Source organism: Stenotrophomonas sp. SMYL41 (genome assembly GCF_036319965.1).
Classification (GTDB): Bacteria; Pseudomonadota; Gammaproteobacteria; order Xanthomonadales; family Xanthomonadaceae; genus Stenotrophomonas; species Stenotrophomonas maltophilia_R.
Window position 1 is genome coordinate 1 of the sequence record NZ_JAWIRX010000026.1, and the last position, 55,205, is coordinate 55,205.

Here is a 55,205-nt window from a genome sequence, read left to right on the forward strand (position 1 = left end):
GGCGCCGCCCCCCCCCCCCCACCTCGGTGCCAAGCGCGTGCTGGTATTGGTCGATGGCATCCGCTGGGTCAACGAGTCGTCGGCATCGGGCGTGGGTGCGGCCACCGACCTCAACACCATTCCGCTGGCCATCGTCGAACGCATCGAGGTGCTGGAGGATGGCGCATCGTCGCTGTATGGCTCCGACGCCATCGCCGGCGTGGTCAACATCATCACCCGCCGCGACTTCGATGGCGGCCAGGTGACCCTGAACTACGGCGAGTACAGCAAGGGCGACGGCACGCAGAAGGGCGTGGACCTGGCGTGGGGCAAGAGTGGCGATCGTTACAGCTTGTTCCTCGGTGCCAGCTGGACCAAGCAGGACCCGGTGTTCGCCCGCGACCGCGAGCAGTCGCGCTTCCCGATCCCGGGCACCGGCCTGGCCTTCGGCAGCGGCGGCATTCCGCAGGGCCGCTTCGCCTTCGTCGACCCCAACACCGGTGCGGAACAGGACATCGTGCCCAACACCGGCGTGAGCAGCCCGCGCTACGACGGCAGCGCCGGCTGCAACCGCACCGACGATTACCACTGCTTCACCAGCGCCGACCGCTTCAACTTCGCCGAATACAACATGGTGCTGACCCCGTCCGAGCGTAAGGGCCTGTTCGGCCAGTTCCGCTTCGACATCACCGACAACGTGCAGTGGTACATCAAGGCGCTGGGCAACCGCCGCGAGTCGACCAACCAGGCCGGCCCCGAGCCGCTGTTCTTCGGCCCGGACGGTGCCACCGGCAACCCGCTGGCCGACAACATCGTGGTCTCGCGCCTGAACCCGTACAACCCGTTCGGGTTCGATCTGGTGTCCTCGGGCAACATGAGCCTGATCGGCCGCCGACCGGTGGAGGGCGGCGCGCGCGTGTTCAAGCAGGAGGTCAACACGACCTACGTGGCCACCGGCCTGGTCGGCAACTTCCAGGCCGCCGACCGCAGCTGGTACTGGGACGTCAACGGCATGTACAGCAAGAACAAGGCCGAACAGACCAACTACGGCAGCTACAACATCTACAACGTCAACATGGCGCTGGGTGATCCGGCGGTGTGTGCGGCAACGCCGGGCTGCGTGCCGCTGAACATCTTCGGCGGTGTCGGCTCGATCACCCCGGACATGCTGAAGTGGATCCAGCCGGTGGTGCGCGACCGCAGCCAGAACGAGCTGAGCCTGTTCACCGCCAACCTGTCCAGCGACCTGTTCACCCTGCCGGCCGGCCCGGTGTCGTTCGCCAGCGGCTATGAGTACCGCAAGTACAAGGGCTGGTACCAGCCTGATCCGCTGACGGTGATCGGCCACTACAACGGTGTGCCGTCGCAGCCGACGTCCGGTTCGTATGACGTCAACGAAGCGTACCTGGAGTTGAGCGTCCCGATCTTCGCCGACTCGGCGCTGGGCAAGAAGCTGGACCTGAGCCTGGCCGGACGCTACTCGGACTACTCCACCTTCGGTGGCGAGTTCACGCCCAAGTACGGCCTGCGCTGGCAGGTGACCGACGACTTCGTGCTGCGCACCACCTATGCAGAGGGCTTCCGTGCGCCGTCGATCGGTGAACTGTACGGCTCGGCTGCGCGCGCCGACCTGCAGCTGTTCGACCCGTGCTCGGTGGGCCTGGGCGGTACGCCGCCGCGTGGCAGCGCCGCCAACTGTGCCGCGCTGGGCGTGCCGGCCGGCTTCCAGCAGGCCAATTCGCAGATCTCGGTGACCACCGGCGGCAACCGCGAGCTGGAACCGGAGCGCTCGCGCAGCTTCAGCACCGGCTTCGTGTGGAGCCCGTGGTTCGGCAACAACGCATCGTGGTCGGAGCGCTTCGACGTGGAAGTGACCTTCTACCGCCATGCCATCGATGGCGCGATCCAGGCGATCAACGCGCAGACCCAGCTGGACCTGTGCGTGGACACGCTCGATCCGGTGTACTGCGATGGCATCACCCGCGCCAGCACCGGTGCGGTCAGCAGCTTCAACAACCGCCTGACCAACCTCGGCTCGATCAAGACCGACGGCTGGGACGTGGACCTGTTCTGGACGCTGCCGCAGAGCTCCATCGGCCAGTTCAAGCTGGCCTGGAAGAACACCTTCGTCGGCCGTTACGAAGCCACCGGCGCGGCCGGGCAGAAGCAGCCGCAGAAGCCGGGCGTGGAAGTGGCTGACAGTTCGATTCCGGAATGGACCAGCAATGCCAGCATCGGCTGGACGCTGGACCGCTGGAGTGCGAACTGGACGGTGCGGCACATCTCTGAACTGACCGAGGACTGCGGCGATGCCGTGGCGTTCCCGGTGTGCAGCAACCAGGCCGCCGGCACCAACACGCTCTCGGCCACCACCTTCCACGACATGCAGGTGGGCTACAAGATCGACTGGATGAAGGGGCTGCAGCTGACCGCGGGCCTGAACAACGTGTTCGACAAGGATCCGCCGATCTGCCTGTCGTGCTCGTTGAACGGCTACGACGCTTCGACCTACGACATCCCGCGTGGCCGCTACTGGTACCTGCGCGCGGACCTGCGGTTCTGATGTGAGAGCGGCGCCGGGTTATCCCGGCGCCGCGTTGTGGTGTAGAGCCGAGCCCACGCTCGGCTCTACAGGTACGGGGCGATCATGCTCCGCGCCTGATCAGAACGACCAGGTGAACGTCAGTGAGCCATTGCGGCCGTCACCGAACGCGCCGTAGCCGTTGATCTGCGACAGGTATTTCTTGTCCAGCAGGTTGTTGAGATTGGCCTGCACACTGAACTCCGGCGAGATGCGGTAGCGCACGAAGGCGCTGACCAGTGCGTAGCCGCTCTGCTCGATGCGGCCATAGGCCGGTACCGGGTAGTAAATGCGGTTCTGCCAGTTCGCACCGCCACCGACGGTCAGCTCCTGCAGCGACTGCGGGGTATAGCTGGTGAACAGCTTCAACGCGGTCTGTGGCAGGTTGGTGTTGATGTCGGCGTCGTTGATGTCCTTGGCCACATAGCGCGAAGCACCGAAGGTCGCGTTCCAGCCGGGTGCCAGTTCGCCGTTTACTTCGAACTCGAAGCCACGGCTAACGGTGCCGCGTGCAGCGCGATAGGCGAACTCGTTCTGGCTGCCCTGCACCGGTTCACCGGTGGCCTGGCCGACGTTGTCCTGTTCGATGCGGAACACGGCCAGCGAGGCATTCAGGCGGTTATCGAACCAGGCGCCCTTGACGCCCACTTCGTAGCTCTTGCCGTCGACTGGGTCGAGGTAGCTGCCGTTGCGGTCCTTCAGTGTCTGCGGCTGGAAGATCTCGGTGTAGCTGGCATAGGTGGAGTACGTACCGTTGATGTCGAACACCAGTCCGGCGTAGGGCGTGGTGACCTTGTGCGCGCGGTGGGCGCCTTCGCCCTCGCTTTTCCAGTCGGTGTAGCGGGCGCCGATGATCAGCTTCAGCGGGTCGGCCAGTGACAGGCGTGCGGCCGCGTAGCCGGCCTTCTGGGTGATGGTGCCCTCGCTGGCCAGTGCCAGCGGGTTCCAGTTCGGTTCGCTGATGTTGCCCGTCCAGTTCAGATAGCTGGCGAACGGGTCCCACGTCTGGCCCGCGCCTCCGACCTGGTAGTCGCCGTAGTTGGCATACTCGCGCTTGTTGTAGCTCAGGCCGGCCATGAACTGGTGCTCACGGCCGAACAGCTGGAACGGACCGTCAACGTAGCCGTCAACGCCGGTGACCTTGCGCTCGGTGTTGTAGAAGCCCGCGGATGGCGAGATGCCTGTGCCGGTGGTCTTGTCGAAATTCGACGCGCCCGTGGTCCAGTCGTTGTAGGCCGGGTAGAACAGCTTGTCGTCGGCCTTCGTCTCATCGTGCGTGGCACCCACCTTGAACTTCCAGCCGTTGCTGAAGGCGTGCTGCAGGGTGGCGAACGCACGCTTGCTGGTGGTGTCCCAGTAGGTCCAGTTCGGGCTGGCGTTGAACGATTCGTCGTAGCCCGTGCGCGAGCCATCGGAGTACAGCATGGGGAAGCCGCCCCAGGTCGCGCCATTGGCGCGCTTCTGTTGGTAGTCGTAACCCACGCTCAACTGCGTGTCCGGGGTCAGGTCGGCGTCGATGACGGCGTAGCCCAGCGTCTTGCGCTGGTTGTAGCGGTCCATCTGGCCATCGGTGTCCAGGTAGCTGCCGATCACGCGGCCGCGCACCGTGCCACTGGCGTTCAGTGCGCTGCCCACGTCCACCGTGGTGCGGGTGCGGCCCCAGCTGCCGACGTTCACCGAGACGCTGCCGGCCAGCTCGGCGCTGTCGGCGTGCTTGCGGATCAGGTTCACCGACGCCGACGGATTGCCGGCACCGCTGAGCAGGCCGGTGGCACCGCGGACCACTTCCACGCGGTCGTACAGGGCCAGGTCGAGGCCGGAATCGCCGTAGCTCCAGTTCTGCACCATCTGCGTCGGCAGGCCATCGAACTGGTAGGCATCGATGTAGAACCCGCGCGCGTAGAACTCGGTGCGCTCGCTGTCGGACTGGGTGCTGGTCACACCAGTGGTGTTGGCCAGCACGTCGATGATGTCGTCCAGGTTCTGATCTTCGATGCGCTGGTGGCTGATGATGCTGACCGACTGCGGGATCTCGCGCGGCGCAAGGTCGAAGCGGGTACCGGCCGAAGTGCGGCGCACCGAATAGCCTTCGGCGCGTTCGCCCTTCACCACCACCTTGTCGAGGGTGGTCGGGTCGGCGGCGGTGTCGGCGAAGGCGGCCGGGGCCACGGCGCAGAGAACGGCAAGCACGGCAACGGACAGCCGCTGGGGCTGCGGAATACGGAAGGCGGAACGGGTCATGGGGGTCCTGGACGAGCACGCGCGCTCGGCCGGCATCCAGAAGGCGAGGCGCTACGGGTGGGAAACGGGCGGGCAGGCCGTCCTGGCACCACCGGAAACGAAAGAAATGGTAATACGAACTATTCCTATTTACAAATCATGAACGACGAAGGCGCTCAAGCGGGGCGCGACGCCGTGCATTGGGGGTCAGCGCAGTAGTGGCAGTGGATCGCGCGCGCCGTCGGCGCCGTAGATGCCCCAGTGCAGGTGCGGCGGCGTGCCCTTGGCGTTGCCGCTGTCGCCGACGTGGCCGAGCAGGTCCCCGGCCTGGACCACCTGGCCGCGCGCCAAGCCCTCGGCCCAGTCCTCCAGATGCGCGTAGTAGTAGCGTTCGCGCCCGGGCCCGATCACCCACACCTGGCGGCCACCGAGGCCGCGGTCGCTGACATCCACGACGACGCCGGCGGTGGCACTGCGCACCGGGGTACCGCGCTTGGCGAAGATGTCGATGCCGGCGTGGGAGCGGTCACGGCCACGCGGCGCGCCGAACGTGTCGGCGATCTGGCGGGGGCGGACGCCCTCCACCGGCACCGGCAGGTGCGTGGCGGCCGGCATCCGCGAAAGCGACCAGAGCATCTTCGGTGCGGCCGCCCATGGGCTGTTCCACAACGCCATCGCCGCAACGAGGGCCATGGCCAGCCACAGGCCACGCAGCAGCCAGCGGCGCAGGCGACGGGCGGGGGAGGGGAGTGTATTCATGGTTTCCGACTGTAGCGTCGAGCCATGCTCGATGGCTGTCGCTTTGCGGTAAAAAGGCAGTCGAGCATGGCTCGACGCTACAGAACCGGTGCCAGCGGGACCTCGAAACTCCGCTTCAGCGTGCCCAGTGCCACCGAGGTGCGGAAGCGCTCGATGTTGTCATCGCCACCGAACAGGCGCTCGGTGATCGCCTCGTACTCCTCCATCGACGCCGCCGAAAGCAGCAGCAGGAAATCGCCATCGCCGGTGATCGAGTAACACTGCTGCACCGCGGGGTCATCCTGCACGCGGCGCTTGAACGGCGCCACGCGTTCACGCTGCTCGCTGACCACGCGCACCTCGACGATGATGGTCAGCGGCCGCCCGACCTTGGCGGCGGCGAGCACCGCCACGTTGGCCGCGATCACGTCGCTGTCCTGCAGGCGCTTGATGCGGCGCTGCACGGCCGGGGTGGACAGGTGCACGGCCTCGGCGATTTCGCGCTGCGGCAGCGTGTTGTCCCGCTGCAGCAGGTCGAGGATGGCGCGGTCGAAGCTGTCGAGCACAGGGGCGGTGGCCATGGCGAGCAGAAGTTGCACGAACGGGCCGTCAATTGAGCCAAGTGCTCGGCGCCGGCGCAATAGACTTTGCCCATGCAGACCTCACGACTTGCGCCGATGTTGCCGGCGCTGGCGGTGCTTGGCTCGGTCACCTCGCTGGCCATCGGCACCTCCTACGCAAAACACCTGTTCCCGCTGATCGGCGCCCAAGGCACCAGCGCGCTGCGCGTGGGCTTCTCGGCGCTGTTGCTGCTGCTGTTCTGGCGGCCGTGGCGCTGGAAGACCAGCCGCGTGGATGCGATCACCATCCTGCGCTACGGGCTCACCCTGGGCCTGATGAACCTGCTGTTCTACATGGCCCTGCGCACGATTCCCTTCGGCATCGCGGTGGCCATCGAGTTCACCGGACCGCTGACGGTGGCGATGTTGTCATCGCGGCGGCCCATCGATTTCCTCTGGGTGGGTTGTGCGGCGGTGGGGTTGCTGTTGCTGCTGCCGATCGGCGGCGGCCCGGCGCTGGATCCGGCCGGCGTGCTGTATGCGATGGGCGCAGCGGCGTGCTGGGGCCTGTACATCGTATTCGGCAAGCGTGCCGGCCACCTGCACGCCGGGCATTCGGTGTCGCTGGGGCTGCTGGCGGCGTCGCTGGTGGTGGTGCCGGTGGGCGTGGTGCATGCCGGTGCCGCGCTGCTCGATCCGAAGATCCTGGCCGCTGGCCTGCTGGTGGCGCTGGTATCCAGCGCGATCCCGATGTCGCTGGAGATGATGGCACTCAAGCGCCTGCCGAAGGAGACCTTCGGCATCCTGATCAGCATGGAACCGGCGGTCGCCGCGCTGTGGGCGATGCTGCTGCTGCACGAGCACCTGCACGGGCTGCAGTGGCTGGCGATCGGCTGCACGGTGCTGGCCTCGGTGGGCAGCACGATGACCGCGCGGCGGTTGAAGGTACCGGTCACCGCATGAAAAAAGGGACGGAGGGGATTAAGTCGTTTGTGCCTCAAACGACTTAATCCCCTCCGTCCCCTTTTTCGGGTTCAGCGCAGGGCGTTGGCTGGGACGTCGATCGCCATCGCCAGGGCAAGGTGATCGGAAAATGCGGCCGGTATGGCTTCCACGGTACGGGTCTGCAGGCCACTGCTGACCAGGATGTGGTCGATGGCGCGGTCGGGGCGCCAGCTGGGGAAGGTCGGCACGATGCAGCCTGGCGGCTGCAGCCGGGTCTTCTGGTACAGCACCTGCATTTCCGGGCGTTCGGCCAGGCAGTTGAAGTCGCCCATCAGTACCGCATTGGGATGGTCGGACAGCAGCTCGGCGATGAAGCCCAGCTGCGACATCCGCGAGCCCGCGCCCAGCGACAGATGGGCCACCGCCACCGCCAGGCCGTCGGTACCGTCGCCGAACTTGGCCAGCAGCACGCCGCGCCCGCCGATGCGGCCGGGCAGGGCGTGGTCCTGTACCTCCACCGGTTCCAGCTTGCTCAGCAGGCCATTGGCGCTGGACGCGACGCCGCCCATGCGCCGGTTCGGCTGGTGGCTCCAGTAGTTGAAGCCGGCGCGCTGGGCCAGGTAGTGGGTCTGGTTGGTGAAGCCCGAGCGCAGGCTGCCCGGGTCGGCCTCCTGCAGGCCGACGATGTCATGTTCGCGCGCCAGGGTGGCGATCGCATCCAGGCTGCTGCGCTTGCGACCCGCCGGCAGCGCATGTGACCAGCTGCGGGTCACATAGTCGCTGTAGCGGCGGGTACTTGAGCCGGCCTGGATGTTGGCCGTCAGCAAGCGCAGGGTCCGTGTACGGGGGGAATTCACGGCCGGGAAACGCTTCTCTTGGATCAGTGAGCCTGGGCCGCACCGCGTTCGCGGGCGATCAGGTGGTCGGCAATGCGCAGCATGTCCGGGAAGCTCTTGCCTTTCACCAGGTACTTGCCGTTGACGATGATCGACGGGGTGCCGCTGATCTGGCTGCGCTGGGCGAACTGCTTGGCCGAGTTGGTCTTGGCATTCACCGCGAAGCTGCCCATGGTGGCGGCGAACTGCTTCGGGTCCACGCCGTAGGCGGTGTAGAACTTGGCGATGTCTTCCACCGAGTCACGGCCGCGCTCGCCCTTCAGCGTCTTCTGCGAGTGGATGGCGGCATACAGTGCTTCGTGGGTCTTTTCCTGCACGCCCAGGGTCTGCGCGGCGTAGAACGCACGGGCGTAGTCATCCCAGGTGCCGCCGAACATGGCCGGCACGTAGACGAAGTTCACGTCACTCGGCAGGCCGGCCTTCCACGGGCCGACCAGCGGCTGGAACGCGGCGCAGGCCGGGCAGACGTAGCCGAAGATCTCGGTCACTTCGATCTTGCCGGCGGCCGGCTGGAACGGCTGGCCGTTCGGGATCACCTGGTAGTCGGTGCCTTCCACCGGGGCCGGGCCGGTCAGCGCAGCGGTGGTCGGGGCCGGCGCGGCGGCGGGGGCGGCTTCGGCCGGGGCCTTCTCGCCTTCGGCGGCGGCTGGGGCGGCGCCCTCGGCGCCAGCGGCAGGCGCAGCGGGTTCGGTGGTGGCCGGGGTAGCTGCCGGTTCGACCGGGGCGGCGGTGGTGTTGGTGCTGCCGTCGTCGGCCTTGCAGGCGGCCAGGATCGGCAGCAGCGCTGCGAGGGCGAGGGCGTAACGGATCTTCATGGAAACGTCTCCAGCATCTGGAATGGTGGGGCCGGCGGCAGGCGCCGGCCAGAGGGAAATGATGACACGCGGCGGCGACAGCGCCGTGTCGGTGGTGGGTGTTGGTTCAGCGGCCGCGGGCAGCGCGGGCCTGGGCGATCAGCGCCGAGGCGATGCGCAGTTGATCGTCGAAGCTGTCACCACGGACCAGGTACTGGCCGTTGATGATCAGCGCCGGGGTCCCCGGGATCCTGGTGCGCTGGGCGAATGCGCGGGCGGCATCGACCTTCTTCTGTACGGCATCACCGCGCAGGGCCTGCAGGTAACGGTCCGGGGTCACGCCGTAGGCCTTGTAGAAGGTGGCGAGCTCATCGGCCGAGACGTTCTGCATCGGCAGCGAGCCGTCCTGGTGCAGGGCCTTGAACACGGCCGCGTGGCTGCGCTTGGCCACGCCGACTTCATCGGCGGCGTAATAGGCCAGGGCCCAGGCGTCCCAGGCGCCGCCGAAGGCGGCCGGAACCGGGGTGAAGCGCACGTCGGCCGGCAGCTTGGCCGCCCAGGCTTCCAGCTGCGGTTCGAAACGGGCGCAGTGCGGGCAGGTGTAGCCGAACACCTCGACCACCTCGATCTTGCCGGCCAGCGGCTGGAACGGGCCAGGCTGGGCGATGCGCTCGTAGTCTTTGCCCTCGACCAGCGGGGCATTGGCGGGGGTGGCGGCGCAGGCTACCAGCGGCAGCAGCACCAGCAAGGACAACAGCAGGCGGGAAATCAACCTCATCGACACGCATCTCCGTTGAAAAAAGCAACGCCGGCGCGGTCGCCGGCGTGATGGAAACATACCGCAGGCGAGGGCCGCGGTGACGGCCCGGGCCGACCAGTGGTGGTCAGGGGGCGGCAGCCGGTTGCACCGGCGGGGTGGCTGCGGCGACATCATCAGCCTTGTTGTGCAGGCCCTGCAGGTAGCTCGACAGCGCCTGCACCTCCTGCTCGCTGAGCTTCTGCGCGACCGCGGCCATGATCTGGAAGTGCGCCTTGTCGGTTTCGTTGGTCTGGCCGGCCTGGTACTCCTGCAGGCGGCGCGCGACATAACTGGCGTGCTGGCCACCGATGTGCGGATAGGCCGGACCCGGATTGCCGGCGCCACTGGGGCCGTGGCAGGCCATGCAGGCCGGCAGCCCACGCTTGGCATCGCCACCGCGGTACAGCTGCTGGCCGATCTCATAGAACTTCATGCCCTTGTAGGGGCCGTCGGCAACCACGGTGTCGTCGGCGATGCCGGCGGTGGCCTTCTGCGTGGCGAAGAAGGCGCCGATATCACGCATGTCCTGCGGGGTGAGGTTCTGCACGAACGGCACCATCGCCACCGCTGCGCCCGAACTGCGCTGGCCATTGGCGATCAGGGCCATCTGCTGGGCCACGTAGCGTTCGCTCTGGCCGGCGATGGACGGGTACATCTCCACCGTGGAATTGCCGTCGGCGCCATGGCAGGCCGCGCAGGCCGAGGCCTTGGTCTGGCCGGCCTTGGCATCGCCCCAGTGGGTCTTGCTGAAGTCCACCTCCAGCGAGGCGGTGTTGATCGGCCCGTTGTCGGGCAGCGGGGTCAACGTGGTCTGCGCGAACGCAGCAGCGGCAACAACGACGGCAGTGGCAAGGGCAGATACGGCAAGAACGCGAGCGTGGCGCATGCTGAAGCTCCGTATGGACCGGGCCGGGCGGTGGCCGCCGGCATCGCCCGGATTATCAACGCCGTTTCCGCGCACGGTCAACGCAGCAGTGCAGCAAAATGGCCGCAGCGGCCGCCGGCACGGGCGCGCGGCGCCGCAACATGCGATCCTAGGCACATGTCATTGCTCATCGAACGCGCCCGTTACCACCTTTCGGCCCACAACGTGCGACAGCTGCCGCCCGACGAAGGGGCCGAAGTGGCCTTTGCCGGCCGCTCCAACGCCGGCAAGTCCAGTGCGCTCAACGCGCTGACCCGCCAGAACGCCCTGGCCCGTGTCTCCAAGACGCCCGGCCGCACCCAGCAGCTGGTGTTCTTCCAGGTCACCCCGGACGCCCATCTGGTCGACCTGCCCGGTTACGGCTACGCCAAGGTGCCGCTGGACCTGCAGGCGCACTGGCAGGCCTTCATCGACCGGTATTTCCGTACCCGCGAGGCCCTGAAGGGGCTGGTGGTGGTGATGGACATCCGCCATCCGCTGAAGGATTACGACCGGCAGATGCTGTCCTATGCCGTGCAGCGTGGGCTGCCGGCGCACGCGCTGCTGACCAAGGCCGACAAGCTCAGCCGCAGCCAGCAGATGCAGGCCCTGCAGAAGGTACGCAAGGAGCTGCAATCGGCTTACGGCGACAGCGTCAGCGTGCAGGTGTTCTCCGGTGAGGACCGCACCGGCGTGGACGAAGCCCGTGGCGTGATCGGCGGCTGGCTGGGGCTGGAGTAAGAACTCGGCAACAGCGGCTCATTCCAGCGGGAAATACGCTGCCGGTACTCATGCCACATGGGCGCCGAGCAGGCGACCGACGCCGGCGGCGGCGGCCATCGCCAACGCACCCCAGAACACGACGCGGAGTGCACCGCGCAACGGCGAAGCACCGCCGGCCTGGGCCGCCATCGCGCCGGTCAGGCACAGGCCGAGCAGGGTGCTGGCGGTGGTCATCATCGCGACCTTGTCCGACGGCGCGAGCAGTGCGGTCAGCACCGGCAGCGCCGCGCCACAGGTGAAGGCGCCGGCCGAGGCCAGCGCCGCCTGCAGCGGGCGGGCGCGCAGCGTATCGGTGATGCCCAGTTCATCGCGGGCGTGGGCGCCCAGTGCATCGTGGGCAGTGAGCTGTTCGGCCACCTGCCGGGCAAGCGCAGGCTCGAGGCCGCGGTGGCGGTAGATCGCGGCCAGTTCTTCCAGCTCGCTGTGCGGGTCTTCGTGCAGTTCGCGCTTTTCCATCGCCAGGTCGGCGTCTTCGGTGTCGGCCTGGGTCTGCACCGAGACATACTCGCCGGCGGCCATCGACATCGCGCCGGCCACGGTGCCAGCCACGCCGGTGGCCAGGATGGTCACTGCGGAGGCACCGCTGGCGGCCACGCCCACCACCAGGCCGGCCACCGAGACGATGCCATCGTTGGCCCCCAGCACGGCGGCACGCAGCCAGCCGACGCGCTCGGAGCGATGCAGTTCGGGGTGTCGCGAATGGCGGCTCATGGCCTTGAGTGTACGAGGGTCAAGAGGGCGTCGGTGGGATGCTGCAACCTGCCACCGTCGCATGACGCAACGGGTCGCCACGCTATAGTGCGCCCTTGCGATGGAAGGCCCCGGGCCCCACATCCCCCGCCACAGTCCAGCGAGCCTTCCCCTTGTCGAGCCCCAGCCACGTCGCCGATACCCCCATTACCGACCGCTCGCAGCTGGTGGAGGTGATCGCCTCCGGCGAGAAGCCCCGCGCACAATGGCGCATCGGTACCGAGCACGAGAAGTTCGGGTTCCGCCTGGATGACCTGCGCCCGCCGACCTTCGAAGGCGAGCGCGGCATCGAAGTGCTGCTCAACGGCCTGGTCCGCTTCGGCTGGGAGCCGGTGCGGGAGAATGGCAACACCATCGCCCTGTTGCGCGACGGGGCCTCGGTGACGCTGGAACCGGCCGGCCAGCTGGAACTGTCCGGCGCGGCGCTGGAGACCATCCACCAGACCTGTGTCGAGACCGGTACCCATCTCAACGAAGTGGCACAGGTGGCCGGTGAACTGCAGCTGGGTTTCCTCGGCATGGGTTTCCAGCCGAAGTGGAAGCGCGATGAAATGCCGTGGATGCCGAAAGGCCGCTACAAGATCATGCGCGCGTACATGCGCAAGGTCGGCTCGCTCGGCCTGGACATGATGACCCGCACCTGCACGGTGCAGGTGAACCTGGACTACGCCACCGAAGCGGACATGGTGAAGAAGTTCCGCGTGTCGCTGGCGCTGCAGCCGATCGCCACCGCGCTGTTCGCCGATTCGCCGTTCACCGAAGGCAAGCCGAACGGCTACCTGAGCTACCGCTCGCACATCTGGACCGACACCGACGCCGACCGCACCGGCATGCTCGACTTCGTGTTCGAGGATGGCTTCGGTTACGAGCGCTATGTCGACTACCTGCTCGACGTGCCGATGTACTTCTCCTACCGCGACGGCATCTACCACGACGCCAGCGGGCAGAGCTTCCGCGATTTCATGCAGGCCAGGCTGCCGGTGCTGCCGGGTGCGCTGCCCACGCTGCGCGACTGGTCGGACCACATGACCACCGCGTTCCCGGAAGTGCGCCTGAAGAAGTACCTGGAGATGCGTGGTGCCGACGGTGGCCCGTGGAGCCGCCTGTGTGCGCTGCCGGCGTTCTGGGTCGGCCTGCTGTACGACGACACCGCGCTGGATGCGGCGTGGGACCTGGTGCGTGACTTCACCCTGGCCGAGCGCCATGCGCTGCGTGACGGCGTGCCGAAGCATGCGATGAACCTGCCGTTCCGCAACGGCACGGTGCGCGACCTGGCCCGCGAGGCGGTGAAGATTTCGGTGGAAGGCCTCAAGCGCCGCGCGGCGCGCAATGCCGATGGCCAGGACGAGAGCAAGTTCCTGGACGTGCTGCAGGAGATCGTCGAATCCGGCCTGACCCCGGCCGAGCGCAAGCTGGCCCTGTTCCATGGCCGCTGGCACGGTGATGTCGATCCGGTGTTCCGCGAGTTCGCGTACTGAGTGGATTGCGGTGGCGGCCGGGCATGGCCCGGCGCTACCGATGGACGTTGCTTGGCCGGCGATGAGGTCAGCCCGGTTTGCCGTCGCGTCGAGGGCTCAGGTAGATCCAGCCCAGCCGGGCCACCCATGGGGACAGTGCCAGCAGCCAACCGATGGCGGCGGCGAAATGCCACGCATAGGCATCGGGCATCAGCTCGGCAAGGATGCGCATGATCGCCACTGCCTGCAGCGCGACGAACGCGAACCAGGCCACTGCCGGCATCACCAGCGGTCGCCCGGAATGACCTTGGGTGACCCGGGTCACCATCGCCACCAGCAGGCTGCCGAACAGTCCCACGGCGAGTGCGTGCAGCGGCGCGCGGCCGAGCAGCTGCGGATGGGCGAGCATCTGGCCGATGTCCTGCAGCAGATACAACGCGAAGCTGATCGGCAGCCACGCCAGCGCCAGGAACAGGGCCACGAGCAGGCCTGGCATCGGCCCGCGTGGCCACCAGTGCCATAGCGCCTGCAGCGACAACACCAGCAGCGGCGCATCGGCCAGCCACAGCAGGTTGTCGATCTGCAACGCACTCAACAGCAGGCGCAGCATCAGCAGCGACCACATCGCGGCCAGCCAGCGCAGCGGTCGCCACGGCACGTAGCCGTCCACCACGTTGTTGGCGAAGAACGGGATCATCCGATGCGCGACGGTGAGGTAGACCGGCAGCAGCAGGCCGAACGTACCGAGTGCCACAGTGACCGGCATCAGCGTGGCGTGGCCGCGCACCACCGCCATGAACAGCAGCAGCCCCAGCCAGCCCAACAGCAGAGCTGCATAGCAGGCGCGCGCATGCCAGTTGCGGTTGGGGCCGGCGGCCTTGAGCACGCGTCCCAGCACGATCAGTCCGGCGCTCCAGCCGGCCAGTGCCAGCAGCAGGCCGGGCCACAACCCGGGTGCCCAGCCGCAGGCGGTGGCAATCAGCAGCGCCTGCCCGCCAAACAGGCCGATGCCCACCGGCGCGTAATGGTTGCGTGGCAGCTCCGGTTGCGCCATCCAGCGCGGGAACACCGTGAGCAGGAAACCGAAGATGAAACTGGGCAGCACCAGGTACTGCATCAGCAGCGCGTGCAACCAGGCCGGTGGCAGTGGCGGTGGCTGCGGCGTCCACAACCCGCGCAATGCGCCCAGCCACATCGCCCACCACAGCATCGCCAGCAGCAGGTTGCTGGCGCCGATGAAGAACAGCAGTCGATGCGGCGCACGCATCAGCATCGCAGGGGAGGGCAGGCGGGCCATGCGGTGAGTCTGCGCCTGGGCGGTTGCCGCTTCCTTGACCTTCGTCATGCCCAATGCATGGGTCGTGCCGGCCAGCGGCCGATGCAACCAAAAAGAAACCCCGGCAGTGCCGGGGTTCCTCGTTCACAGTCGCCAATCGGTCAGGCGGCGTTCTTCATCGTCGCCATGTCGATCACGAAGCGGTAGCGCACATCGTTCTTCGCCATGCGTTCCCAGGCCTCGTTGACGTTCTTGATGTCGATCATCTCGACGTCGCTGACGATGCCGTGCTCGGCACAGAAGTCCATCATTTCCTGGGTTTCGGCCATGCCGCCGATCGCCGAGCCGGTCAGGTGCTTGCGGCCGAAGATCACGCTGCCGCCGGTCAGCGGCGGGTCCAGTTCGGTCAGCACGCCGACCAGGCACATGGTGGCCTCGCGCTTGAGCAGGCCCATGTACGGGTTGGTGTCATGGCCGACCGGGATGGTATTGAGCAGGAAGTCGAAGCTGCCGGCGTGCGCCTTCATCTGCGCGGCATCGCGCGAGACCAGTACTTCATCGGCGCCCAGGCGCTTGGCGTCGGCACCCTTTTCCGGGGTGGTGGTGATCATCACCACGTGCGCGCCGAGCGCCTTGGCGAACTTCACGCCCATGTGGCCGAGGCCGCCGAGGCCGATCACGCCGACCTTCTGGCCGGGGCCGACCTTCCAATGGCGCAGCGGCGACCAGGTGGTGATGCCGGCGCACAGCAGCGGCGCGGCCGCCTTCAGGTCGAGGCTGTCGGACACCTTCACCACGAAGCGCTGCTCGACCACCACGTGGTCGGAATAGCCGCCGTAGGTCGGCGCACCGCTTTCGCGTTCACGGCCGTTGTAGGTCCAGGTCGCGCCTTCGGCGCAGTACTGCTCCAGATCGTGCTCGCAGGCGTCGCAGTGGCGGCACGAGTCAACCATGCAGCCCACGCCGGCGTGGTCGCCGACCTTGAAGCGGGTGACGTTGCTGCCAACCTCGGTGACCCGGCCGATGATCTCGTGGCCCGGCACCATCGGGTAGATCGAGCCACCCCAGTCATCACGGGCCTGGTGCAGGTCCGAATGGCAGATGCCGCTGTAGAGGATCTCGATGCGCACATCGTTCGGGCCAACGGCGCGGCGCTCGAACTCGAAGGGTACCAGCGGGTCGGTATGGGTGTGGGCGGCGTAACCACGGGCGAGGGACATGGGGGATCCTTGGCGGGTTTGTCGAAAGGCGTTTTACAATACGCGCCGTAACCCGGGCCAAGAAGCGCGGATATCGGCATGATTCATCAAGTGAAACTGCACAATCATGGCCACTGACAATCTTTCCCACCTGGCCGCGTTCGCGGCGGTCGCCCGTCACCGCAGCTTCCGCCGCGCCGGCGCCGAGCTGGCGCTGTCGACCTCGGCGGTGAGCTATGCCATCCGCGCCCTGGAAGAGCGGTTGGGCGTGGGCCTGTTCCATCGCACCACCCGCAGCGTGGCCCTGACCGAGGCCGGGCAGCGCCTGCTGGAGCGGTTGCAGCCGGCCTTGGGGCAGGTGCATGACGCACTGGAAGAGATGAACCAGTTCCGCGCCGCTCCGGCGGGCCTGCTACGCATCAACGCCACCCGCGCGGCGGTGCCGACCCAGCTGGGGCCGCGGCTGGCGCGCTTCCTGCACGCGCATCCGGACATCCGCGTGGAACTGACCGAAAACGATGGCTTGGTCGACATTGTCGCCGAGGGCTACGACGCCGGTGTGCGCCTGCATGAGTTCGTGCCCGAAGACATGGTCGCGGTGCCGATGGGCCCGCCGCTGCGCGGCCTGATCGTTGGTGCGCCGGAGTACCTGCGGCGGCGGCCCGCACCCCGGCACCCGCGTGAGCTGGCCATGCACGAATGCATCCGTTTCCGCTTTGCCAGTGGTCATCTGTACAAGTGGCAGTTCGAGCGCGAGGGGCAGGCGCTGGAGATCGACGTGCCGGGGCGGCTGACCCTGGGCGAGCAGGGCACCGTGGTCAGTGCCGTGCTCGATGGCATCGGGCTGGCCTATGTGCTGGAAGACACCGCGCGGCCGTACATCGATTCGGGGCAGATGGTGGCGGTGCTGGAAGACTGGAGCGAACCGTTCGCCGGTTTCGCGCTGTACTACCCGAAGCAGCGGCAGATGCCCGGTGCGCTGCGCGCGTTCGTGGATATGTTGCGGGAGTAGCTGCGATGGGAGATGCAGTCCCGGCCAAGGGCCGGCACCGACCACGATCGGTCATTCGACCAGCGCATCGTAGCCTTCGCGGCTGAACTGGATCAGGCAGAAGCCGTGGCCGAACGGATCGGCCAGTACGGCGATCCACCCCCAGCGTCGCGCGCGCACCGGTTGTTCGAGTGTTGCCCCAGCCGTTACCGCGCGTGTCAGCGCGGCGTCGATGTCATCCACCACCCAGTCCAGGTGCAGCGGCGTCCAGTGGCGCTCGTAGTCGCGTACATCGCCGTCTTCGGTGGCGGCGCTGCCAGCCTCGTTCTGCAACAGGTACAGCGGTGTCGGTCCACCGAGCAGTTCCACCGCGCCGGCACCGAGCCGACGTCCGATATGCAATCCAAAGGCGGCCACGTAGAAGACTTCGGCGGCGGCCAGGTCGGGCACGTCGATGTTGACGATGAAGCTGCGGGCAGTGGCGTTCATGGCGGCGATTTCCAGCATCCGGTGCTTGCAGTCTAGTCCTGCCGCCGGCTGCTGCCGGTACATCTCCTGCGCGGATTCGGGCAAGCTGGGCGGCCTCCATCGGCAAGGACATCCATGAGCGCGCTATCTGACATCGAACAGGCCACCGGCCAGTCCTTCCCGCCCTTGTTCAAGCAGTTGCATGCCGCGGGTCGATTGAGCTGGGGCACTCCCCATCCGGAATGGTCCGAGGTGGTGTTCCCTACGCTGCAGGCGGATCCGCCGGTGCTGCTGTACGCCCAGGACTACGAGCCGTTGGAACACGATGAGCTGCTCGAGGCGTGGCAGGAGCTGACCGCCGAGGATCACTACAACCCCCTGCGCACTGACCTGCAGCTGCTGCCCTTTGCGCGCACCGGCGCGGGTGACAGCTACTGCTTCTGGAGCAACGCGCCCGGTTTCAGCGAGCCACCGGTGGTGATGGTGTGGCATGACGACGACCGCGCGGATGTGCTGGCCGCCAGCTACCAGGATTTCCTGTTCCGCAAGATGGTCGAAGCCGTTGCCGACTACCAGCCGCCGTACACGCTGCTGTCGCACGGCGAGCTGGCCGGGAATCTGCAGTGCTGGCTGCAGACCCATCAGTCCTTCCTGCGCGGCGACCAGTACGTGGCGTTGCAGCGGCTGTTCGCTCGCGTTGACGATATTGAAGAAGGCAACATCAGTGAAGACGACGCGCAGGCGATCGTCGCTGACGTGATCGGCTTTGCGCGGTTGGACGAGTCGTTCGCCTACGTGCGCGAGGACGCCTGAACCAAAGGTCGGAGCCCCGCCTGTGGTGGGGATCCGACCTCGTGCGGGATCAGCCTGCAGCCGGGTAGTCCAGGTAGCCTTCCCTGCCGCCCCCGTAGTAGGTGCTGCGGTCGGGCGTGGCCAGCGCGATGTCCCGCTGCAGGCGTTCGACCAGATCCGGGTTGGCGATGAACGGTTGGCCGAAGGCGGCGATATCGATGGTGCCTTCGTCGACCAGGCGCAGCGCGCGTTCGCGGGTCATGCCGCCGGCCAGGATCACGTTGCCACCGTAGGCCTGCTTGAACTGCTGCAGGAAGGCCTCGCCCAGCACTGACTGCCCCGCCTGCAGGTTGTCATTGAGGTGCACATAGGCCAGCCCGCGCTTGCCCAGTTCCTTGGCCAGGTACAGGTAGGTGGCTTCGTTGTCGGGGTAGAACGGCATGTCGAAGGTGAGGTTGTTCGGCGCCAGGCGCACGCCGATGCGGTGGGCGCCGATGCGCTGGGCCATCGCATCCACCGTCTCCAGGATCAATCGCGCACGGTTCGGCAATGAGCCGCCGTAGCGGTCTTCGCGCTGGTTGATGAGTGGGTTGAGGAACTGCTCGAACAGGTAGCCGTTGGCGGCATGCAGCTCGATGCCATCGAAACCGGCGGCGATGGCGTTGTCGGCGCCGCGCACGAAGTCCTCGACGATGCCGGGAATCTCTGCGGTCTCCAGTGTACGTGCCGGGGTGGGATCGGCGTGGCCGCGGCTGCCATCGGCCAGGTACACGAACGAGGTGTTCTTCGGTGCGCTGGCGACCGGGCGGGTACCGGCGCTGACCGGTTGCCCGCCGTCAGGCTGCAGCGAGGAATGCGACATGCGGCCGACGTGCCAGAGCTGGGCGAAGATCGTGCCCTGCGCGGCATGCACCGCCTCGGTGACGACCTTCCACCCGGCCACCTGCTCGGCCGACCAGATGCCGGGCACGTCGATGTAGCCCTGGCCCTGCGGCGAGACCGGCGTGCCTTCACTGATGATCAGGCCGGCGCTGGCGCGCTGCCGGTAGTACTGGGCGGTCAGCTCGTTGGCGACCGCACCGGGGTTGCGGGCGCGGGTCATCGGGGCCATCGCGATGCGGTTGCGCAGGGCGGTGCCTGCCAGGTCGAAGGGGTGGAACAGGGCGACGGTCATGTCGGTCATCTCGGTGCGGGGGGAGGAGCGCCAGGGGCGCGATGCACACAGGATGGAGTTGACATGCAGGCGCATAAAGCGCTTCGATCTCCCTTCGGACGGGACTATTTGTCCCCAATGTGGGGTGAGAGATGCTGCCGCTGGAATCGTTGAATGGCCTGGTCACGTTCGTCACCACGGCCCGCTCGGGCAGCTTCACCGAGGCTGCCGACGCGCTGGGCATCTCGCGCTCGGCGGTGGGCAAGGCCATCGCCCGGCTGGAAGCGCGGCTGGGCGTGCGCCTGTTCCACCGCACCACGCGGCGCATCGCGCTGACCACCGACGGCGAGGCGTACTACGCATCGTGTGCGGCGGCGCTGGAAGAGATCTCCGCCGCCGAGGCCTGCCTGGGTTCGGCCGGCCTGCCCAGCGGACGGCTGCGCATCGACATGCCGTCCTCGTTCGGGCGCCTGGTGGTGCTGCCGGTGCTGTTGCGCCTGTGCCGGCACTACCCGGACCTGCAGCTGACGATGACCTTCACCGATCACTTCGTCGATCCGGTCGAAGAGGGCATCGACCTGCTGATCCGTTTCGGCGGGCTGCACCAGGCCGAGCACCTGGTCGCGCGTCGGCTGGGCCGCCAACGCCTGGTCACCTGCGCATCGCCGGAGTACCTGCAGGCGCATGGCGTGCCGGCTACCGTGGAAGAACTGGCGCAGCACCGCAGCATCGTTGGCTTCCGCCACGGGCAGCCGGTGTGGTGGCGGATTGGCAGTGACGATGCCGAGGGAACGTTCGTCCCGAACGCGGCCTACCAGCTCAACGACGGCGACGCGGTGATCGAAGCGGCCATCGCCGGGCTGGGCATCTGCCAGATGCCCATTTCACTGGTGCGCCGTCATCTGGAATCCGGCGTGCTGCACTCGGTGCTGGACGCACACATGCAGCGGCACATCGACATCCATGCGCTGTGGCCACCGACCCGCCACCTGCGGCCGAAGGTGCGCTATGTGGTGGACGAGCTGGCGCGGCTGGCGGCTCAGGGCGTGTTTGACTGAGCCGGGGCCACCACGTCGGGCGCCCCATCGAGCGAGCTGCGTGGCGGGAACGCCATCATCCCCGCCAACTGGCAGTAAGCGGCAGCATCGAGGAAGGTTGTGGGCACATGGTCCTCAAGCTGGCGGGTTTTGCGCAGTCCTTCGATCGGTTCGAGGATGGCCGGAAATTCCTTGCCCTGCTCGTCCAGGACGCGGTCCAACCGGTCTTTCAGGGGGCTCTTGTAGAAGAAGTCCGGCAACACGATGCACATCTGGGTGCCGGGCCGCGAGGCGATCTCGCGCATCGCCGCTTCGAACGCGTCGGCATGCTCGGCATCGTCGGTGCGCAGCTGCAGGTCCTCCGCCTCGCCGACCGGGCGGTAGTACACGCTGCCAGGGCGGAACAGGAAGGTATACAGATGCGTTCCTTCCACCTTGTACGTCTTCGGTGAGCGTTGCCGCTGCAACTCGGTGGGGAGTGGCACTGAGCGTCCGTCGGCCAGCAGCAGCCTGGCGTTCATGCCGCAGCTGCTGCCGTCGGTACCGAACGATACTTCGTAATCCAGGCCGGGTTCCGGCGTCAGCAGAAGGGAGGGTGGCAGCGCAAAGCGCAGGTCGCTAACCTTTTCGCCCGCGGGAACGCAGCGGCGATTGCCCTCGAAGTTGGCCATCACATTGACCAGCTGGCCCGGCACCAGTGCGAATTCGCGATAGAAGGGCTTGCGGATACCGCCCAGCGTACCGGTGGCGAATGACTCGGGCATGCCGATCGAGGTGCTCTCATTGCCGGTGGCCAGCGAGGCGAGCGTACTGAACACGCCCTTGGATGCCTTGCTCTCCACCCTGACCACTTCGGCTTCGGCGCCGCTGCGCGTGTGGTTCTTGCGCATTGCCAGATACTGGCCATTGGCGCTGAACAGGCGGATGCGCGCCGGTTGCTGCAGATCGACCTGGGCGGCTGCGGTGGAGGGGGCCTGCTCGGCCAGTGCAGGAAATGCCAGGGCCATGGCCAGGCAGGCGGGCAGCAGGGGACGCATGATCAGCAGAACTCCGTGTCATAGCCGGCGAGTCATTCGCCATCAGGCACGGAGTAGCGGCCGCGTGGTGGTGTTCTTTAGCTCGGGTTTGCAGGCGGATCGCGATGGCGGCAGGGAGCGGTCGGTGGCACTGGCTGGGTCACTATGTATACTATCCCCCAGTATAGTTCTGAGGTGGCCCCGCCATGCCGCACTCCCCCGAAGAGAAGAAGAAAGTCCTGGCCCGCGTGCGCCGCATCCGCGGCCAGTGCGATGCGTTGGACCGCGCGCTGGAAGCCGGAGCCGACTGCGGGCCGGTGCTGCAGCAGATCGCCGCCATCCGTGGCGCGGTCAACGGCCTGATGTCCGAGGTGATGGAGGCCCATCTGCGCGAGGAGTTCGGCCAGCCTGCGGCCTCTGACGAACAACGCGCCGAACGCGTGCGCGACATGAGCGCGTTGATCCGCTCGTACCTGAAATAAACGACGGCGCAACATGGCGCCGCCCATCCTGTCATTGCCTGTCTCTGGAGAAACCACCCATGAAGTCCCGTGCCGCCGTCGCCTTTGGTCCCGGCCAGCCGCTGCAGATCGTCGAGATCGACGTCGCCCCGCCGAAGGCGGGCGAAGTGCTGGTCAAGATCACCCACACCGGTGTCTGCCACACCGATGCGTTCACCCTGTCCGGCGATGATCCGGAAGGCCTGTTCCCGGTGGTGCTGGGCCATGAAGGCGCCGGCATCGTGGTGGAGGTGGGCGAGGGCGTGACCAGCGTCAAGCCGGGCGACCACGTGATTCCGCTGTACACCGCCGAGTGCGGCGAGTGCCTGTTCTGCAAGAGCGGCAAGACCAACCTGTGCGTGTCGGTGCGCGCCACCCAGGGCAAGGGCGTGATGCCCGACGGCACCAGCCGCTTCAGCTACAACGGCGAGCCGCTGTACCACTACATGGGCTGCTCGACCTTCAGCGAGTACACCGTGGTGGCCGAGGTGTCGCTGGCGAAGATCAATCCGGAAGCCAACCCGGAGCACGTCTGCCTGCTCGGCTGCGGCGTCACCACCGGCATCGGCGCGGTGCACAACACCGCCAAGGTGCAGGAAGGCGACAGCGTGGCGGTGTTCGGCCTCGGTGGCATCGGCCTGGCGGTGATCCAGGGCGCGCGCCAGGCCAAGGCCGGCCGCATCATCGCGGTTGACACCAATCCGTCCAAGTTCGAGCTGGCGCGCGCATTCGGCGCCACCGACTGCATCAACCCGAAGGACTACGACACGCCCATCCAGCAGGTCATCGTCGAGATGACCACCTGGGGCGTGGACCACAGTTTCGAGTGCATCGGCAACGTCAACGTGATGCGTGCGGCGCTGGAATGCGCGCACCGTGGCTGGGGCCAGAGCGTGGTGATCGGCGTGGCGGGTGCCGGCCAGGAAATCTCCACCCGCCCGTTCCAGCTGGTGACCGGCCGCAAGTGGATGGGCACCGCCTTCGGTGGCGTGAAGGGCCGCAGCCAGCTGCCGGGCATGGTGGAAGACGCGATGAAGGGCGATATCGAACTGGCGCCGTTCGTCACCCACACCATGGACCTGGACAAGATCAACGAAGCCTTCGACCTGATGCATGAAGGCAAGTCGATCCGTTCGGTGGTCCACTACTGAGCAACGCCGGGTGGCAGGCCGCCGTGCCTGCCACTCTTCCGGAGGAACCCATGGAACGCATTGAGCATCGCGCCTGTTTCGGCGGCTGGCAGGACGTCTACCGCCATCATTCGGCCACGCTGGGCTGCGACATGCAGTTCGCCGTGTACCTGCCGCCGCAGGCGGAAACACAGAAACTGCCGGTGCTGTACTGGCTGAGCGGCCTGACCTGCACCGAGCAGAATTTCATCACCAAGTCCGGCGCGCAGCGTTACGCAGCCGAGCACGGGGTGATCATCGTCGCGCCGGACACCAGCCCGCGGGGCGATGACGTGGCCGATGCCGAAGGCTACGACCTGGGCAAGGGGGCTGGCTTCTACCTCAATGCCACCCGCGCTCCGTGGGCAAAGCACTACCGCATGCACGACTACGTGGCGCAGGAGTTGCCGGCGCTGATCGAGGCGAACTTCGCGGTGACCGATGGGCGCGCGATCAGTGGCCATTCGATGGGCGGCCATGGCGCGCTGGTGATCGCCCTGCGCAACCCGGGGCGCTACCGCAGCGTGTCGGCGTTCTCGCCGATCGTCGCGCCCAGCCATGTGCCGTGGGGGCAGAAGGCGTTCCATGCCTACCTGGGGGACAACCCGGCCGACTGGGCGCAGTGGGATGCCTGCGAGCTGATCGCCGTGGCCGGCGAGCGCCTGCCGCTGCTGGTCGACCAGGGCGAGGCGGATGAGTTCCTGCAGAGCCAGCTGCAGCCGCAGCGCCTGCGGGAAGCCTGCAATGCCGCAGGCCATCCGCTGACCCTGCGCCTGCAGCCGGGTTACGACCACAGCTACTACTTCATTGGCAGCTTCATCGGCGAGCATATCGCCCACCACGCCCAGGCCCTGCAGGGCTGAACGCAGTCCGGTAGTGCCGGCCACCGGCCGGCACCCTCCGGCGCCGGTGTGTCCAATCGGGTTTTCTGCGGTGGATCACGCCCTTGTGGCGCGCTGCCGCGCTATCGTGCGCGCATACGGCCTTGCGGATCGGGGGAAGCATGCCGGTAGTGCTGGCGCTGCTGTACGTGGTGTGCCATGGCCTGGTCGTCACCGTGTGGCCTGGGGTGACCGGCGCGGGTTCCTTCGTGTTCCTGGCCGGGGCGCCGCTGCTGGCTGCGGCCGCCTGCCTGTGGCGGGCGCGTCGTGACCGTGCCGCGCTGGGCTGGCGTGCCACCGCACTGGCGCTGCTGCTGTGGGCGGGCGGCATGGTCATGAACATGATCGACGCGCTGGGAGCAGGGCGCGCGGATGCGACGCCGCAGGCCAGCCTGTTCCTGTACGTGCTGTACGGCGTCCCGCTGGTGTTCATCCTGGCCCGCGCGCGCCGCGAGCGGATGAGCATCAGCCTGATCGATGCCGCGATGGCGGCGCTGCTGGGCGTGCTGTTCTTCGTGCATGCGCAATCGTTCGCCGCCCGTATCGACGTCGATGATTCGGCGATGGCCAGCATGCAACGCTTGTTCGACATCCAGAACCTGTGCATCGCCGGGTTCGCGATGGTGCGATGGCTGGCCGTTGACGTGCCCGAGCGGCGCAGTTTCTTCCGCGCGTTGGCGCTCTACGCGCTGGCTTACCTGGTGGTGGCCTACTACATCAACCACTTCACCTCGGAGGATTCCTTCGGTGCCTACAACGATCTGCTGATCGATCTGCCGTTCCTGCTGCTGGCGCTGCTGGCACTGAGCCATACGCCGCTGCCGGCCTCCATGCCGCATCCACGGCTGGCGCGCACAGTGCAGGCGGCCGGGCCGATGATCCTGCCGTTGCTGCTGCTGGTGGTGGGCACCCTGGTGGTCGACCACGCACGGCCTCTGGCGGTCACCGGTTTCGTGGTGGCGACGCTGGGCTTCGGCCTGCGCAGCATCCTGCTGCAGATGGACCTGATGGAACGGCAGGCGTCGCTGGATCAGCTGGCGCGCCAGGATGGCCTGACCGGCGTGGCCAATCGTCGCCAGTTCGACGCACTGCTGCAGGCGGAGTGGAACCGGGCGCGCCGCAGCGGCAGCGAACTGGCCCTGCTGCTGGTCGACATCGATCACTTCAAGGCGTTCAACGACCAGCACGGGCACCCGGCCGGGGACCGTTGCCTGCAGGCGGTGGCTGCGGTGCTGAAGGTCATTGCCGGTCGCGGCGGCGACAGTGTTGCGCGTTACGGCGGCGAAGAATTCGCGGTGATCGTGCCGGCAAGCCCGCTGTCGGGCGTGCTGGCACTGGCCGAACGCCTGCGCGAGGCAGTGGAAGTGCTGCCGCTGCCGGAGGGGCGGGTGAGCATCAGCGTTGGCGTGGGCTACCTGCATCCGCCTGCGCTGGCCAGTGCGGACCAGCTGCTGGCCGATGCCGACGCCGGCCTTTACGCCGCCAAGCGCGCCGGCCGCAACCGGGTGGTACTGCATGCGCAGGTGCTTGACGACGAAGGCAGCGCACACGGAACGATCGACTGCTGAATGCCCTGCGGCCGCGTCCGCGCGTGGGTTCAGCGCTGACGCAGCCAGCCGGCCGGGTCCAGCAATCTCAGCCCGACCGGTGACAGCGAGCGCTGTCGCAACGTCAGGTTCGCCGCGTGGACAGCACGTGCGCAGCGCGCCAACTGCTGGCGCAACGTTGCCAGCGCGTCGTCCTCGCGGGGGCGTGCATGCCGCCACTGGGCAATGCGCAGCAGACAGACCAGCAGGTCCAGTTCGCTGGCGGCAATGAAGGGAGAGCCGGCGGGTAGCAGGTCGATCGGGGCGGCGGGCGCGGCCAGCAATGGCAGCAGGGCGACGAACGCATCGCGGCCCTCGCGGTCCAGACCAAGGTGGCTCAAGCCGGCCAGCCCTTCGGGCTGCAGCATAGGGTCACCCAGCTGGCGTATCGCCACCAGTAGCGCCTGCTCGCCACGGCCGAACTGGCGGCCGAAGGCACGGTAGCTGACCCGGGTGGGAAACAACGGGGAACGGGAAGCCATGGTTGCTAGGGCTGCGGGTCGCGGGTTTCCACCAGCACGGGACAGGGCGCGTGGTCGATGGTCCATTGCCCGATCGAGGGTTCGAACAGGCGTTCCAGGCGGGACAGATGGCGGTGGCCGATCACGATCAGGTCGCACTTCAGGCGCCGGGCCTGCTCGCTGATCACTTCGCCCGGATCGCCGGAGGGAATCTGCGCGATGGCGTCGACGCCGCGCTCGCGCAGCTCGGCCAGGGCTTCGGCCAGCACCGCCTCGGCCCGCGAGCGCTGGCGCGCGGCTTCCGGGTACTCGATGCGGTCGGCTTCGCTGGCATCGGCGGCCAGCGCGAATTCGGGGTCGAGCACGCACAGCAGGTGCAGGCGGCTGCGCGGGCCGGCGATGGCCGCGGCCAGGTCCAGCACGCGTGCGTGCTGGGGGCCGCCGTCCAGGGCGACCAGCAGGGTAGTGAACATGGATGTCTCCTTGGCAGGCCGGGGATGGTCGCCGATGTCTCCGCGCGCACCCATGCCGTGCGCGGCAGTCAATGAATGCGTATAACGCAATCCACTGAGGTTACACGTGTCGTAGAGTCATCTGATTTACGGGAGACTGTCATGCCCCTGCCGGACCTGAACCTGTTGCTGGCACTGGACGTGTTGATCGACGAATGCAGCGTGGCCGCCGCCGCGCGGCGGATGAACCTGAGCGCCCCGGCGATGAGCCGTACCCTCGGCCGGATCCGAACCGCCCTGGGTGACCCGGTGCTGGTGCGAGCCGGTCGCGGGTTGGCGCCCACGCCGCGCGCCCTGCAGCTGCGCGAGCAGGTCCGCGACGTCATCGAACAGGCCCACCGTGTTTTCCATGCGGGCCGCGAGATCGACGTGGGTACCCTTGAGCGCACCTTCAACGTGCGTGCCAACGATGTCTTCATCGGTGGCTTTGGCGGTCGCCTGCGCGAGATATTCCGGCAGCAGGCGCCGCGCGCGGTACTGCGCTTCGTGCCTGAAGGCGATACCGATGATGATGCGATGGCGCAGGGCCGGATCGATCTGTACATCAGCACCGCCGGCAAGCACGCGCCCGACACCAAGGTGCAGAACCTGTTCAGTACCTCGTTCATGGGTGCTGCCCGCGAGGACCATCCGTTGTTCGATGGCGAGATCAGTGCCGAACGCTTTGCCGCCTGCGATCACATCGCGGTGTCGCGCCGTGGCCTGCCACGCGGACCGATCGATGACGACCTGGCCGCGCTCGGCCTGCAGCGACGGGTGGCACTGATCAGCCCGACCTTCCACGGTGCGATTTTCGCGGCGGCCGAATCGGACCTGATCCTGCCGCAGATGCCGAGCGTGATGCTGGAGCGCATCATCAGCATGCGCCTGCCGTTGCGCCTGTTCCCGCTGCCGATTCCGGTGCGCACGGCGGCCATCGTGCAGGCCTGGCACCCGCGCCTGGACAACGACGCTGCCCACCAGTGGCTGCGCCGCTCGATCAAGACCATGTGCGAAAGCGTCGAGGACATCCGTCGCTGAGGTTACGGGCGTGCGCCCGACGCACGCCTGCGATGCCGGTGACGCCATTTTTTGCACGTTACCGGCTCCCTAGACTGCGCTCCCCGGAGTTTCACTGAGCGCATTCCAATGACCCCCAACATGCCGTGCCCTGCACGGATTGGTGCCCGGCGATGAGTACGCCGGCCGCCGCTGTCCCGGCCGCTGCAGCGCCCCGTCCTGCCGCCGCCCCCGGGCTCGACCGCCGCGTCCTGGTCGGCCTGTGCGGCGTGCTGCTGGCGGTGCTGGTGTCGGGCTTCAACGAGAACATCACCAAGGTCGCCCTGGCCGACATCCGCGGTGCGATGGGTTTCAGCGTCGATGACGGCAGCTGGATCGTCGCCCTCTATAGCGCCATGTCGGTCAGCGCGATGGCCTTCGCACCGTGGTGTGCCGCCACTTTCTCGCTGCGCCGCTTCGCGCTGGCGATGATCGGTGGCTTCATGGTGCTGGGCGTGCTGTGCCCGCTTGCCCCGAACCTGCAGGTGTTCCTGCTGCTGCGCGCGCTGCAGGGCCTGTGCGGTGGCGCGCTGCCGCCGCTGCTGATGAGCGTGGCGCTGCGCTTCCTGCCGCCGGGCATCAAGCTGTACGGCCTGGCCGGCTACGCGCTGACGGCGACGTTCGGCCCGAGCATGGGCACGCCGCTGGCCGCGTTCTGGGTCGAGCAGGTGGGCTGGCATTGGGCGTTCTGGCAGATCGTGCCGTACTGCCTGGCGGCCATGGCGATGGTCAGCCGGGGCCTGCCGCAGGATCCGCTGCGGCTGGAACGCTTCGCCCAGTTCGATACGGCCGGCTTGCTGCTGGGCCTGCCGGCGCTGGTGCTGCTGGTGCTGGGCCTGGTGCAGGGCCCGCGCCTGAACTGGTTCGACTCGCCGATGATCACGCTGATGATCGGTGGCGGTGCCGGCCTGATGGTGCTGTTCATGATCAATGAATGGTTCCACCCGCTGCCATTCTTCAAGCTGCAGTTGCTGGCCAACCGCAACCTCAGCTACTCGCTGGTGACGTTGGGCGGCGTGTTGTTCGTGCTGCTGGCAGTGATCTCGATCCCGTCCGGTTTCCTGGCCAGCGTGCAGGGCTACCGGCCGCTGCAGACCGCACCGATGCTGCTGTGGGTGGCGTTGCCACAGGTGATCGCGCTGCCGCTGGTGGCGGCGCTGCTGAACATCCGCGCGGTGGACTGCCGCTGGGTGCAGGCCACGGGCCTGGCGATGTTGGCCCTGGCCTGCTGGCTGGGTTCGCACCTGGATGTGGCCTGGATCCGCGACAACTTCCTGTGGGTGCAGCTGCTGCAGGTGTTCGCCCAGCCGATGGCGGTGCTGCCGTTGCTGATGCTGGCCACCGGCGGCCTGGCGCCGCAGGACGGCCCGTTTGCCTCGGCGTGGTTCAACACGGTCAAGGGCTTCGCTGCAGTGCTCGCCAGTGGCGTGCTGGATGCCGTCGCGCAGGGCCGCCGTCATTTCCATTCCACCGTGCTGGTCGACCGCCTTGGCGAGCAACCGTGGCTGGCCGAGGGCCCGCAGCTGGGCGCGCGCCTGCATGCACAGGTACAGGCGCTGACCTCGGCCGACCTGTACTGGGTGGTCGCGCTGGTGGCACTGGCCTTCATTCCCCTCATTGCCTGGATGCCCACCCGCATCCATCCGCCACGTGCCGTGGCCTGAACCTTTCGCAGGAACCCCCTCATGACGATCAATCGAACCACTCTCAATACCGGCCTGGGCCTGGGCGTTCTGGCGCTGGCCATCGGCGCCTGGCTGCTGCTGCGCGACGGCGGCCACCAGACCACAAACAATGCCTATGTCGTGGCCGACTACACGCTGGTGGCGCCGAAGATTCCGGGCTTCGTCAGTGCCGTGGACGTAGAGGACAACCAGCCGGTGAAGGCCGGCGACGTGCTCGCCCGCATCGACGATCGCGACTACCAGGTGGCCTTGCAGGCAGCCCGTGCCGACCTCGCCAACGCCCGTGCACAGCTGGCCAACGCACAGGCCGCACTGGCCCAGCAGGACTCGCTGATCGAACAGGCCAGGGCCAGCGTCGATGTCAGCCGTTCCGAACTGACCCTGGCCAGCGCCGACCAGCAGCGTTACCGCGAACTGGCCCGCGACGGCGCCGGTACCGTACAGAACGCGCAGCAGGCGCAATCGAAGCAGGCCGTGGCCAGTGCCCACCTGCAGCAGGGCCAGGCTGCGCTGTCGACCGCGCGCCAGCGCACCGGCATCCTCAGCGCTGGCGTGCAGGCCGCGCAGGCGGCGGTACAGCGTGCCGAGGCGGCGCAGGCACGCGCCGAACTGGATCTGTCGCACACCGTGCTGCGTGCACCGATCGATGGCATGGTTGGTCGTCGCGCAGTGCGCGTGGGTGCCTACCTGACCCCGGGGACGCCGGTGGCTGCGGTGGTGCCGCTGAAGCGCGCCTTTGTGGTCGCCAACTTCCAGGAAACGCAGATGACCCGCATGCAGGCCGGCCAGCAGGTCGAGCTGAAGGTGGACGTGTTCCCGGGCAAGCCGCTGCGCGGGCACATCGACAGCATCGCACCGGCCACCGGCGTCACCTTCGCCGCCGTCGCACCGGAAAACGCCACCGGCAACTTCACCAAGGTGGTGCAGCGCATTCCGGTGAAGATCGTGCTGGAACCGGGCCAGCCACTGCTGGACCAGCTGCGTGCCGGCATGTCGGTGGAAGCCCGCGTTGACCTGGGCAGCCGCGCGCGCGCGCAGAGCGTGCAGCACCGTCCGGGGCACAAGAGCGGGGAGGGTGCATGAGCGCCGTCACCGTGTTCCGCACCGTCGTTGCGGCCAGCCTGTGTACGGCCCTGGCTGCCTGCACGATGGGTCCGGACTTCGTACGCCCGCAGGCAGAACTGCCCAGCCACTGGCAGGGTGAGGTTGTTGCCGGCAACGCCATCGACCAGGACGCGGCCTGGTGGGCCGGCTTCGACGATCCACTGCTGGAGCAGCTTGCCGGCCAGGTGCTGGCAGCCAACCTGGACCTGCAGCTGGCGGCCAACCGCGTGCAGCAGAGCCGCGCCGCGCGTGGCATCAGCGCCGCCGACCGGCTGCCCAGCGTCAGCGCAACCGCCAGTGGCATGCGCGCTCGCAACAGCGAAGTGGGCTTGAACGATCCGTCCGGCAACGGCGGCCGCGACGACTACGGGCTGTTCCAGGCCGGTATCGGCCTGAGCTGGGAGCTGGACCTGTGGGGTCGCGTGCGTCGCCAGGTGGAAGCCGCGGACGCACGCGTACAGATGGCCGAGGAAGATGCACATGCGGTGCGCATCGCGCTGCTGGCGGAAACCGCGCGTGATTACCTGCAGCTGCGTGCGACGCGGCAACTGCTGGCGATCACCGAGGACAACCTCAGCATCGCCCACGACATCAAACGGCTGACCGAGGCGCGACAGCGCCAGGGCGTGGCCAGCATGCTGCAGGTGTCCAGTGCGGCCGCGCAGGTGGCATCGCTGCAGGCGCGCATCGCGCCGCTGCAACATCGCGAATCGCAGCTGCGCAATGCGCTGGCGTTCCTGCTGGCGCAGCCGCCGCAGGCGCTGGACGCGCCGCTGCAGGATGCACGCCGTGACTGGCCGGCGTTGCCGGCCGTGGCGGTGGGGTTGCCCAGTGAGCTGGCCGAGCGTCGCCCGGACATCCGTCGTGCCGAAGCGGCACTGCATGCGGCAACGGCCGGCATCGGCGTGGCCAAGGCCAGTTTCCTGCCGCGCATCACCTTGAATGGCGATGCCGGCTTCCAGGCCAGACAGCTGGATGATCTGGACGGTTGGAACGCGCACCGTTTCAACATCGGGCCGTCGATCAGCGTGCCGATCTTCCAGGGCGGGCGGCTGAAGGCCAACCTGGCGCTGAGCCGGCTGCAGCAGCAACAGGCGGCGCTGCAGTTCCGCCGCACCGTGCTGCAGGCCTGGCATGAAGTGGACGACGCCATCGATGGCTATGCAGCGGAGCAGCAGCGCACCGTGCAGCTGCATGTGGCGGTGGACGAGAGCGAGACCGCACTGGGTGCGGCGCGCCGGCAGTACCAGGCCGGTGTGGTCGACATGCTGGATGTGCTGAGCACCCAGCGCATCGCGCTGGACAACCAGGCCGCGCTGGCCAACAGCCAGGCCACGGCGGCGATTGCACGGGTGGAGCTGTACCGCGCGTTGGGTGGCGGCTGGTAGGGAATCGTCGGGGGAGTGCCGGCCGCTGGCCGGCACCTTCATGGCTGTTCCGGTTGCCGGCCAGCGGCCGGCACTGCCAGGGCCTGGCCTCAACGCACGTCGCGCAGTTCCCAGTGATGGCCAGCCAGCAGGCGCAGGCGCTGCTTGAACACGTCACTGTCGATGCGGGTGGTGGCGACCAGGTTGATGCGCAGGTCTTTCTGCTCGCCGGTCACGGTGGCATCCGGATCGGTCACGCCCCATTGCGGTTCCACCGCATCCGGGTCGGGCTGCTTGGCCTTCCAGCGCTCGAACAGCGTGCCGTTGCGCAGGGCGTCCTGCAGCTCTTCGGCGAAACCGGCGGCGCCCTGTGAATGGAAAGACAGGTCGGGGTCATTGCCGCGGGCCTTGGACGGGTCGGGCAGGCTGATGTGGTACTGCGCAGGCATGGAGTTCTCCTTGAAGTGCGGCAAGGCTGGCACAACCGCGGTGGAATCGATGTGCAGATTCCGGCCGCGGCCAGCGCTCATTCGAACCGATGCGGCCCATCGGCAAAGCCCACGGTGACTGCGCCCTTGCCGACGTTGACCATGCCGGTCAGGCTCATCACCGATTCGTACACGGTCACGCCGTGGCCGGCACAGACCTCCTTCATCTGTGCATAGCCGGGCAGGGTGCGCAGCTCGTCCAGTTCGCCGCCGTAGCTGACGCACACCGTTGGCGTCATCAGCCCGACACGCACGCGCTGGCCGACCACCGCGAACAGCTTCTGCACGGCACTGTCGAAACCCTTGATCTTGGCCACCGGCCCGGTCTCGCCACGGTAGCCGTGCAGCACCGGCTTGATGTCCAGTGCGCTGCCCAGCGCGGCGCTGAGCAGGCCGACACTGCGGTCACCCTTGTGCCGTGCACGTGCGCGCATGTAGTACAGGTCGCGGGTGACCATGTAGCCGTGCACGTTGCCGGCCAGTTCTTCCAGCCGTTCGCGGATCTGCTGCACGCTGGCGCCACTGCCACGCAGGCGTACCGCCTCCACCGCGGTCACCGCCTGCGCGGCGAACAGGTTCTGGGTATCGAGCACGCGCAGCGCGAACGGTGAGTTGTAGCCCGCCGCCTGCCGCACCGGCTTGTAATCATTGAGGATGGCGAAGCTGGCCTGCAGCGCGTTGTCGTGGATCGGGCTGCGGGTCTTGGTGATGGTCATGCAGAACACGTGGTCGTAATCGATCACCAGCTGCTGCAGGAACAGGTCGCGGATCTGGTTGACGCTGAAGGGGATGGTCTCCGCTTCAGCACCATGTTCGGCCACATGCGCGTGCAGGAAGCTCAGGGTGGCCTGCTCATCGCGATGATCGGCCAGCACGGCTTCGCCGATCCGTACAGTGATCGGCAGCAGCACGATGTTGTGCTCGGCAATGAAGTCCTGCGGCAGGTCGCAGGCCGAGTCGACGACGATTCCGATGCGCATCCGCGGCTCCCCCTCCAGGGCGGTTGTAGGTTCGGAAACGTGAAATCTATCTCAAAACATGGCGGGGCGCGCGAGGGAAACGCGCCACGCCCTGTTCAGCGACTGCGCTGCACCGCCACCGGCAGGCTGGTCAGGCGCTGCCACTCGGGTTGCTGCAGCAGGCCAGGGTCGGCCAGCACCGCCGCCATCAGCGGGTGGGCGTCGTTGCCCCAGAACAGTTCGCCATCGATGGCCAGGGTCGGCACGCCGAACACGCCGGCGGCAATGGCGGCCTCGGTGTTGCGCCGCAGCTGCTCCTTGACCGCCGGGGCGGCGATGGCGCTGGCGACATCCTCGATCCCCAGCCGTGCAGCCGGTTCGCGCAGGGCCTCGGCGCTGTCGGCGGCATTGCCGTCGCGCCAGATCCAGTCGAACAGCACGTCCACTGCCTGCACGCTGCCACCCGCCGCCAGGCACAGGCGCAGCGCCGACAACGGATTGAACGGGTGACCCGGCGGAAACCGCAGTGGTGTGCCTTCGGCCTGCGCGGTCCACAGCAGCTGGCGGTAGATGAAGCGGCGCTTGGCCGGAATCTCGGCCGGCCCGAGGTTGCCCAGGTGGTGCAGGACCGCGCCGAAGGCGATCGGCACGGTCTGGATCTGGGCGAACCGGGGCAGCTGCTTCAGCTTCTGCCAATGCAGGTAGGAATAGGGCGAGACGAAGTCGAAGTACCAGCGCAGCGTGGCCATTGGCGGCTCCTTGCAGGCAGTCAGGGGTGCGCGTTGCGCGGCAGGTAGCGGTCGCGCAGTTCGGTCTGGCGCGAGCGCATCGGCATTGCACGACCGCCCAGCCAGACCTGCTCGGCATAGTGCGCCACGTCCAGTGGGTCGCCCTCCCACAGCACCAGATCGGCGCGCTTGCCCGGTTCGATGCTGCCGATCTGGTCGCCCACGCCAAAGGCCTGTGCAGGCACCCGGGTCAACCCGGCCAGGCCGTCGGCCCAGGGCAGGCCGTTGGCCACGGCATTGCCCGCCAGCTGGCGCATCTTGCGTGCGTTGTGGGAGGCGTCGCCCCGTTGCACGAACGAGACGGCTACGCCGGAACGTTGCAGGCGTGCCGCATTTTCCAGAGTGGCCCCGATCTGGTCGAAGCTGGCCGGCAGGTTGGACAGCACGTCGACGAACACCGGCACCTGCGCGGCCGCCAGCTCCGGCGCCAGCTGCCAGGCTTCGCTGCCACCGGCAATGGCGATCTTCACCTTCTCGCGGGCGGCCCAGCGCAGCAGTTGGCGGATGTCGGCGGCACGGTCCGCTTCCACCACGATGCGGCCCTGGCCGGCCAGGTAGCGGCTGAGCGTGCGGCGCCCGGCAGGCGTCAGCAGCGCGTGCGGCGAGTCCGCGGCCACCTGTCCGCGTGCTTCGTCGATCATCTGCTGCAGCAGCATCCATTGCGCGGCGCGCGAATGCCCGGTCAGTTCGGAGGCCGCTGCGCCGATGCGCAGGAACAGGGCGCGCGGGCCGATCGGGTCGGCGCTGCCGTCCAGCCGCATCACGCCGCCCTGGCCTGCCACGAAGCCGCCGCCGGTGGCCGCGCCCAGTGCAGTGAAGCCGATGCCTTCCAGTCGCGTTACCGGGATCAGTACCGAGGCCGGGTTGTAGGCCAGGGTGACATCGAATTCCGGGCGCAGCGGCTGCTCGCCGATCTTCAACGTGCTGTCGACCGTGCTCGCTTCGCCGGAAACCTCTTCGATGCCGATCTCGGTGATACCCCCGAACAGCGCTGGGGTCAGCGGCCGGCCGTTGGCCTCGACCACGGTGGCGCCGGCCGGCGCGGCCAGACCGTTGCCCACCGCACGGATGATGCCCCCCTGCACCAGTACGTCCGCATTCTGCAGGCTGCCGCGCGTGCTGGCGGTATGCACCGTCGCGTTGCGCACCAGCAGGTCCTGTGCCTGTGCGGATGCGGAGATGCAGGCCAGCACCATGACGATCGGGCCGAGCCATGCCCGGCGACGCTTGTTCAACGCGCCCATCAGTGCACCTCCTGGCCGAGCTGGAAATCGGAACGCGGCGTTGCTGCCGGCGCACTGCGGTCGTACAGGCGTCGTCCATCGACGAAGACCTGTTCGGCCAGCGCATACGAACTGAAGGGGTTGCCATTCCACACCACCACGTCGGCCATCTTGCCCGCCTCCAGGGTGCCGGTCTGGCCTTCAATGCCCAGCGCCTTGGCGGCGTTGGCGGTCATCCAGGTGATGGCGTGTTCGGGCGTGATCTCCGGCATGCGTGCGCGGCGTGCGGCGGCCATCACCTTGGCCGCTTCCTGGTTCAGGCGCTGGATGCCTTCGGGCGAGTCGGAGTGGACGATGGCGCAGCTGTTCTTCGGGCGGTCGACCAGCGCGATGTTCTCGGGAATGCCATCGAAGGCTTCCATCTTGAAGCCCCACCAGTCGGCCCACAGCGCACCGCAGACGCCATCGGCGGCCAGCCGGTCGGCCAGCTTGTAGGCTTCCACGCCGTGGTGGAAGGCGGCCACCTTGAAGCCGAATTCCTTGGCCAGATCGAGCATGGTGGCCATCTCGTCGGCGCGGTAGCAGTGGATGTGCACGCGGATGTCGCCTTCGATCGCGCCAGCCAGCGTGTCCAGCTTGAGATCGCGCTTGCCGCCGGCGTCACCGGCGCTGTCGCCCTTGTCGCTGCCGAACCAGCCCCTGCGCTTGGCCGGCTTGGGTTTGCTTTTGGCGATGTAGTCGGCGGCATCGATGAAGGCGGCGCGGTAGCCGGCGACATTGCCCATCCGCGTGGCCGGGGCCACGCCCTTGCCTTCGCCGTAGACCCGTTTCGGGTTCTCGCCGCAGGCCATCTTCAGCCCCCACGGTGCGCCGGGAAACTTCATCGCCTGGTAGGTGATGGCCGGTACGTTCTTCAGGGTCACGCCACGGCCACCGACCAGGTTGGCCGAGCCGGGCAGCACCTGCATGCTGGTCACGCCGCCGGCCAGTGCGGTGGCGAAGCCTGGGTCCTGCGGCCATACAGAGTGCTCGGCCCAGACGTTGGCGGTGACCGGCGCGGTCATTTCGTTGCCGTCACTGTGCGCGCCGACACCGGGGCTGGGGTACACGCCCAGGTGCGAATGCACGTCGATCAGGCCCGGGGTGACCCACTTGCCCTGCGCGTCGATGCGGGTGACGCCGGCATCGGCCTGCAGCTGGCGACCGACCGCGACGATGCGGCCCTCGCGCAGCAGCACGTCGGCATTGTCCAGGCGCTGGCCGGTACCGGTCAGCACGGTGGCGTTCTGGATCAGCACCGGCGCATCGGGATGGGCCTGGTAGGTGCTGGGGTAGGGATCGGCGACGAAGCGCGAGGCGCCCACCGCTGGCGCCGTGCTCAATGAAAGCAGCGCCAGTGCCACCCCGGCGCGCAACAACGTCGATGCCATGCAGTTCCCCTCGCAGCGTAGTCCAGCCGCCGACGCTAGCCGGACGGCGGCGTGCTTGCCAAGTGACCTTCTTCACACGCGTGCCGGCAATGCCTCGACGGGGCCGCCCGGCTGGCTGAAAATAGCCGGTTCCCACGCCGTACACCGGACCACCGCCCATGAAGAGCAAGCAGGAAATCGTCGACAACTGGCTACCGCGCTACACCGGCGTGCCCCTGGACCAGTTCGGCCAGCACATCCTGCTGACCAACTTCGGCGGCTACCTGCACACCTTTTCCGAGCTGACCGGTGCCCCCGTCATCGGCCTGGACCGGCCGATGGCCAGTGCCACCATCGACGGCATCACCATGATCAACTTCGGCATGGGCAGCCCCAATGCCGCGATCATCATGGACCTGCTGTCGGCGGTGATGCCCAAGGCGGTGCTGTTCCTGGGCAAGTGCGGCGGCCTCAAGCGCAAGAACCAGCTGGGCGACCTGGTGCTGCCGATCGCGGCGATCCGTGGCGAGGGCACCTCGGGTGACTACCTGCCGCCGGAGGTGCCGGCGCTGCCGGCGTTCGCGCTGCAGCGTGCGGTCTCGACCATGATCCGCGACCTCGGCCACGACTACTGGACCGGCACCGTCTACACCACCAACCGCCGGGTCTGGGAGCACGACGAGGCGTTCAAGGAGCGGCTGCGGGCGATGCGCTGCATGGCCATCGACATGGAAACCGCTACCGTGTTCGCTGCTGGCTTCGCCAACCACATTCCCAGCGGTGCGCTGCTGCTGGTATCGGACCAGCCGATGATCCCCGACGGGGTCAAGACCGAGGCCTCCGATGCCAAGGTCAGCTCCCAGTTCGTGGAAAACCATATCCAGATCGGTATCGAGGCGCTTAAGCTTATCCGGCGCAACGGCAAGTCGGTCCGCCACCTGCGCTTCGACGAATGATGATGATGGCCTGGCGGCGCGCCGGCCCTGGGGAGTAGGTGATGGACGTTGCCGCGCAAGTGGTGGATTTCTGGAAAGAGGCGGGCCCTGCGAAGTGGTTCGCCCGCGACGATGCGTTCGACGCGCAGTTCCGCCAGTTGTTCCTGGATGAGCACTACGCGGCGGCTTCACGCGCGCGCGAACACTGGCTGGGCAGTGCCGATGGCGCACTGGCGCTGATGCTGCTGCTGGACCAGTTCCCGCGCAACTGCTTCCGCGGCACCGCCCATTCCTACGCCACCGATGGCCTGGCCCGCCATTACGCCATGCGCGCGATCGAGGAAGGCCTGGACCTGCAGCTGGTGCCCAAGCTGCGCGCCTTCATCTACCTGCCGTTCGAGCATTCCGAGGATCCGCTGGACCAGGACCGCTCGGTGGCGATGTTCGACGTGCTGGGTGACAAGGAATACCTGCAGTACGCCGAACTGCACCGCGACATCATCCGCCGCTTCGGTCGCTTCCCGCACCGCAACGCCGTGCTGGGCCGCATTCCCTCGCCGGAAGAACTGGACTACCTGGCCGAAGGCGGTTTCGCCGGCTAAGAAAAAGGGGACGGAGGGGATTAAGTCGTTATTGCCACAAACGACTTAATCCCCTCCGTCCCCTTTTTCAGTGCCGATCAGTACTTCGGCACGCCGTTGTCGACGTCTTCCGACCAGGCGTTGATGCCGCCGGTGACGTTGAACACCTTGGTGAAGCCCAGGGCGCGGAACTGCTCGGCGGCCTGCGCGCTGCGGCCACCGTGGTGGCAGATGAAGGCCAGTGCAGTGTCCTTCGGAAGGGCTTCCAGCGCGGCGCGGCCGTTGCCGTCGAAGGTCTTGAACGGCACGCCCACAGCGGCGATTTCACGCTCGTCGGCGGGGCGCACGTCCACCAGGGTGATGTTGCCTGCACGCACCAGGTCGTCGGCATCGCGCACGCTGATTTCCTGCACCGGCTTGGGCGCGTTCGGGTTGTCGATGGCCAGGCCCTTGCCGCGGATGTCGTCCACCCAGTCAATGGTGATGCCGTTGGCACGACGGGCGCTGGCCAGGTCGAACTGCACGCGCAGGCCGTTGGACTCGGCGGCGATGGCGCCCTCGTCGTGCGGGGCCAGCTGGAAGTTCGGCTGGAAGCCGGCGTCGATGGACAGCTGCAGGGCGGCGCCCGGGGCATCGGCCAGCGCGCCCTTGAGCATTTCCACGGCGGCCGGGGTGACAGTGATGCTCGGCGGGGTACGGTCCGGCGCAGCCAGGCCCAGCACGCTGCTCAGCTCACCGCTGGCGGCCATCTGCAGCACGATGTCGCTGCCGCCGACCAGTTCGCCGTCGATGTACAGCTGCGGGATGGTCGGCCAGTCGCCATAGGCCTTGATGCCTTCACGGATTTCCTGGTCGGCCAGCACGTTGACATGGGCGAACTCGACGCCGAGGTCCTGCAGGGCGCCTACGGCCTTGGCCGAGAAACCACACTGCGGCATCGACGGCTGGCCCTTCATGAACAGCACGACGCGGTTGGCGTTGAGGATGGATTCGATGCGCGAACGCAGGGCGGGATCGAGGGACATGGACGTCGGGGTTCCGGGAATTCGAATCATCAATTCTAACCCCCATGGCATCATGGGGGATGAGCAACGCAGGAACATTGCATCGCATCCCGACCCGGCCCTGGCGCTGGCTGCCCTGGCTGGTGGTGTCGCAGCTGGCCGTGATCCTGGTCTGGGCCCTGGCCGGCTGGCACTGGGGGCTGCCATTGATGGTGGCCAGCCACGCCCTGTTCATGGTGCCGGTCTTCCTGCCCAACAGCCGCTTCTACGCGCCGGTGCTGAGCCGGATGCCGGAGGCCGGCAACAGCGTCTGGTTGACCATCGATGACGGTCCCGGCCCGGAAACCCTCGCCGTGCTCGACCTGCTGGACCGCCACCAGGCCCGTGCCACCTTCTTCCTGGTGGGCGAGCGCGCGCTGGCGCAGCCGCAGCTGGTGCAGGAGATCCTGCGCCGCGGCCACGACCTGGGCAACCACAGCCACAGCCACCCGCAGGCGCGCTTCTGGCGGCTGGGCCCGGCGGCGATGCGCGCCGAGATCGAGGGCTGCCAGCATGCCCTGCAGGCGGTAAGCGGCCGCCCGGTGCGCTGGTACCGTTCGGTGGTGGGCATGACCAATCCGTTCGTGGCACCGGTGCTGCAGCGGCTGGACCTGGTCCGGGTCGGCTGGAGCGCGCGCGGCTTCGACGGTATCGGCTGCACGGCGCAGAGCGTGCTCGACCGGCTGCTGCCGGACCTGCGTCCAGGTGCCATCGTGCTGCTGCACGAGGGGGCCGCCCACGGCCACAACCTGGCGATCATCGAACGCGTGCTGCAGGCGCTGGACGAGCGTGGGTTGAAGGCCCAGTTGCCGGCCGGATAGCTTCGGGCCGTGGCCGTATCGAGCAGCCGAGCCTGGGCTCCGCTCTACAGCGCAGGGCGTTCGGCCACCAGCAGCCAGCTGTTGAACGGGGTGCGCCCATGCAGGGGGCGTGGCGATGTCACCTGCAATTCCGCTTCGGCCAGTGTCGCCTGCAGCACCTGCAGGTCGGGGTAGTGGCGCGGCCGCGTACCCATCCAGCCGACCATCCATGCCAGCCGATCGGCCACGCGCGTGGTGCGGTCGCGGCCATCGCCGGTGGCAAGCGGCGTGCGCAGCAGCAGGCGGCCGCCGGGAGCGACCCGTGCACTGGCCGCGCGCAGCAGTGCCTGCTGTGGGCCCGCATCCAGGTACTGCAGTACATCCAGTAGCAGGACATGCCCGGCCTGCGCTGGCAGCGGTGCCTGCACGTCCAGGCAGTCGAAGCGCACATCGTGCAGGCCGGTCGCGGCACGCCGGGCGCGCGCGATCTTGCCGGCATCCACGTCCACGCCCAGGTAGGGTTGGCTGCCGCCGCGCTGGCGCAGCACATGGGCGAACAGGCCGAGCCCGCAGCCCAGGTCCAGCAGCGGTTGCCCGTCGTCAGGGAGATGCTGCAGCACGCCGTCGTACAGCGGGTCGCTGCCGAGCTTGCCGCGGGTGTAGTAGTAGTCGCGACGGCTGCCCCAGGCCCGTGTGGGGCGGAACGCCTCGGCGATCGCGCGGGCCTGCGCGGCGCTCAGGGGTGTGCAGGGCAGGGGGAGGCCGTTCCGTGGCGTGCCATCCATCGCGTCAGTCCGTTCCGCGAAGCAGGTGTGCGGCGACCGGCAGCGCGCGTGCGCTCCACAGTGCGTACATCCGCGCTGACGGGTGCAGGCCGTCGTCGGCGATCATCGCCGGGTTGTCCCCGTGGGCACGGCTGATGTCGGTGATGTCGACGAAGGCCACGCCCTGCTGGATGCTGATCACCTCGGCGGCCGCGTTGTACTCGTCGGTTTCGATCTCGATGGTGGCCAGGTCGCGGCCACTGCCGGCACCGAACGGGGTCGCACCCCAATCGGGGAAGGACAGCACCAGCACGCGGCCGGCATCACCGCCCGCGAAGCCGATCGCCCGCTGCAGCAGCGCCTGGAACTGGCTGCGGTATTCGTCCAGCGGACGTCCGCGGTACTGGTTGTTGACGCCGATCAGCAGGCTGACGAAATCGAACGGTCCCTGCGGTGCACCCGCATCGATGCCAGCGTCGAGTTCGTCGGTGGTCCAGCCGGTGGTGGCGATGGTCTGCGGATCGGACAGGTCGATGCCCTGCGCACGCAGCGCCGCGGCCAGCTGGTGCGGCCAGCGGCCTTCGACTGCAACCGCTTCACCGATGGTGTACGAATCGCCCAGCGCCAGGTAGGACAGGGTCACAGGTCAGGCCACCGAACGGCGTGGCTTCAACGGCACGACCTTGGTGGCGTCCTCGGCACGCCGCGCCAGCACGCGGTCGATGCGCGCGAACACATCGCGCATCACCGAAGCTTCCGGCATCAGGGTCACGCGGAAATGGTGGCGGTAGGGCACGTTGAAGCTGGAACCCGGTACCACCAGCACGCCTTCGTTGTTCATCAGGTCCAGCGCGAAGTTGTGGTCGTCGAAGCCCTTCGCAGCGGCGCCGATCACGGCCGGGAACGCGTACAGCGCACCGGCCGGTGCGACCAGCGACAGATGTTCGCTCGCTTCGCAGGCCTCGATCACAGCACGGCGGGTCTCATACAGGCGGCCACCCGGCGTGCACAGCTCGGAAATGGTGTCCGGGCCGTTCACCGCGGCCTCGATGGCGTACTGGCCCGGCACGTTGGCGCACAGGCGCAGCGCGCCCAACAGGTCCAGCGCGGCGCGGAAGTCGCCCAGTCGGGCATCATCTCCGCTGAGGTGGGCCCAGCCCACGCGCCAGCCGCAGGCGCGGTGTACCTTGCTCAGGCCACTGAAGGTCAGGCACGGGTGGTCGCCGGCCAGCGGCGCGACCGGCTGGAACACCGCATCGTCGTACAGGATCTGGTCGTAGATCTCATCGACCAGCAGCAGCAGGTTGTGGCGGCGTGCGATCTCGACCACGCGCTCGAGCAGTTCGCGCGGGTAGCTGGCGCCGCTGGGGTTGTTCGGGTTGATCAGCACGATGGCGCGGGTGCGTGACGACACCAGCGTCTCGATCTCGCTCGGGTCCGGCTGGAAGCCGTTCTCCGGCGCGCAACGGTAGTACACCGGGCGGCCATCGTTGAGGATGGTCGAGGCCGACCACAGCGGGTAGTCGGGCGAAGGCACCAGCACTTCGTCGCCGGGATTGAGCAGCGCACGCAGCGACAGGTCGATCAGTTCGCTGACGCCATTGCCGAGGAAGACACGGTCCGGATGGGCATCGGGCGCGCCACGGCGCGCGTAGTACGCCGCGATGGCTTCACGTGCCACCGGCAGGCCCTGCTGGTGGGTGTACGGGTCGGTGCGACCCATGTCGTCGGCGATCGCACGCTGCAGGTGCTCCGGTGCACGGAAGCCGAAAGCGCCGGGGTTGCCGATGTTGAGCTTGATCAGCTTGCGACCCTGCGCCTCCAGCTCCCGGGCTCGCCGCGCCAGTTCTCCGCGGATTTCGTAGCGCACTTCGGAAAGGCGCTCGCGGATGGCCAGGGGCTTGGGCGAGTTGGTGGACATGGGAGCGGGCCGTCAAAAGGCATGGGGCTTCCATCCTACCGGAATTGCTGCAATGCATGGCAAGGGCTCCGGGCCCGTCATTGCTGGGCTGGCAGGGCGCCGGCACAGGTAGAATGGCGGCGATGACCCAGACCCCCGATTTCATCGCCCTGCAGACCATTGGCTGGCCCTGGCCGGGCCCGGCGCAGCAGGCCGACTGGCAGGCCGCGATGGCCGCACATCCGCAGGCCCGCCCGGCACGGGTGATCGAACAGCACCGCACCCATTACGTGGTGGCCGATGGCCCGGAGGCGTCGATCAAGGCCGAGTCGCTGCCGGAATGGCAGCGCCCGCGCTTCCCCAGCCATGAACGCCCGGCGGTGGGTGACTGGGTCCTGCTGGACGGCATCCGCATCGTCGCACTGCTGCCGCGGCGTACCGCCATCAAGCGTGGTGCCGCTGGTGAGCACTACCACCAGCAGGTGATCGCGGCCAACATCGACACGGTGTTCATCGTCTGTGGCCTGGATGCCGACTTCAATCCGCGCCGCATCGAACGCTACCTGCTGCTGGTTGGCGGTGGCGGCGCCGAACCGGTGGTGGTGCTGACCAAGGCCGACCAGACCGAATACAGCGAAGACGCGCTGGCGGTGCTGGAAGAGCTGGAGATGCAGGGTATCGCGCTGCATGCGATCAACGGCCTGGATGCCGGCAGCGTGGCGGTGCTGCAGCCGTGGCTGGGGCCGGGCCGCACGGTGGTGCTGGTCGGTTCCTCCGGTGCTGGAAAGTCCACGTTGACCAATACCCTGCTCGGCGAGCAGCGGATGAAGACCAACGCGGTGCGTGCCAATGATTCGCGCGGCCGCCACACCACCACCCATCGCGCGCTGATGCCGCTGCCGACCGGCGCCTGCCTGATCGACACCCCCGGCATGCGCGAGCTGAAGCCGACCGGGGAAGAAACCCTGTCTGAAGGTGGCTTCGCCGATATCGAAGCGCTGGCCGCTCAGTGCCGTTTCAACGACTGCAAGCACCAGCAGGAACCGGGCTGTGCAGTGCGCGCGGCGATCGATGCCGGCGAAATCGAAGAGAGCCGCCTGCTGAACTACTTCAAGCTGAAGGAAGAAGTGGCGGCCGCTGCCGCCAAGCTGGCCGTGCGCCAAGCCGAGACCGCGCAGGAGCGCGGCGGCAGGAAGGGCAAGGGCCAGCAGTTCCGTCCGGCGGGCAAGCCGCGCAGGCGCTGACCCTGCGGTGCCGGAAACCTGTTCCTGGTAGGTGCCAACCTTGGTTGGCACCTACCAACGCGCGGGCAGGGCGCTATAGTCCGCGCATGGAACCGACCGCGACGCTGGACCGTGAAGTGGCCCACCATGCAGCGCTCGATGCGCGCCTGGTCGAGGCCGTGGGAGGCATCCGCCTGCTGGGCCTGACCAGCTGGCCGGCAACAGTGCAGGCACCGTTCCTGGACAGCATGGCGCGCAGCCAACCAGTGCTGCCAAAGGTGGATTACCCCCGGCTCGACTTCAGCGAAGAGCGCCGCGCGCTGGCCGCGATCGCTGCCGACTGCGATGACAGCCACCCGCTGGGCCATTACGTGCAGCAGTCCGCGCAGAGTTGGGACCTGGCAGCGCAGCTGCTGGAAGGGCTGGGCACCGCCGCCGTCGATACCTGCTCGGTGCAGCTGTTCGGTGCCCCCGAGCAGCCGCTGCCGGGCAATGGCCCGAGCACGCGCGAAGCGGCGCGCCACTTCATCCAGATCGCGGCCGAACTGGACCACGAACTGCTGGCGCCGGAAGAACAGGTGCCGGTCTCGGCCATCGCGTTGCAGCTGCAGCTGCAGAACGATCTGGACGCCTTCTTCGAATCACGCATCATCCAGGTGCAGCTCGATCCGGAACTGGTGTCCAAGGCCGCCGCCGGCCCGACCCGCATCCGCCTGCGCACCAGCGCACGCTTCAGCGCCTACGACCGCGCGCAGCTGTTCCACCATGAAGCGCTGGTGCATTCGCTGACCGCGTTGAACGGCCGCGAGCAGCCGGTGCTGCCGAGCCTGGCATTGTCCTCGCCGCGGGTGACCGCGACCCAGGAAGGGCTGGCGACCTTCGCTGAGCAGATCACCGGCAGCATCGACATCGAACGGCTGAAGCGCATCAGCCTGCGCACCGAAGCGATTGCCATGGCACGCGAAGGCGCCGACTTCATCGAGGTCTTCCGCTACTTCTGCGATGCCGGGCAGAACGCGGAAGAGAGTTTCGCCTCGGCGCAGCGCGTGTTCCGCGGCGTGCCGCCGAGTGGTGGACTGGCGTTCACCAAGGACACGGTGTACCTGCGCGGCCTGGTGTCGGTGCACACCTTCTTCCGCCACATGCTGGCCGAGGATCGCCTGCAGGTCTGCCGCTGGTTGTTCGCGGGCAAGATGAGCCTGACCGATGCGATCACGTTCGCGCCGCTGTTCGAAGCGGGGATATTGAAGCCGCCGCGCTGGCTGCCGCATTGGGTGAGCCGGGCGAACGGCCTGGCGGGCATGCTGGCGTTTTCGCTGTTCGCCAACCGGATACGGATGGACCAGCTGGCGCCGGAATGAAATGCGTTGGCGGCCCCTCCAGCGCCTGCCTGCTATCGGTGGGGAGGAGGCGGGGCACCCTGGCCAGGACACGCAAAAGCCCATCCATGGTGCTCGATGGCGCCATCCATGGCGCCAACGGTCCTGGCCAGGGTGCCCCGCCTCCTCCAGACAGTTTTCTGCGGGCGCGGTAACAGGTCCACCAGAGGGATTGCGCTTGAAAAGCAAAGAGCCGGGCAACGCCCGGCTCTTTGCTTTTGCTCTTGCTTTGCATTGCCTCCGCGCCGGCGCAGGGATTTGTCGAGCGCGGGTAGGCAGGCCCATGCAGGACCGTTGGCGCCATGGGCCAGTCGCATGCGACTGGCGGGTTGGGCAGGACGCCCAACCCCGGTCTTGCCGCGTGCGCAGGACAGCGCACGCGAGCAAGGCGCCATCGAGCCCCCAAGGATGGGTTTACGGCGTGTCCTGCATGGGCCTGCCTACCCGCGCCATGCAGGAGCACTCAATGCGCCGCAGCGCCCGCTTCTGACTTAGAACTCCGCCGCCACCGTCATGAACAACTGCCGCGGTGCACTCGCATGGATCGCATAACGCGTCCCCTTCGGATCAGTCGGCGCGAACGAGCTCAGCTGGCCGGCGTAGCGCTTGTTGGTCAGGTTGGTCGCGTTCAACGATACCCGTACGTTGCGCAGGCCCAGGCCCGGGCCGAAATCGTAGCCCGCACCGGCATCGAAGGTGGTCACGCCCGGCACCGACTGATCGTTGGTGTAGGTGTAGTAGCGCTTGCCGGTGTACTTGGCGCGCAGGCTGGCGAAGAAGCCGTCGCGGTTCCAGCTGATCTCGCTGGAGGCCATGCGCTGCGGCGTATCCACCGTGATCTTGCCGGCCACCGGAACGATCGCACCACCCGAGGTGTAGTCATCCTCGTAGGTGGTCTTGTTCCAGGACAACGCGTTGTACCACTGCAGGCCATCGATCGGCTTGAGGATGAAGGTCAGCTCCGCGCCGTGGCTCTTCACCGAACCGACGTTGATGAAGCGCGTCACGCACTCCGGGCGCGTGCCGACTTCGATGCTCGAGCACGGGTTCAGCGACAGCAGGCGGTTGTCGAACTTGACGCTGTAGGCCGCGATCGACGCCTGGTACTTCTCACCGAAGGTACGGAAGCCGGCTTCCAGGCTCTTGGACTTCTCCGGCTCCAGCCCGGCGCTGGCCGCGAACGATTCCGGCGACACCTGCAGCGGGCCGCCGCTGCCACCGCCGACGAAGGCGGCGATGTTCTCGGCGTAGGAGGCGAACAGCTCGTTGTTGGCGTTGAGCTTGAAGCCCACGCCCACCTGCGGCAGCACTGATTCCTTGGCGGTCAGCGTGCCCGAGGCGATGCTGGTTTCCACGCCCGGCCTGGCGGTGGCGCGCATGCGGGTGTTGGGGCTCTTGATGCCGACGTCCACGGTCAGGCGCTGGTCCAGGAAGCGCATGCGGTCCTGTACGTAGAACTGGCGCGTGCGGATGTCGAAGTCCTGGTTGAACAGCAGGCGGTCCGGGTTCTTCAGGTACAGGTCGTCCAGGAACGGGCCACTGATGTAGTAGAAGTTGCGCGAAACGTTGTGGTCGTTCTGTTCATACCACAGGCCGGCTTCCAGCTCGTGGATGCCCACCGTCCACGACAGCGCGGCGGTCAGGCCATCGCGGTTGATCGTGTAGTTGGTGCTGCGGATCGAGATCGGCAGCATCCTGTCGGTGCCCGGGTAGGACGGCTGGCCCGGTGCCCACCAATGGCCCTGGCCACGGTTGTCGTGATGGTAGGCCAGCAGCTTCAGGCGGCCCTGCTCGCCCAGGCGCAGGTCGGCATCCACCGAGTACAGGTTGTCGTCACGCAGCGCACGGCTCTGGTAGTACGCATCGTCGATGCTGTTGACGCCACCGCTGAACGCACAGCGCGCCTTGTTGTAGGTGCCCGGCGCGCAGTACGCGGCAGCGACGGCGCGATCCCAGTCCGGTGCGTAGATGTTCCAGTCATAGCCCAGGCCGCGCGCCAGCATGTCCTTGGACAGGTAGGCGTAGTTGGCCTGGCTCGCGCGCGAGGTGGCCACGAACGCACCGAAGCGGTGGTCGCCGATATTCCACACCGCCTTGGCGTTGAACTGGCGGGTGGTCTGGTTCTGGTACGGCGCGGCCCACATGTCCTGGTCCTGGTGCACGCCGGACACGTAGGCCGAGAAGCCGTTGATGTCGCCGGTATCCACGCGCAGGTAGCCGCGGCGCTGGTTGTCGTCGCCAACGGTGACGCTGGCGCGGCCACCGAATTCGGTCGACGGGTCCATCGAGAAGTACTGGATGGTGCCGCCCAGGTTGCTGGTCGAGGCCACGCCCAGCGAACCGATGCCCTGCGACAGCTCGGCACCGGCCAGGTTCTCGGCGATGATCGCGCGGGCGATGCTCAGGCCGTTGTAGTTGCCGTAGCTGTTGTCGCCCAGCGGGATGCCGTCCAGCGTGTAGCCGAGGCGGCTCTTGTCGAAGCCGCGCAGGCTGATGGTCTGCGATTCTTCGTTCGCGCCGAAGGCATCATTGGACTGCACCGACACGCCCGGCAGGCGGTCGAGGATCTTCTGGCCGCTGGTGCCCGGCGGCAGCACCTGCTTGTCCACTGCCGTGATGCGCTGCACCTGGCGGGTTTCGCCTTGGCCGATCACGGAGACGGTATCCAGCGTCTGCGCGCTCAGCGCGGCATCGGCGCCGGCATCGGCGGCGGTGGCGGCATGTGCGCTGGCGGCGGCGGAAATCGCGATCGCCACGGCGATCGTCAGGTGTCGGGTCTGCATGGTGGTCCGTTGCATTGGGGGTGGTCACCGGCACGCGTGCGCGGTGCATGGCCACTATGCGAACGGAACATGAAACCTTCTTTACGAAAAACCAACGAATGGTGCAGGGCAGTGGTGTGCGTCCTGCAACCTGTTCGTCATGGTGGTATGTCGGTGGGAATCAGAAGCGCTCCCCTGGCCAGCTCAATTTGAGCTGGTCCATGCAGTCACGGTCATGTTCGGAGAATGAGAACCCGATCTGGATGCCGTTCACTACCGTACCGAACACCGTGGACTCGTCGAGGCTATGCCCTGACGGGACGGAAAGGACGTTGAAGTCGGGATAGCGACGACCCATCTGCTTCCGCGAGATGCAGGCGCCGCCCAGCGACAGCGTAATGCCTTTGATGATTCGCCCCGACGCATCGGTGTAGATCTGGCCAGAAGGTCCCTTGATCCTCCCAGCGACCACGAATGGCGCCAGGTCGATGGTGGCGCTGTCGCCCCGGCCCCTTCTTGCTTCCGAACGCGAGCCGGCCGGAGCCAGTGGTGACAGCTGTGCGACAAGGTCAGAGCGTGCCAGTTGCAAGGACCAGCGCTCCACGAGCCGCCAGGTTGCGTCCGCCTCTTCCGCAGTGGCAGCGGACGTGGCTGCAGTTGCAGAACCGGAAACCAACAGGCTCAGGAGCAGAAGAAGTTCAGGGACGGGCGGCGATCGCTTCATCGTAGATTCTTCCGTAGAAGTCGTTGTAGTTCTCGCCGGTGGTTGAAGTTACGTTGTTGTCGCAGAACAGCTTACCTACCCGCCGGTCCAGGTCTTCACCGCCGGCATCGGCCTGTGCGATGAGGCCAGGACCGTTGGATGCAGCTACGCCGATGTCGTAGTACCCCAGGCTGGTCACCAGAAGCTCACTGCGCGCGGTGAGGTTGTTGAGTACCGCTTTCCCCTCCATGGTGCAGAAGTGTTGGATGAACGCGCCTCGGGTGCTCAAGGCGATACCTTCGAAGTACAGTGCGTGTCCCACTTCATGGGCAATGGCTGCGATCCGGAAGTAATAGCCTGCAATGTCGGAGGAATCGCAGTCGAAGGACTGGATGTAGATCCGGATGGGATTGCGATTGGTATAGGACGCGGGAGCCCAGGCGAAGGTCTACTCCGGATGGCCGGTGATCTGCGCGTCGAGCGTGGGCGCGCCTGGGATCAGCCAGTCGGGGCAGCCCAGACCCGTGATCACCCGCATGGGCGGGGGCTCCGCGCGGGCCGGTGTCGCCAGCAGCGTAGCGACCACGAGAAGCGCAATCAGCAATGCACGCATGCCGACCTCCTTGATCCGCGATTCCGACCGTTCATCCATCGGGCTCAGCGAGCGTTGGCAGGTATAGCACCGGTTCTGCCGATGTATCGGGAAGTGCGTCTCAGAAATGCAGAAATTAAAAGGGGCCGGATCCCCCTCGCAAGCGAAGGTTCACCGGCCCCGCGCACTCCGTGGGGGAGGCGGTCCACGCGTTGCGTGGAGACGGGCTCAACCCATGTACAGGCCACCGTTGACCGGATAGTCGGCGCCGGTCACGTACGAGGCTTCGTCCGAGGCCAGCCAGGCGCACAGGCCGGCCACTTCCTCGGGGCGACCCAAGCGGCGCACCGGTACCGAGGCGGCCAGCCGGTCCAGTACATCAGGCGGGAAGCTGCTGATCGCCTGGCTGGCGATGTAGCCCGGCGACAGCGTGTTGACGGTGACCCCGCGCGAGGCCACTTCCGCGGCCAGCGCACGACTGAAGCCATGCATCGCGGCCTTGGCGGTGGCGTAGTTCACCTGGCCGATCTGGCCCTTGTGGGCGCTGACCGAGCCGATGTTGATGATGCGGCCCCAGCCGCGCGTGGCCATGCCGTCGACCACCTGCTTGGTCAGGTTGAACAACGCGTTGAGGTTGGAGGCGATCACCGCATTCCAGTCCTCCACCGTCATCTGCCGGAACAGCAGGTCGCGGCTGCCGCCGGAATTGTTGACCAGCACGTCCACTTCACCGACTTCAGCGCGGACCTTGGCGAACGCGGCGCTGGTCGAGGCCCAGTCGGTGGCGTTGCCTTCGGAGGCGATGAAGTCGAAGCCCTGTTCGCGCTGCTCGCGCAGCCAGTTGGCCTTGCGCGGCGAGTTTGGCGCGCAACCGGCGACCACGGTGTGGCCGCTGCGGGCCAGGCTCTGGCAGATGGCAGTACCGACACTGCCCATGCCGCTGGTGACGTAAGCGATTCGAAGCGTCATTGCAGAAGGCTCCTTGGTAAGGGGTCAGGCAGCGAGCGGGTACAGGCCGAACAGCAGGCTGCCGACCATCAACAGCATCGAGATGGCGATGGCCCACTTGAGGGTGAACTTCTGGTGGTCGGCGAATTCGACCTTGGCCAGGCCCACCAGCAGGTAGGTGGACGGCACCAGCGGGCTGAGCAGGTGCACCGGCTGTCCGGCCAGCGAGGCACGCGCCATTTCCACCGGGGTGATGCCGTAGTTGCCGGCGGCCTCGGACAGGATCGGCAGCACGCCGAAGTAGAACGCGTCGTTGGACATGAAGAAGGTGAACGGCATCGATGCCACCGCGGTGATCACCGCCAGGTACGGGCCCCACGATTCCGGAATTACTGCCAGGAAGCTGTGCGACATCGCTTCGACCATGCCGGTGTTGTTGAGGATGCCGGTGAAGATGCCTGCGGCGAAGATCAGCGACACCACCGACAGCACGTTGCCGGCGTGGTTGACCACGCGGCGGCGCTGCTCGGCCAGGTTCGGGTAGTTGATCACCAGGGCGATGGCGAAGCCGACCATGAACAGCACCGGCATCGGCAGCACGCCGATGATCAGCGCGGTCATCAGCGCCACGGTCAGGGCCAGGTTCACCCACAGCAGCTTCGGCCGCTTGATGTCCTCGGCGTCTTCCACGGTCGGCAGCGCGTTGCTGTCGTCGGACACGCTGTTGTCCATCCAGCTGCCACCCTTGGGCAGGGTCACCACACCGAGGCGGCGGCGTTCCTTCAGGCCCAGGTACCAGGCCAGCAGCAGCACGCCGGCACAGGCGATCACCATCGACGGGATCAGCGGCACGAACACATCGGCCGGGTCCACGTGCAGCGCGGTGGCCGCGCGTGCGGTCGGGCCGCCCCACGGGGTCAGGTTCATCACGCCGCCGGCGAGGATGGTCACGCAGGTCATGTTCAGCGCGTTCATGCCCAGCCGCTGGTACAGCGGCAGCATCGCCGAGACGGTGATCATGTAGGTGGTCGAGCCATCACCGTCGAGCGAGATCAGCATCGCCAGCACGGCGGTGCCGAGCACGATCTTCATCGGGTCGCCCTTGACGAAGCGCAGGATCACCCGCACCAGCGGATCGAACAGGCCGGCGTCGATCATCACGCCGAAGTAGAGGATGGCGAACATCAGCATCACGCCGGTCGGCGCGATCTTCTTGATGCCCTCCAGCATCATCTCGTCGATGCCGGCGCCGAAGCCGCCGATCAGCGCGAACAGGATGGGGATGGTAATCAGGGCGACGAGCGGCGACAGGCGTTTGCTCATGATCAAGTACATGAACGTAATGACCATGCCAAAGCCGAGGATGCTCAGCATCATCTGCGGACTCCTTGCGGAAACAGGACGTGGGGGAGTGGAAGGGGCCCGGGCGGCGTGCCCGGAATGCCGGGCTTAGAAGTCGTACTGCAGGCGGCCGGTGACGGCGCGCGTGCGGTCCACCGTGACCCCGGCCAGGCGGTCGCGGTTGCGGCTTTCGATCACGTTGAGCATGAAGCGAAGGTTGTCGCGCAGGTACCAATTGCCGCCCAGTGTCCACGCTTCGGTGCTGCCACGGCGCAGGTCGGGTGCACCGTCAAGGTGCTGCGCGCCCCACATCTGGTCGTAGCGCAATGCCACTTCGAAGGCACCGGCCTTGTGGCGGATGTCCTTCACCCGCGCGAAGCGGCCGGTCTTGCGGTCATACGCGCGGCTTTCGCCGGTGACGAACCAGCTGAGCATGCCGTAGGCCGCCATCACGTCACCGCGCTGCGCGCCGTCATCGAAGGTGGCACCGCTGAATTCCCCCTGCCACGACAGCGGGCCGCGCACCTGCGCGTATTCCAGCGACCACTTGTTGACGTCGGTATCGCGGCCGGCGGAGAAGTCAACCAGGGTCAGGCGGCTCTCGTCGGACAGGTGGCCGGCCGGGCGCGGGCGGATGCGCAGGCCGGGTACGCCGTTGGCGCCCGGGTTGTCATAGGCCTCGCGGGCCAGCGACAGGCCCAGGTGCAGCACGTCGCCATCGCTGGGCGAGGGGGCCCAGGTGACGCGGCCACCGGCGGCGCGGCCCTTCACCTGCCAGGCGTCGATGCTCTCCAGGCTGTAGAGGCTGGCCGCCCAGGTGAAGTCCCCCGGGTTGGCCTGCCACGACGCACCCAGGCGGTACAGCGGCGCCAGCGTAGTGCCGGCGTTGCCGCGCTCCAGGAAGCTGCCGTAGTTGGAACTGGTGCGGTCATCCAGCGAGAAGTACTGCTTGAACTGGCCCACGGTCAGCTTGCCGGCCTTGCCGAAGCTGCGCGCCAGGTACACGTCCTTGGCCTCGACGCGGTCGCCGGAGAAGTCCGCTTCCAGCTTGTAGTCGACCACGAAGAACTTGCCGGACACGTCCAGCCAGGCGCGGCGGATCTCGGTGTCGTCCTTGTTCGGGGTGCCGCGGTTGTCGTTGTCGAAGGTGGCGAAGTCCAGGTGCAGGCGGCCACCGAGGCTGGCGGTGACCGGGCGGTCGTCTTCGGCGGCAAAGGCCGGCGCCGACAGTGCAGCCAAGGCCATCATGGCGGCAGGACGCCGCCAGGCAAACGTGAATTCCACAAACCCTCCCAGGTGCGCGCCAGGCGCGCGGCAATCGGTGGGCACCGGACGGTGCGCGGCCGCAGTCTGGGTCGGGCAAGCTGTCATCGTCCTGTCAACGGTTTGTGCGGTGCAGCGTAAAAGCGGCCGCTGCGCTCCCTGGGCCACGCCCGGCAAGCGCGGCGGCGGCATGCGGTAGCATTCGGTTCCCCTCCCACCCGTGTGCCCATGCGCCTGCTGCTGGTCGAAGACAACCCGGATCTGGCCGATGCGATCATCCGCCGGATGCGCCGCAGCGGGCACGCCGTGGACTGGCAGGCCGATGGCCTGGCCGCTGCCAGCGTGCTGCGCTACCAGAGCTTCGACCTGGTGGTGCTGGATATCGGCCTGCCCAAGCTCGATGGCCTGCGTGTGCTGGCCGGCATGCGCGAGCGCGGCGACAGCACGCCGGTGCTGATGCTGACCGCACGCGATGGCATCGAAGATCGCGTGCAGGCGCTGGACGTGGGCGCCGACGACTACCTGGGCAAGCCGTTCGACTTCCGCGAGTTCGAAGCGCGCTGCCGCGTGCTGCTGCGGCGTGCGCGTGGCCAGGCCAGCGAAGTGGTGCAGATCGGCGGCTTCCAGTTCGACAATGCTGCACACCGGGTCAGCCTCGACGGGGAGCCGATCGAACTGCCCAACCGCGAATACCGCCTGCTGGAGATACTGGTCGGCCGCCTTGGCCAGGTGGTCGGCAAGGACGAGATCGGCAACGGCCTGTTCGGGTTCGACGATGAGGCCGGTCCGAATGCCATCGAACTGTATGTCGGCCGCCTGCGCAGGAAGCTGGCCGCCGCGCCGCTGCGCATCACCACGGTGCGTGGCGTGGGCTACTTGCTGGAAGCCAGTGATGGAAGCACCGACGCCGATGGCTGACGCGCGCGCTGCGACGGCCGCGCCGGGTTCGCTGCGGCGCACGCTGCTGCTCTACCTCGGCGTGCTGCTGGCGGTGTTCGCGGTGGCCCTGCTGTTCGCCGCGCGCGACTACGGCCAGCGCGCCGCCAACCGCTCCTACGATCACCTGCTGGTGTCCTCGGCGCTGTCCATTGCCGATTCGGTGGCCCTGGTCGATGGCCAGTGGCAGGTCGATCTGCCGTATGCGGCGCTGGACCTGCTGGCGATGGCGCCGGAAGACCGCGTGTTCTACCGGGTGGCCGACAGCCGCGGCACGCTGATCACCGGCTACGGTGACCTGCCCGCACCGCCGCGCCGGCCTGGTACCCAGCCGCAGCTGTTCGATGCGGCATACAGCGGTGAGACCGTGCGCTTCGTGGTGGTCGGCCGCAGTTTCGCCGCCGCCTCGGCGCAGGGTGAGGTACAGGTGCAGGTCGGCCAGACCCGGCGTGCGCGTGAAGCGGTCGCGCAGGACATGGTCAATCGTGCATTGCTGGCGATCGGTGTGTTGTCCGGGCTGCTGCTGGCACTGGTGGCCTTCGGCGTGCATCGTGCGTTCCGGCCGCTGGTGCGGGTGGAGCGCGAGCTGTCGCGCCGCGAACCGTCCGACCTGAAGCCGCTGGATGCCCGCGTGCCACGCGAGATGGACCAGATGGTGGCGGCGCTGAACCGTTTCATGGAGCGCCTGTCCAGCAGCAACGAGACGCTGCGCGCGTTCATGGCCGAGGCCGCGCACCAGATGCGCACGCCGTTGGCGGCATTGCGCGCGCAGGCACAGCTGGCGCTGGACGACGACGACCCGGAGGACATGCGGCGCAGCCTGCAGGCGATCGAGCGCAACGCCACCCACATGAGCCGGCTGCTCAACCAGCTGCTCAGCGATGCCAGCGTGATCCATCGTTCGCACCTGCAGCGCTTTGCTGCCGTGGACCTGGCCGAGACCGTGCACCAGGCCCTGCATGAAGCGCTGCCGCAGGCCGGCCCGGCGCCGCGCGTGCAGCTGGCGATGACCTCCGAACCGGTGCAGGTGCACGGCGATGCGCTGCTGCTGCGCGAGGCGATCAAGAACCTGGTTGACAACGCACTGAAGTACGGCGGCGACGGCGCATTGCAGATCGCCCTGACCGTGGAAGGCGAGCAGGCCGTGCTGACCATCGCCGACCATGGCGCAGGCATCGCGGCCGCCGATGCCGAGCGCGTGTTCGAACGCTTCGCCCGTGGCGAAGGTGCGCCATCCGGCGGCGCCGGACTCGGCCTGGCCATCGTCAAGCGGGTGGTCGACAGCCATGGCGGCCGCATCGACCTCAGCAACCGCCCGCAGGGCGGGCTGATCGCCACCATCCGCCTGCCACGGAGCAGTTCATGATCCGCCTGTTCGCCACGGCCGTTGCCCTGCTGCTGGCCCTGCCGGTGCTGGCCGCGCCGGGCGATGTGCGCCGTTTTCCCGCACAGGGAGCGGCCACCGCGCAGCTGCGCATCCACGGCACCACCGACATCGAGGTGTTCGCGGTGGTCATTGCCGACTAC

General features: G+C 67.5%; 54 protein-coding genes (1 of these 54 running past the window's edge). 23 read left to right on the forward strand and 31 right to left on the reverse strand.

What is annotated here, in order from left to right:
* On the forward strand, positions 1–2,542 hold a 2,542-nt coding region (locus V3B30_RS21260; RefSeq protein WP_329809774.1), incomplete at its 5' end, for a TonB-dependent receptor.
* A 99-nt stretch (positions 2,543–2,641) separates the two neighbouring features.
* Here the strand turns inward: V3B30_RS21260 and fhuE are convergent.
* The 3 genes from fhuE to V3B30_RS21275 all read right to left on the reverse strand — a co-directional run bounded on the left by fhuE (position 2,642) and on the right by V3B30_RS21275 (position 6,099).
* A complete protein-coding gene (gene fhuE, locus V3B30_RS21265; protein ID WP_262083671.1) occupies positions 2,642–4,801 on the reverse strand; it encodes a ferric-rhodotorulic acid/ferric-coprogen receptor FhuE in 2,160 nt (719 codons plus the stop codon).
* Between the two features lie 186 nt (positions 4,802–4,987).
* Entirely contained in the window at positions 4,988–5,539 is a 552-nt protein-coding gene (locus tag V3B30_RS21270) for a M23 family metallopeptidase (protein WP_262083672.1), read from the reverse strand.
* 77 nt (positions 5,540–5,616) lie between these two features.
* Complete coding sequence (locus V3B30_RS21275) at positions 5,617–6,099, reverse strand: Lrp/AsnC family transcriptional regulator (RefSeq protein WP_262083673.1); 483 nt, start codon at positions 6,097–6,099, stop codon at positions 5,617–5,619.
* Positions 6,100–6,171: 72 nt separating this feature from the next.
* Here V3B30_RS21275 and V3B30_RS21280 point away from each other — a divergent pair, with 72 nt between their 5' ends.
* Positions 6,172–7,041 carry an EamA family transporter gene (locus V3B30_RS21280; RefSeq protein ID WP_033835229.1) on the forward strand — a complete coding sequence of 290 codons (870 nt, stop codon included), beginning with the start codon at positions 6,172–6,174 and terminating at the stop codon, positions 7,039–7,041.
* Between the two features lie 71 nt (positions 7,042–7,112).
* Here V3B30_RS21280 and V3B30_RS21285 read toward each other — a convergent pair whose 3' ends face one another.
* The 4 genes from V3B30_RS21285 to V3B30_RS21300 form a co-directional block, all read right to left on the reverse strand.
* The gene (locus tag V3B30_RS21285) at positions 7,113–7,850 is read right to left on the reverse strand and encodes an endonuclease/exonuclease/phosphatase family protein (RefSeq protein ID WP_202908127.1); all 738 of its coding nucleotides are present in this window, start codon (positions 7,848–7,850) and stop codon (positions 7,113–7,115) included.
* Positions 7,851–7,903: 53 nt separating this feature from the next.
* Positions 7,904–8,734 carry a thiol:disulfide interchange protein DsbA/DsbL gene (locus V3B30_RS21290; protein ID WP_262083674.1) on the reverse strand — a complete coding sequence of 277 codons (831 nt, stop codon included), beginning with the start codon at positions 8,732–8,734 and terminating at the stop codon, positions 7,904–7,906.
* Positions 8,735–8,840: 106 nt separating this feature from the next.
* Positions 8,841–9,491, reverse strand: a complete 651-nt coding sequence (locus V3B30_RS21295) for a thiol:disulfide interchange protein DsbA/DsbL (RefSeq protein WP_262083675.1) — start codon at positions 9,489–9,491, stop codon at positions 8,841–8,843.
* 106 nt (positions 9,492–9,597) lie between these two features.
* Positions 9,598–10,398: a c-type cytochrome gene (locus V3B30_RS21300; RefSeq protein WP_100473906.1), complete on the reverse strand. Its 801-nt coding sequence runs from the start codon at positions 10,396–10,398 to the stop codon at positions 9,598–9,600.
* Between the two features lie 156 nt (positions 10,399–10,554).
* Here V3B30_RS21300 and yihA point away from each other — a divergent pair, with 156 nt between their 5' ends.
* Positions 10,555–11,157 (forward strand): ribosome biogenesis GTP-binding protein YihA/YsxC, encoded by a 603-nt coding sequence (yihA, locus tag V3B30_RS21305; RefSeq protein WP_262083676.1) that lies wholly within the window; start codon positions 10,555–10,557, stop codon positions 11,155–11,157.
* 48 nt (positions 11,158–11,205) lie between these two features.
* Here yihA and V3B30_RS21310 read toward each other — a convergent pair whose 3' ends face one another.
* On the reverse strand, positions 11,206–11,910 hold the full coding sequence (locus V3B30_RS21310; RefSeq protein ID WP_262083677.1) for a VIT family protein: 705 nt from the start codon (positions 11,908–11,910) through the stop codon (positions 11,206–11,208).
* Positions 11,911–12,062: 152 nt separating this feature from the next.
* On the opposite strand from V3B30_RS21310, the gene V3B30_RS21315 reads away from it, so the two are divergent.
* On the forward strand, positions 12,063–13,427 hold the full coding sequence (locus V3B30_RS21315) for a glutamate--cysteine ligase (protein WP_262083678.1): 1,365 nt from the start codon (positions 12,063–12,065) through the stop codon (positions 13,425–13,427).
* A gap of 67 nt (positions 13,428–13,494) precedes the next feature.
* Here V3B30_RS21315 and V3B30_RS21320 read toward each other — a convergent pair whose 3' ends face one another.
* Positions 13,495–14,751, reverse strand: a complete 1,257-nt coding sequence (locus tag V3B30_RS21320; protein ID WP_262083679.1) for an NnrS family protein — start codon at positions 14,749–14,751, stop codon at positions 13,495–13,497.
* Positions 14,752–14,843: 92 nt separating this feature from the next.
* Entirely contained in the window at positions 14,844–15,902 is a 1,059-nt protein-coding gene (locus V3B30_RS21325; protein ID WP_100473901.1) for an NAD(P)-dependent alcohol dehydrogenase, read from the reverse strand.
* A 106-nt stretch (positions 15,903–16,008) separates the two neighbouring features.
* Between V3B30_RS21325 and V3B30_RS21330 the strand changes: the two genes are divergently transcribed.
* Positions 16,009–16,893: a LysR family transcriptional regulator gene (locus tag V3B30_RS21330; protein WP_262083680.1), complete on the forward strand. Its 885-nt coding sequence runs from the start codon at positions 16,009–16,011 to the stop codon at positions 16,891–16,893.
* A 51-nt stretch (positions 16,894–16,944) separates the two neighbouring features.
* Here V3B30_RS21330 and V3B30_RS21335 read toward each other — a convergent pair whose 3' ends face one another.
* Positions 16,945–17,361 carry a VOC family protein gene (locus V3B30_RS21335; protein ID WP_100475251.1) on the reverse strand — a complete coding sequence of 139 codons (417 nt, stop codon included), beginning with the start codon at positions 17,359–17,361 and terminating at the stop codon, positions 16,945–16,947.
* A 114-nt stretch (positions 17,362–17,475) separates the two neighbouring features.
* Between V3B30_RS21335 and V3B30_RS21340 the strand changes: the two genes are divergently transcribed.
* Positions 17,476–18,153 carry an SMI1/KNR4 family protein gene (locus V3B30_RS21340; protein WP_262083681.1) on the forward strand — a complete coding sequence of 226 codons (678 nt, stop codon included), beginning with the start codon at positions 17,476–17,478 and terminating at the stop codon, positions 18,151–18,153.
* A 49-nt stretch (positions 18,154–18,202) separates the two neighbouring features.
* Here V3B30_RS21340 and V3B30_RS21345 read toward each other — a convergent pair whose 3' ends face one another.
* Entirely contained in the window at positions 18,203–19,306 is a 1,104-nt protein-coding gene (locus tag V3B30_RS21345; RefSeq protein ID WP_262083787.1) for an alkene reductase, read from the reverse strand.
* 131 nt (positions 19,307–19,437) lie between these two features.
* On the opposite strand from V3B30_RS21345, the gene V3B30_RS21350 reads away from it, so the two are divergent.
* Positions 19,438–20,343 carry a LysR family transcriptional regulator gene (locus V3B30_RS21350; RefSeq protein ID WP_262083682.1) on the forward strand — a complete coding sequence of 302 codons (906 nt, stop codon included), beginning with the start codon at positions 19,438–19,440 and terminating at the stop codon, positions 20,341–20,343.
* Here V3B30_RS21350 and V3B30_RS21355 read toward each other — a convergent pair.
* Positions 20,325–21,359, reverse strand: a complete 1,035-nt coding sequence (locus V3B30_RS21355) for a hypothetical protein (protein ID WP_262083683.1) — start codon at positions 21,357–21,359, stop codon at positions 20,325–20,327. The two genes, V3B30_RS21350 and V3B30_RS21355, sit on opposite strands and share 19 nt — an antisense overlap.
* Before the next feature lie 185 nt (positions 21,360–21,544).
* On the opposite strand from V3B30_RS21355, the gene frmR reads away from it, so the two are divergent.
* The 4 genes from frmR (at position 21,545) to V3B30_RS21375 (ending at position 25,456) form a co-directional block, all read left to right on the forward strand.
* Complete coding sequence (gene frmR, locus V3B30_RS21360) at positions 21,545–21,820, forward strand: formaldehyde-responsive transcriptional repressor FrmR (protein WP_005411009.1); 276 nt, start codon at positions 21,545–21,547, stop codon at positions 21,818–21,820.
* Between the two features lie 59 nt (positions 21,821–21,879).
* Positions 21,880–22,989, forward strand: coding sequence for an S-(hydroxymethyl)glutathione dehydrogenase/class III alcohol dehydrogenase (locus V3B30_RS21365; RefSeq protein ID WP_262083684.1), 1,110 nt, complete (start codon positions 21,880–21,882; stop codon positions 22,987–22,989).
* A gap of 50 nt (positions 22,990–23,039) precedes the next feature.
* Positions 23,040–23,870: an S-formylglutathione hydrolase gene (gene fghA / locus V3B30_RS21370; protein WP_100473895.1), complete on the forward strand. Its 831-nt coding sequence runs from the start codon at positions 23,040–23,042 to the stop codon at positions 23,868–23,870.
* 140 nt (positions 23,871–24,010) lie between these two features.
* Positions 24,011–25,456 (forward strand): GGDEF domain-containing protein, encoded by a 1,446-nt coding sequence (locus V3B30_RS21375; RefSeq protein WP_262083685.1) that lies wholly within the window; start codon positions 24,011–24,013, stop codon positions 25,454–25,456.
* Positions 25,457–25,485: 29 nt separating this feature from the next.
* On the opposite strand, the gene V3B30_RS21380 is transcribed toward V3B30_RS21375, so the two are convergent.
* A complete protein-coding gene (locus V3B30_RS21380; RefSeq protein ID WP_262083686.1) occupies positions 25,486–25,956 on the reverse strand; it encodes a hypothetical protein in 471 nt (156 codons plus the stop codon).
* A 5-nt stretch (positions 25,957–25,961) separates the two neighbouring features.
* The gene (locus V3B30_RS21385; RefSeq protein WP_012512077.1) at positions 25,962–26,408 is read right to left on the reverse strand and encodes a universal stress protein; all 447 of its coding nucleotides are present in this window, start codon (positions 26,406–26,408) and stop codon (positions 25,962–25,964) included.
* A gap of 141 nt (positions 26,409–26,549) precedes the next feature.
* On the opposite strand from V3B30_RS21385, the gene V3B30_RS21390 reads away from it, so the two are divergent.
* The 4 genes from V3B30_RS21390 to V3B30_RS21405 all read left to right on the forward strand — a co-directional run bounded on the left by V3B30_RS21390 (position 26,550) and on the right by V3B30_RS21405 (position 31,662).
* Entirely contained in the window at positions 26,550–27,467 is a 918-nt protein-coding gene (locus V3B30_RS21390) for a LysR family transcriptional regulator (RefSeq protein WP_100473891.1), read from the forward strand.
* Between the two features lie 152 nt (positions 27,468–27,619).
* On the forward strand, positions 27,620–29,149 hold the full coding sequence (locus V3B30_RS21395; protein WP_262083687.1) for an MFS transporter: 1,530 nt from the start codon (positions 27,620–27,622) through the stop codon (positions 29,147–29,149).
* Positions 29,150–29,170: 21 nt separating this feature from the next.
* Positions 29,171–30,253, forward strand: a complete 1,083-nt coding sequence (locus V3B30_RS21400; protein ID WP_100473889.1) for an HlyD family secretion protein — start codon at positions 29,171–29,173, stop codon at positions 30,251–30,253.
* Positions 30,250–31,662 carry an efflux transporter outer membrane subunit gene (locus V3B30_RS21405; protein WP_262083688.1) on the forward strand — a complete coding sequence of 471 codons (1,413 nt, stop codon included), beginning with the start codon at positions 30,250–30,252 and terminating at the stop codon, positions 31,660–31,662. The genes V3B30_RS21400 and V3B30_RS21405 overlap by 4 nt, the downstream gene beginning before the upstream one ends.
* Before the next feature lie 89 nt (positions 31,663–31,751).
* Here V3B30_RS21405 and V3B30_RS21410 read toward each other — a convergent pair whose 3' ends face one another.
* From V3B30_RS21410 to V3B30_RS21430, 5 genes are all read right to left on the reverse strand, one after another.
* Positions 31,752–32,090, reverse strand: coding sequence for a hypothetical protein (locus V3B30_RS21410; RefSeq protein ID WP_040007100.1), 339 nt, complete (start codon positions 32,088–32,090; stop codon positions 31,752–31,754).
* A gap of 77 nt (positions 32,091–32,167) precedes the next feature.
* On the reverse strand, positions 32,168–33,109 hold the full coding sequence (locus tag V3B30_RS21415) for a DegV family protein (protein WP_262083689.1): 942 nt from the start codon (positions 33,107–33,109) through the stop codon (positions 32,168–32,170).
* A 95-nt stretch (positions 33,110–33,204) separates the two neighbouring features.
* Positions 33,205–33,837, reverse strand: a complete 633-nt coding sequence (locus tag V3B30_RS21420; RefSeq protein WP_262083690.1) for a 2-hydroxychromene-2-carboxylate isomerase — start codon at positions 33,835–33,837, stop codon at positions 33,205–33,207.
* A 20-nt stretch (positions 33,838–33,857) separates the two neighbouring features.
* Entirely contained in the window at positions 33,858–35,120 is a 1,263-nt protein-coding gene (locus V3B30_RS21425) for an amidohydrolase family protein (protein WP_262083691.1), read from the reverse strand.
* On the reverse strand, positions 35,120–36,529 hold the full coding sequence (locus V3B30_RS21430; RefSeq protein WP_262083692.1) for an amidohydrolase: 1,410 nt from the start codon (positions 36,527–36,529) through the stop codon (positions 35,120–35,122). Before V3B30_RS21430 ends, V3B30_RS21425 begins: the two co-directional genes overlap by 1 nt.
* Before the next feature lie 158 nt (positions 36,530–36,687).
* Here V3B30_RS21430 and V3B30_RS21435 point away from each other — a divergent pair, with 158 nt between their 5' ends.
* A complete protein-coding gene (locus V3B30_RS21435; RefSeq protein ID WP_005414446.1) occupies positions 36,688–37,464 on the forward strand; it encodes an AMP nucleosidase in 777 nt (258 codons plus the stop codon).
* A gap of 41 nt (positions 37,465–37,505) precedes the next feature.
* Positions 37,506–38,045, forward strand: coding sequence for a DUF924 family protein (locus tag V3B30_RS21440; protein WP_100473883.1), 540 nt, complete (start codon positions 37,506–37,508; stop codon positions 38,043–38,045).
* 77 nt (positions 38,046–38,122) lie between these two features.
* Here the strand turns inward: V3B30_RS21440 and grxD are convergent, their stop codons facing one another.
* Positions 38,123–39,049 (reverse strand): Grx4 family monothiol glutaredoxin, encoded by a 927-nt coding sequence (gene grxD, locus V3B30_RS21445; protein ID WP_262083693.1) that lies wholly within the window; start codon positions 39,047–39,049, stop codon positions 38,123–38,125.
* Positions 39,050–39,108: 59 nt separating this feature from the next.
* Here grxD and V3B30_RS21450 point away from each other — a divergent pair, with 59 nt between their 5' ends.
* Positions 39,109–39,888, forward strand: coding sequence for a polysaccharide deacetylase family protein (locus V3B30_RS21450; protein WP_262083694.1), 780 nt, complete (start codon positions 39,109–39,111; stop codon positions 39,886–39,888).
* Positions 39,889–39,932: 44 nt separating this feature from the next.
* Here V3B30_RS21450 and V3B30_RS21455 read toward each other — a convergent pair whose 3' ends face one another.
* The 3 genes from V3B30_RS21455 to V3B30_RS21465 are packed head-to-tail and all read right to left on the reverse strand — an operon-like array spanning position 39,933 to position 42,552.
* On the reverse strand, positions 39,933–40,652 hold the full coding sequence (locus V3B30_RS21455; RefSeq protein ID WP_262083695.1) for a class I SAM-dependent methyltransferase: 720 nt from the start codon (positions 40,650–40,652) through the stop codon (positions 39,933–39,935).
* 4 nt (positions 40,653–40,656) lie between these two features.
* Entirely contained in the window at positions 40,657–41,274 is a 618-nt protein-coding gene (locus V3B30_RS21460; RefSeq protein ID WP_262083696.1) for an SGNH/GDSL hydrolase family protein, read from the reverse strand.
* Between the two features lie 3 nt (positions 41,275–41,277).
* Positions 41,278–42,552, reverse strand: coding sequence for a pyridoxal phosphate-dependent aminotransferase (locus tag V3B30_RS21465; protein ID WP_262083697.1), 1,275 nt, complete (start codon positions 42,550–42,552; stop codon positions 41,278–41,280).
* A gap of 113 nt (positions 42,553–42,665) precedes the next feature.
* Between V3B30_RS21465 and rsgA the strand changes: the two genes are divergently transcribed.
* Both rsgA and V3B30_RS21475 read left to right on the forward strand, forming a co-directional pair.
* Complete coding sequence (gene rsgA, locus V3B30_RS21470) at positions 42,666–43,775, forward strand: ribosome small subunit-dependent GTPase A (protein WP_100473877.1); 1,110 nt, start codon at positions 42,666–42,668, stop codon at positions 43,773–43,775.
* Positions 43,776–43,861: 86 nt separating this feature from the next.
* On the forward strand, positions 43,862–45,115 hold the full coding sequence (locus V3B30_RS21475; protein ID WP_262083698.1) for a flavohemoglobin expression-modulating QEGLA motif protein: 1,254 nt from the start codon (positions 43,862–43,864) through the stop codon (positions 45,113–45,115).
* A gap of 509 nt (positions 45,116–45,624) precedes the next feature.
* On the opposite strand, the gene V3B30_RS21480 is transcribed toward V3B30_RS21475, so the two are convergent.
* The 7 genes from V3B30_RS21480 to V3B30_RS21510 form a co-directional block, all read right to left on the reverse strand.
* Entirely contained in the window at positions 45,625–47,916 is a 2,292-nt protein-coding gene (locus V3B30_RS21480; RefSeq protein ID WP_262083699.1) for a TonB-dependent receptor, read from the reverse strand.
* Between the two features lie 160 nt (positions 47,917–48,076).
* A complete protein-coding gene (locus V3B30_RS21485; protein ID WP_100473874.1) occupies positions 48,077–48,619 on the reverse strand; it encodes a hypothetical protein in 543 nt (180 codons plus the stop codon).
* The gene (locus tag V3B30_RS21490) at positions 48,594–48,887 is read right to left on the reverse strand and encodes a hypothetical protein (protein WP_262083700.1); all 294 of its coding nucleotides are present in this window, start codon (positions 48,885–48,887) and stop codon (positions 48,594–48,596) included. Before V3B30_RS21490 ends, V3B30_RS21485 begins: the two co-directional genes overlap by 26 nt.
* Before the next feature lie 159 nt (positions 48,888–49,046).
* On the reverse strand, positions 49,047–49,211 hold the full coding sequence (locus V3B30_RS21495) for a hypothetical protein (RefSeq protein ID WP_262083701.1): 165 nt from the start codon (positions 49,209–49,211) through the stop codon (positions 49,047–49,049).
* 207 nt (positions 49,212–49,418) lie between these two features.
* A complete protein-coding gene (phbB, locus tag V3B30_RS21500; RefSeq protein WP_005419193.1) occupies positions 49,419–50,159 on the reverse strand; it encodes an acetoacetyl-CoA reductase in 741 nt (246 codons plus the stop codon).
* A 24-nt stretch (positions 50,160–50,183) separates the two neighbouring features.
* Positions 50,184–51,512 (reverse strand): CitMHS family transporter, encoded by a 1,329-nt coding sequence (locus V3B30_RS21505; protein WP_049480602.1) that lies wholly within the window; start codon positions 51,510–51,512, stop codon positions 50,184–50,186.
* 75 nt (positions 51,513–51,587) lie between these two features.
* On the reverse strand, positions 51,588–52,727 hold the full coding sequence (locus tag V3B30_RS21510; protein WP_071228133.1) for a porin: 1,140 nt from the start codon (positions 52,725–52,727) through the stop codon (positions 51,588–51,590).
* Between the two features lie 243 nt (positions 52,728–52,970).
* Between V3B30_RS21510 and V3B30_RS21515 the strand changes: the two genes are divergently transcribed.
* The 3 genes in view from V3B30_RS21515 to V3B30_RS21525 are tightly spaced (each overlapping or abutting the next) and all read left to right on the forward strand, a layout consistent with a single transcriptional unit that may run on beyond the window.
* Entirely contained in the window at positions 52,971–53,660 is a 690-nt protein-coding gene (locus V3B30_RS21515) for a response regulator transcription factor (protein WP_262083702.1), read from the forward strand.
* Entirely contained in the window at positions 53,653–55,044 is a 1,392-nt protein-coding gene (locus V3B30_RS21520; RefSeq protein ID WP_262083788.1) for a sensor histidine kinase, read from the forward strand. Before V3B30_RS21515 ends, V3B30_RS21520 begins: the two co-directional genes overlap by 8 nt.
* A protein-coding gene (locus tag V3B30_RS21525; protein WP_100473872.1) for an ABC transporter substrate-binding protein crosses the window boundary here: on the forward strand, positions 55,041–55,205 show its beginning. 891 nt of this gene lie beyond the right edge of the window; 165 of the gene's 1,056 nt are visible here — the first part of the coding sequence; it begins with the start codon at positions 55,041–55,043; the stop codon falls past the right edge of the window. Before V3B30_RS21520 ends, V3B30_RS21525 begins: the two co-directional genes overlap by 4 nt.

Coding starts and splice junctions, on each gene's coding strand:
- fhuE (WP_262083671.1), bottom strand. CDS start 4,801: ATGACCCGTTCCGCCTTCCGTATTCCGCAGCCCCAGCGGCTGTCCGTT.
- V3B30_RS21270 (WP_262083672.1), bottom strand. CDS start 5,539: ATGAATACACTCCCCTCCCCCGCCCGTCGCCTGCGCCGCTGGCTGCTG.
- V3B30_RS21275 (WP_262083673.1), bottom strand. CDS start 6,099: ATGGCCACCGCCCCTGTGCTCGACAGCTTCGACCGCGCCATCCTCGAC.
- V3B30_RS21280 (WP_033835229.1), top strand. CDS start 6,172: ATGCAGACCTCACGACTTGCGCCGATGTTGCCGGCGCTGGCGGTGCTT.
- V3B30_RS21290 (WP_262083674.1), bottom strand. CDS start 8,734: ATGAAGATCCGTTACGCCCTCGCCCTCGCAGCGCTGCTGCCGATCCTG.
- V3B30_RS21295 (WP_262083675.1), bottom strand. CDS start 9,491: ATGAGGTTGATTTCCCGCCTGCTGTTGTCCTTGCTGGTGCTGCTGCCG.
- V3B30_RS21300 (WP_100473906.1), bottom strand. CDS start 10,398: ATGCGCCACGCTCGCGTTCTTGCCGTATCTGCCCTTGCCACTGCCGTC.
- yihA (WP_262083676.1), top strand. CDS start 10,555: ATGTCATTGCTCATCGAACGCGCCCGTTACCACCTTTCGGCCCACAAC.
- V3B30_RS21310 (WP_262083677.1), bottom strand. CDS start 11,910: ATGAGCCGCCATTCGCGACACCCCGAACTGCATCGCTCCGAGCGCGTC.
- V3B30_RS21320 (WP_262083679.1), bottom strand. CDS start 14,751: ATGACGAAGGTCAAGGAAGCGGCAACCGCCCAGGCGCAGACTCACCGC.
- V3B30_RS21325 (WP_100473901.1), bottom strand. CDS start 15,902: ATGTCCCTCGCCCGTGGTTACGCCGCCCACACCCATACCGACCCGCTG.
- V3B30_RS21330 (WP_262083680.1), top strand. CDS start 16,009: ATGGCCACTGACAATCTTTCCCACCTGGCCGCGTTCGCGGCGGTCGCC.
- V3B30_RS21335 (WP_100475251.1), bottom strand. CDS start 17,361: ATGAACGCCACTGCCCGCAGCTTCATCGTCAACATCGACGTGCCCGAC.
- V3B30_RS21340 (WP_262083681.1), top strand. CDS start 17,476: ATGAGCGCGCTATCTGACATCGAACAGGCCACCGGCCAGTCCTTCCCG.
- V3B30_RS21345 (WP_262083787.1), bottom strand. CDS start 19,306: ATGACCGTCGCCCTGTTCCACCCCTTCGACCTGGCAGGCACCGCCCTG.
- V3B30_RS21350 (WP_262083682.1), top strand. CDS start 19,438: ATGCTGCCGCTGGAATCGTTGAATGGCCTGGTCACGTTCGTCACCACG.
- V3B30_RS21355 (WP_262083683.1), bottom strand. CDS start 21,359: ATGCGTCCCCTGCTGCCCGCCTGCCTGGCCATGGCCCTGGCATTTCCT.
- frmR (WP_005411009.1), top strand. CDS start 21,545: ATGCCGCACTCCCCCGAAGAGAAGAAGAAAGTCCTGGCCCGCGTGCGC.
- V3B30_RS21365 (WP_262083684.1), top strand. CDS start 21,880: ATGAAGTCCCGTGCCGCCGTCGCCTTTGGTCCCGGCCAGCCGCTGCAG.
- fghA (WP_100473895.1), top strand. CDS start 23,040: ATGGAACGCATTGAGCATCGCGCCTGTTTCGGCGGCTGGCAGGACGTC.
- V3B30_RS21375 (WP_262083685.1), top strand. CDS start 24,011: ATGCCGGTAGTGCTGGCGCTGCTGTACGTGGTGTGCCATGGCCTGGTC.
- V3B30_RS21380 (WP_262083686.1), bottom strand. CDS start 25,956: ATGGCTTCCCGTTCCCCGTTGTTTCCCACCCGGGTCAGCTACCGTGCC.
- V3B30_RS21385 (WP_012512077.1), bottom strand. CDS start 26,408: ATGTTCACTACCCTGCTGGTCGCCCTGGACGGCGGCCCCCAGCACGCA.
- V3B30_RS21390 (WP_100473891.1), top strand. CDS start 26,550: ATGCCCCTGCCGGACCTGAACCTGTTGCTGGCACTGGACGTGTTGATC.
- V3B30_RS21395 (WP_262083687.1), top strand. CDS start 27,620: ATGAGTACGCCGGCCGCCGCTGTCCCGGCCGCTGCAGCGCCCCGTCCT.
- V3B30_RS21400 (WP_100473889.1), top strand. CDS start 29,171: ATGACGATCAATCGAACCACTCTCAATACCGGCCTGGGCCTGGGCGTT.
- V3B30_RS21405 (WP_262083688.1), top strand. CDS start 30,250: ATGAGCGCCGTCACCGTGTTCCGCACCGTCGTTGCGGCCAGCCTGTGT.
- V3B30_RS21410 (WP_040007100.1), bottom strand. CDS start 32,090: ATGCCTGCGCAGTACCACATCAGCCTGCCCGACCCGTCCAAGGCCCGC.
- V3B30_RS21415 (WP_262083689.1), bottom strand. CDS start 33,109: ATGCGCATCGGAATCGTCGTCGACTCGGCCTGCGACCTGCCGCAGGAC.
- V3B30_RS21420 (WP_262083690.1), bottom strand. CDS start 33,837: ATGGCCACGCTGCGCTGGTACTTCGACTTCGTCTCGCCCTATTCCTAC.
- V3B30_RS21425 (WP_262083691.1), bottom strand. CDS start 35,120: ATGGGCGCGTTGAACAAGCGTCGCCGGGCATGGCTCGGCCCGATCGTC.
- V3B30_RS21430 (WP_262083692.1), bottom strand. CDS start 36,529: ATGGCATCGACGTTGTTGCGCGCCGGGGTGGCACTGGCGCTGCTTTCA.
- V3B30_RS21435 (WP_005414446.1), top strand. CDS start 36,688: ATGAAGAGCAAGCAGGAAATCGTCGACAACTGGCTACCGCGCTACACC.
- V3B30_RS21440 (WP_100473883.1), top strand. CDS start 37,506: ATGGACGTTGCCGCGCAAGTGGTGGATTTCTGGAAAGAGGCGGGCCCT.
- grxD (WP_262083693.1), bottom strand. CDS start 39,049: ATGTCCCTCGATCCCGCCCTGCGTTCGCGCATCGAATCCATCCTCAAC.
- V3B30_RS21450 (WP_262083694.1), top strand. CDS start 39,109: ATGAGCAACGCAGGAACATTGCATCGCATCCCGACCCGGCCCTGGCGC.
- V3B30_RS21455 (WP_262083695.1), bottom strand. CDS start 40,652: ATGGATGGCACGCCACGGAACGGCCTCCCCCTGCCCTGCACACCCCTG.
- V3B30_RS21465 (WP_262083697.1), bottom strand. CDS start 42,552: ATGTCCACCAACTCGCCCAAGCCCCTGGCCATCCGCGAGCGCCTTTCC.
- rsgA (WP_100473877.1), top strand. CDS start 42,666: ATGGCGGCGATGACCCAGACCCCCGATTTCATCGCCCTGCAGACCATT.
- V3B30_RS21475 (WP_262083698.1), top strand. CDS start 43,862: ATGGAACCGACCGCGACGCTGGACCGTGAAGTGGCCCACCATGCAGCG.
- V3B30_RS21480 (WP_262083699.1), bottom strand. CDS start 47,916: ATGCAGACCCGACACCTGACGATCGCCGTGGCGATCGCGATTTCCGCC.
- V3B30_RS21485 (WP_100473874.1), bottom strand. CDS start 48,619: ATGAAGCGATCGCCGCCCGTCCCTGAACTTCTTCTGCTCCTGAGCCTG.
- V3B30_RS21495 (WP_262083701.1), bottom strand. CDS start 49,211: ATGCGTGCATTGCTGATTGCGCTTCTCGTGGTCGCTACGCTGCTGGCG.
- phbB (WP_005419193.1), bottom strand. CDS start 50,159: ATGACGCTTCGAATCGCTTACGTCACCAGCGGCATGGGCAGTGTCGGT.
- V3B30_RS21505 (WP_049480602.1), bottom strand. CDS start 51,512: ATGCTGAGCATCCTCGGCTTTGGCATGGTCATTACGTTCATGTACTTG.
- V3B30_RS21510 (WP_071228133.1), bottom strand. CDS start 52,727: ATGATGGCCTTGGCTGCACTGTCGGCGCCGGCCTTTGCCGCCGAAGAC.
- V3B30_RS21515 (WP_262083702.1), top strand. CDS start 52,971: ATGCGCCTGCTGCTGGTCGAAGACAACCCGGATCTGGCCGATGCGATC.
- V3B30_RS21520 (WP_262083788.1), top strand. CDS start 53,653: ATGGCTGACGCGCGCGCTGCGACGGCCGCGCCGGGTTCGCTGCGGCGC.